At 65.7% G+C, this 57671-nt stretch carries 54 protein-coding genes and 1 pseudogene (1 of these 55 running past the window's edge); 52 read left to right on the top strand and 3 right to left on the bottom strand.

Features of this window, described 5'->3' with window-relative positions; translation table 11 throughout:
• Positions 1-165: 165 nt before the first annotated feature.
• From AAK988_RS05840 to moaC, 12 genes are all read left to right on the top strand, one after another.
• Entirely contained in the window at positions 166-1062 is an 897-nt protein-coding gene (locus tag AAK988_RS05840) for an acetamidase/formamidase family protein (protein WP_369873208.1), read from the top strand.
• Between the two features lie 166 nt (positions 1063-1228).
• Entirely contained in the window at positions 1229-2167 is a 939-nt protein-coding gene (modA, locus tag AAK988_RS05845) for a molybdate ABC transporter substrate-binding protein (RefSeq protein WP_369880489.1), read from the top strand.
• A 188-nt stretch (positions 2168-2355) separates the two neighbouring features.
• A complete protein-coding gene (gene modB, locus AAK988_RS05850) occupies positions 2356-3849 on the top strand; it encodes a molybdate ABC transporter permease subunit (protein ID WP_369880490.1) in 1494 nt (497 codons plus the stop codon).
• Positions 3846-4958 (top strand): sulfate/molybdate ABC transporter ATP-binding protein, encoded by a 1113-nt coding sequence (locus AAK988_RS05855; protein WP_369873211.1) that lies wholly within the window; start codon positions 3846-3848, stop codon positions 4956-4958. Before modB ends, AAK988_RS05855 begins: the two co-directional genes overlap by 4 nt.
• Before the next feature lie 244 nt (positions 4959-5202).
• On the top strand, positions 5203-5976 hold the full coding sequence (locus tag AAK988_RS05860) for a hypothetical protein (protein WP_369880491.1): 774 nt from the start codon (positions 5203-5205) through the stop codon (positions 5974-5976).
• Positions 5977-6004: 28 nt separating this feature from the next.
• Positions 6005-8884, top strand: a complete 2880-nt coding sequence (locus tag AAK988_RS05865) for a molybdopterin-containing oxidoreductase family protein (protein ID WP_369880492.1) — start codon at positions 6005-6007, stop codon at positions 8882-8884.
• Positions 8884-9495, top strand: coding sequence for a 4Fe-4S dicluster domain-containing protein (locus AAK988_RS05870; protein ID WP_016309134.1), 612 nt, complete (start codon positions 8884-8886; stop codon positions 9493-9495). Before AAK988_RS05865 ends, AAK988_RS05870 begins: the two co-directional genes overlap by 1 nt.
• 272 nt (positions 9496-9767) lie before the next feature.
• Positions 9768-10496 (top strand): TorD/DmsD family molecular chaperone, encoded by a 729-nt coding sequence (locus AAK988_RS05875; RefSeq protein ID WP_016309133.1) that lies wholly within the window; start codon positions 9768-9770, stop codon positions 10494-10496.
• A gap of 4 nt (positions 10497-10500) precedes the next feature.
• Positions 10501-11229, top strand: a complete 729-nt coding sequence (locus AAK988_RS05880) for a ferric reductase-like transmembrane domain-containing protein (protein WP_369880493.1) — start codon at positions 10501-10503, stop codon at positions 11227-11229.
• Positions 11230-11295: 66 nt separating this feature from the next.
• Positions 11296-12861, top strand: a complete 1566-nt coding sequence (locus AAK988_RS05885) for a helix-turn-helix transcriptional regulator (protein WP_369880494.1) — start codon at positions 11296-11298, stop codon at positions 12859-12861.
• A gap of 78 nt (positions 12862-12939) precedes the next feature.
• Positions 12940-13941, top strand: a complete 1002-nt coding sequence (gene moaA / locus AAK988_RS05890; RefSeq protein WP_369880495.1) for a GTP 3',8-cyclase MoaA — start codon at positions 12940-12942, stop codon at positions 13939-13941.
• Entirely contained in the window at positions 13942-14439 is a 498-nt protein-coding gene (gene moaC / locus AAK988_RS05895; RefSeq protein ID WP_369880496.1) for a cyclic pyranopterin monophosphate synthase MoaC, read from the top strand.
• Positions 14440-14657: 218 nt separating this feature from the next.
• Here the strand turns inward: moaC and AAK988_RS05900 are convergent, their stop codons facing one another.
• Positions 14658-16454: an FAD-dependent oxidoreductase gene (locus tag AAK988_RS05900; RefSeq protein WP_369873216.1), complete on the bottom strand. Its 1797-nt coding sequence runs from the start codon at positions 16452-16454 to the stop codon at positions 14658-14660.
• Positions 16455-16762: 308 nt separating this feature from the next.
• Here AAK988_RS05900 and AAK988_RS05905 point away from each other — a divergent pair, with 308 nt between their 5' ends.
• The 24 genes and pseudogenes from AAK988_RS05905 (at position 16763) to AAK988_RS06020 (ending at position 37585) form a co-directional block, all read left to right on the top strand.
• Entirely contained in the window at positions 16763-18187 is a 1425-nt protein-coding gene (locus tag AAK988_RS05905) for a helix-turn-helix transcriptional regulator (RefSeq protein ID WP_369873217.1), read from the top strand.
• Between the two features lie 53 nt (positions 18188-18240).
• Complete coding sequence (locus tag AAK988_RS05910; RefSeq protein ID WP_028027350.1) at positions 18241-19041, top strand: YebC/PmpR family DNA-binding transcriptional regulator; 801 nt, start codon at positions 18241-18243, stop codon at positions 19039-19041.
• Positions 19042-19308: 267 nt separating this feature from the next.
• Positions 19309-20109, top strand: a complete 801-nt coding sequence (locus tag AAK988_RS05915) for an SDR family NAD(P)-dependent oxidoreductase (protein ID WP_369873218.1) — start codon at positions 19309-19311, stop codon at positions 20107-20109.
• 220 nt (positions 20110-20329) lie between these two features.
• Complete coding sequence (locus tag AAK988_RS05920; protein WP_369873219.1) at positions 20330-21721, top strand: RNA-binding domain-containing protein; 1392 nt, start codon at positions 20330-20332, stop codon at positions 21719-21721.
• Positions 21722-21796: 75 nt separating this feature from the next.
• Complete coding sequence (locus AAK988_RS05925) at positions 21797-21931, top strand: hypothetical protein (protein ID WP_369873220.1); 135 nt, start codon at positions 21797-21799, stop codon at positions 21929-21931.
• Between the two features lie 270 nt (positions 21932-22201).
• Positions 22202-22687 (top strand): type III toxin-antitoxin system ToxN/AbiQ family toxin, encoded by a 486-nt coding sequence (locus AAK988_RS05930; protein ID WP_369873221.1) that lies wholly within the window; start codon positions 22202-22204, stop codon positions 22685-22687.
• Positions 22688-22885: 198 nt separating this feature from the next.
• Positions 22886-23257 (top strand): nucleotidyltransferase domain-containing protein, encoded by a 372-nt coding sequence (locus tag AAK988_RS05935; RefSeq protein ID WP_035022613.1) that lies wholly within the window; start codon positions 22886-22888, stop codon positions 23255-23257.
• Between the two features lie 102 nt (positions 23258-23359).
• Positions 23360-23662 (top strand): annotated as a pseudogene (locus tag AAK988_RS05940) (HEPN domain-containing protein); the annotation flags it as partial.
• 308 nt (positions 23663-23970) lie between these two features.
• Complete coding sequence (locus tag AAK988_RS05945) at positions 23971-24489, top strand: hypothetical protein (RefSeq protein WP_135971296.1); 519 nt, start codon at positions 23971-23973, stop codon at positions 24487-24489.
• A gap of 2 nt (positions 24490-24491) precedes the next feature.
• Entirely contained in the window at positions 24492-25628 is a 1137-nt protein-coding gene (locus tag AAK988_RS05950; protein WP_369880497.1) for a DUF6273 domain-containing protein, read from the top strand.
• Between the two features lie 63 nt (positions 25629-25691).
• Positions 25692-26177: a hypothetical protein gene (locus AAK988_RS05955; RefSeq protein WP_160347527.1), complete on the top strand. Its 486-nt coding sequence runs from the start codon at positions 25692-25694 to the stop codon at positions 26175-26177.
• A gap of 453 nt (positions 26178-26630) precedes the next feature.
• Positions 26631-27773 (top strand): reverse transcriptase domain-containing protein, encoded by a 1143-nt coding sequence (locus AAK988_RS05960; protein WP_369873223.1) that lies wholly within the window; start codon positions 26631-26633, stop codon positions 27771-27773.
• 29 nt (positions 27774-27802) lie between these two features.
• Positions 27803-28459, top strand: coding sequence for a zinc-ribbon domain-containing protein (locus AAK988_RS05965; RefSeq protein ID WP_369873224.1), 657 nt, complete (start codon positions 27803-27805; stop codon positions 28457-28459).
• A gap of 2 nt (positions 28460-28461) precedes the next feature.
• Positions 28462-29247, top strand: coding sequence for a zinc ribbon domain-containing protein (locus AAK988_RS05970; RefSeq protein ID WP_369873225.1), 786 nt, complete (start codon positions 28462-28464; stop codon positions 29245-29247).
• A gap of 14 nt (positions 29248-29261) precedes the next feature.
• On the top strand, positions 29262-31607 hold the full coding sequence (locus AAK988_RS05975; protein ID WP_369873226.1) for an NADase-type glycan-binding domain-containing protein: 2346 nt from the start codon (positions 29262-29264) through the stop codon (positions 31605-31607).
• Positions 31608-31618: 11 nt separating this feature from the next.
• A complete protein-coding gene (locus AAK988_RS05980; RefSeq protein WP_369873227.1) occupies positions 31619-33253 on the top strand; it encodes a zinc ribbon domain-containing protein in 1635 nt (544 codons plus the stop codon).
• A gap of 218 nt (positions 33254-33471) precedes the next feature.
• The gene (locus AAK988_RS05985) at positions 33472-33687 is read left to right on the top strand and encodes a DUF3791 domain-containing protein (protein ID WP_028027339.1); all 216 of its coding nucleotides are present in this window, start codon (positions 33472-33474) and stop codon (positions 33685-33687) included.
• Positions 33684-34160: a DUF3990 domain-containing protein gene (locus AAK988_RS05990; protein WP_135971573.1), complete on the top strand. Its 477-nt coding sequence runs from the start codon at positions 33684-33686 to the stop codon at positions 34158-34160. Before AAK988_RS05985 ends, AAK988_RS05990 begins: the two co-directional genes overlap by 4 nt.
• Positions 34157-34414, top strand: coding sequence for a hypothetical protein (locus tag AAK988_RS05995; protein WP_028027337.1), 258 nt, complete (start codon positions 34157-34159; stop codon positions 34412-34414). Before AAK988_RS05990 ends, AAK988_RS05995 begins: the two co-directional genes overlap by 4 nt.
• A 69-nt stretch (positions 34415-34483) precedes the next feature.
• Positions 34484-34981 (top strand): crossover junction endodeoxyribonuclease RuvC, encoded by a 498-nt coding sequence (gene ruvC / locus AAK988_RS06000; protein WP_016309124.1) that lies wholly within the window; start codon positions 34484-34486, stop codon positions 34979-34981.
• Positions 34978-35580 carry a Holliday junction branch migration protein RuvA gene (gene ruvA, locus AAK988_RS06005; RefSeq protein ID WP_160346352.1) on the top strand — a complete coding sequence of 201 codons (603 nt, stop codon included), beginning with the start codon at positions 34978-34980 and terminating at the stop codon, positions 35578-35580. Before ruvC ends, ruvA begins: the two co-directional genes overlap by 4 nt.
• 12 nt (positions 35581-35592) lie before the next feature.
• Entirely contained in the window at positions 35593-36675 is a 1083-nt protein-coding gene (gene ruvB, locus AAK988_RS06010) for a Holliday junction branch migration DNA helicase RuvB (RefSeq protein WP_160346354.1), read from the top strand.
• A 166-nt stretch (positions 36676-36841) separates the two neighbouring features.
• Entirely contained in the window at positions 36842-37249 is a 408-nt protein-coding gene (locus tag AAK988_RS06015; RefSeq protein ID WP_160346356.1) for a hypothetical protein, read from the top strand.
• 132 nt (positions 37250-37381) lie between these two features.
• Positions 37382-37585: a cold-shock protein gene (locus tag AAK988_RS06020; protein WP_016309120.1), complete on the top strand. Its 204-nt coding sequence runs from the start codon at positions 37382-37384 to the stop codon at positions 37583-37585.
• 134 nt (positions 37586-37719) lie between these two features.
• On the opposite strand, the gene AAK988_RS06025 is transcribed toward AAK988_RS06020, so the two are convergent.
• Positions 37720-38625 carry a class I SAM-dependent methyltransferase gene (locus tag AAK988_RS06025; RefSeq protein WP_369873231.1) on the bottom strand — a complete coding sequence of 302 codons (906 nt, stop codon included), beginning with the start codon at positions 38623-38625 and terminating at the stop codon, positions 37720-37722.
• A 249-nt stretch (positions 38626-38874) separates the two neighbouring features.
• Between AAK988_RS06025 and thyX the strand changes: the two genes are divergently transcribed.
• The 6 genes from thyX to AAK988_RS06055 all read left to right on the top strand — a co-directional run bounded on the left by thyX (position 38875) and on the right by AAK988_RS06055 (position 44155).
• A complete protein-coding gene (gene thyX / locus AAK988_RS06030; protein WP_369873232.1) occupies positions 38875-39567 on the top strand; it encodes an FAD-dependent thymidylate synthase in 693 nt (230 codons plus the stop codon).
• Between the two features lie 75 nt (positions 39568-39642).
• Positions 39643-40740, top strand: a complete 1098-nt coding sequence (locus AAK988_RS06035) for a DUF1385 domain-containing protein (protein WP_369880499.1) — start codon at positions 39643-39645, stop codon at positions 40738-40740.
• A gap of 119 nt (positions 40741-40859) precedes the next feature.
• Complete coding sequence (locus AAK988_RS06040; RefSeq protein ID WP_135971631.1) at positions 40860-41591, top strand: amino acid ABC transporter ATP-binding protein; 732 nt, start codon at positions 40860-40862, stop codon at positions 41589-41591.
• Between the two features lie 10 nt (positions 41592-41601).
• Positions 41602-42489 carry a transporter substrate-binding domain-containing protein gene (locus tag AAK988_RS06045; protein WP_369880500.1) on the top strand — a complete coding sequence of 296 codons (888 nt, stop codon included), beginning with the start codon at positions 41602-41604 and terminating at the stop codon, positions 42487-42489.
• On the top strand, positions 42489-43502 hold the full coding sequence (locus AAK988_RS06050) for an amino acid ABC transporter permease (RefSeq protein ID WP_369880527.1): 1014 nt from the start codon (positions 42489-42491) through the stop codon (positions 43500-43502). The genes AAK988_RS06045 and AAK988_RS06050 overlap by 1 nt, the downstream gene beginning before the upstream one ends.
• On the top strand, positions 43499-44155 hold the full coding sequence (locus tag AAK988_RS06055) for an amino acid ABC transporter permease (RefSeq protein WP_160346368.1): 657 nt from the start codon (positions 43499-43501) through the stop codon (positions 44153-44155). Before AAK988_RS06050 ends, AAK988_RS06055 begins: the two co-directional genes overlap by 4 nt.
• Before the next feature lie 15 nt (positions 44156-44170).
• On the opposite strand, the gene AAK988_RS06060 is transcribed toward AAK988_RS06055, so the two are convergent.
• A complete protein-coding gene (locus AAK988_RS06060; protein WP_242369444.1) occupies positions 44171-44662 on the bottom strand; it encodes a hypothetical protein in 492 nt (163 codons plus the stop codon).
• 504 nt (positions 44663-45166) lie between these two features.
• Between AAK988_RS06060 and AAK988_RS06065 the strand changes: the two genes are divergently transcribed.
• From AAK988_RS06065 to AAK988_RS06110, 10 genes are all read left to right on the top strand, one after another.
• Positions 45167-47695, top strand: a complete 2529-nt coding sequence (locus AAK988_RS06065) for a DNA topoisomerase I (protein ID WP_369880501.1) — start codon at positions 45167-45169, stop codon at positions 47693-47695.
• A gap of 52 nt (positions 47696-47747) precedes the next feature.
• On the top strand, positions 47748-48683 hold the full coding sequence (locus AAK988_RS06070; protein ID WP_369873236.1) for a fumarate hydratase: 936 nt from the start codon (positions 47748-47750) through the stop codon (positions 48681-48683).
• Positions 48676-49236: a FumA C-terminus/TtdB family hydratase beta subunit gene (locus AAK988_RS06075; RefSeq protein WP_369873237.1), complete on the top strand. Its 561-nt coding sequence runs from the start codon at positions 48676-48678 to the stop codon at positions 49234-49236. The genes AAK988_RS06070 and AAK988_RS06075 overlap by 8 nt, the downstream gene beginning before the upstream one ends.
• A 671-nt stretch (positions 49237-49907) precedes the next feature.
• On the top strand, positions 49908-51053 hold the full coding sequence (locus AAK988_RS06080; protein WP_135971005.1) for an NAD(P)-dependent malic enzyme: 1146 nt from the start codon (positions 49908-49910) through the stop codon (positions 51051-51053).
• A 2-nt stretch (positions 51054-51055) separates the two neighbouring features.
• Complete coding sequence (gene tmk, locus AAK988_RS06085) at positions 51056-52123, top strand: dTMP kinase (protein WP_369880502.1); 1068 nt, start codon at positions 51056-51058, stop codon at positions 52121-52123.
• Positions 52116-53273: a DNA polymerase III subunit gene (locus AAK988_RS06090; protein ID WP_135971006.1), complete on the top strand. Its 1158-nt coding sequence runs from the start codon at positions 52116-52118 to the stop codon at positions 53271-53273. The genes tmk and AAK988_RS06090 overlap by 8 nt, the downstream gene beginning before the upstream one ends.
• Positions 53251-54777 carry a regulatory iron-sulfur-containing complex subunit RicT gene (locus AAK988_RS06095; protein ID WP_369873239.1) on the top strand — a complete coding sequence of 509 codons (1527 nt, stop codon included), beginning with the start codon at positions 53251-53253 and terminating at the stop codon, positions 54775-54777. Before AAK988_RS06090 ends, AAK988_RS06095 begins: the two co-directional genes overlap by 23 nt.
• Positions 54778-56232, top strand: a complete 1455-nt coding sequence (locus AAK988_RS06100) for a nicotinate phosphoribosyltransferase (RefSeq protein WP_135971008.1) — start codon at positions 54778-54780, stop codon at positions 56230-56232.
• Positions 56233-56323: 91 nt separating this feature from the next.
• Positions 56324-57250, top strand: coding sequence for a DegV family protein (locus AAK988_RS06105; protein WP_151430438.1), 927 nt, complete (start codon positions 56324-56326; stop codon positions 57248-57250).
• A 1-nt stretch (position 57251) separates the two neighbouring features.
• Positions 57252-57671, top strand: the 5' end (the start) of a protein-coding gene (locus AAK988_RS06110) for an NAD(P)-binding domain-containing protein (RefSeq protein WP_151430440.1). Its footprint extends 546 nt past the window's final position; only the first 420 of its 966 coding nucleotides appear in the window; it begins with the start codon at positions 57252-57254; the stop codon falls past the right edge of the window.

Here is a 57671-nt window from a genome sequence, read left to right on the forward strand (position 1 = left end):
TCGCCGAAAGTACTGCGGCGCGAGGCCGCGGGAGGACAGGTCGTTCCGCTCGCAGGGGGCGCTTTCCCATCGCCCCCCGGGCCCGGCCCTGCGAGAAGCGTTCTCCGAAATGTATTAGAATAGAGACACCGTACAAGGTGTCTTTTTTATTTTGAGGAGAAGAACATGGTTGAGCTGAGTGATGAGAAGGTACTCTACGCTTTTGACAAGACGTTGGAGCCGGCCCTGACGGTGCCGTCGGGCGAGACGGTGCGCATTCGCGCGAAGGACTGCTTCGGCAATCAGGTGCAGCGTCCCGAAGATGAGCTCGATCAGATTGACTGGGATCATATCAATCCAGCGACGGGTCCTATTTTCGTGGAGGGGGCGAAGGCCGGTGGAGCGCTGAAAGTGACCATTGACGCTATTGAGTTCGATGGGCAGAGCGCATCTTGCACAGGCAAGGACGAAGGCGTGTGTGGTGATCGCTTCGAGGCGTGGAGCACGCATCTGTGCGCCATCGATGGCGACGAGGTCGTCTGGGACGAGCGACTGCGCATTCCCCTGCGGCCCATGATCGGCGTGATCGGAGTGGCTCCGGTCGCGGGGGCGGTGAACTGCGGTACACCCGGCAGTCACGGCGGCAACATGGATAACACGGCCATCACAACGGGTGCGACCCTGTATTTCCCAGTAGCCGTGGACGGAGCGCTGTTCGGCTGTGGAGACATGCACGCGGCTATGGGCGATGGCGAGATCAGCGTGTCGGGCGCCGAGGCGGCTGGCTATGCCACGGTGACGCTAACGGCGCTTCCGGAGCTTTCGGTGCCCGATCCGCTCATCGAGAACGAGACGCATTTCGGCGTGATCGCCTCGGCGGAAACATTGGATGCCGCGGCGGATCGCGCAGTGCACGAGATGGTCGATCTGATCTGCGACCGCACCGGGGAGAAGCCCGATGAGATGGTCATGCTGCTTTCTCTTGTGGCCGACGTGCAGGTGTGCCAGATGGTGGATCCCGAGAAGACCGTGCGCTTTATGGTGCCCAAGTACGTTCTTGACGCTCTGGGCTTCGCGCTGTAGCTCCGCGATATTTTCCGATAGGGCCCGCGCCCCAAGCGAGCGCGGGCCCTATCGGAAAAAATTATCCTCATTGGCGAATAATGATGCTTGCGGTCAGCAATGGGAAGGGCTATCATGGCACCATGAATTATTCGTGCATGAGAATAATATGACCAAGGGAGGCCCCATGAGAAACATGACCCGCCGATTGTTCGCCGTTTTCACGGCAACGATGATGGTGACGGCCCTCGGGCTCGCTGGCTGCGCCGGGGAGGCGGCGCCGGAACCGGCAAAGGATGTCGAACCGACCCAGGAGCAGCCGAACGCCACGGCCACGGGCGAGGGAGAGCAGGGCTCTGCCGAGCCGGTGAAGCTTCAAATCTTCGCCGCCAACTCGCTCACTAAGGCCATGGCTGAGGCTCAGGAGCTCTATACGTCACAGCATCCGAATGTCACCTTTGCCGATACCCAGTACGAGGGGTCGGGAACTCTCGTCGAGATGATTGGGGCCGGGCAGTACGCCGACGTGCTCATCACTGCCTCGAGGGGCACTATGGACACCGCCGTCGAGGAGGGCTATGTGCAAGAGGATACAAGCCAGACGATGTTCAACAACGATCTCGTCATCGTGACCAAGAAGGGCGGCGAGCTTGCGGGCAAGGACATCACCCTGGCCGATATCGCGGCGGGTGCCTATACCCTGGCCGTGGGCGATGAGAACGTGCCGGCTGGCAACTATGCTTGCCAGGCGCTATCCACCGTGGGCGCCTACAGGGAGCCCGACGGTGCGACCGGCGCTGAGGCCACGGGCAAGGGCGGCAGCTTTTCTGATGCCCTCAAGGACAAAGTGACCCTCGGTGGCAAGGTGGGTGATGTGTGCAAGTACGCCGAGTCCGGTGAGGTGGATATCGCCATGGTGTACACCTCTGATGTGTACCGCATGGGAGGCGTGGATATCTGCTCGGTGGTGCCGGGCGATACCCACAAGCCCATCACATATCCGGGAGCCGTCTGCGCTGGCAGCAAGAACGCCGAAGCAGCCCAGGCCTTCCTCACCTGGTGCATGACCGATGAGGAGTGCGCCCAGATTTGGGAGCAATGGGGCTTTGAGCTGGCCGAGAACTAGGGAGCGTCCCTGGGCGCGGGCGCGAAAAAACGATACACTGGACGCCAGTGGAAAACGGCACACCGATGGGCGGAGACTTTCCGCCCATCTTTTCTGAGAGAGGTTCTATGGTGCAACGGTTCGCGGCGATGTTGCTCGTGCTTCTTCTCCTGGTACCGACAGGAGGGGCATGGGCGGCCGAGAGCGATATGGCCCGAGGCGCGGACGCGGCGGCCGCCTCGACGGCTGATGGGGCGCGTGGCGAGGCGGCTGGCGGAACGATTGGCTCGGCGGCCGACGCAGCGACTGTCGCGACAGGTGAAGAGGGGCCTCTTGGGGCGGCGGGCCCGATCGAGGGCGTGCCGGCATTCGCGGAAGTGGACGTGGCGGCTGACGGGGACGTGGCCCGCATGGAGGGGTGCTCTTTCGCTGTAGAGGGCTTCGAATGTTCTCGCACGGGATCGGCTCGGGATATCGAGGGGAAGAGCTACGGCTACACCTATCGCCTCAGCGGCCCCGATCGCGTGGCCGTGGTGAACACAAGGGAGTATGCGGTGCTGTTCGTCCCGCGCGAGATGGCCGAGGCCTTCTCCCTTGCCAATGACGGGGACGGGATCGAGGATCTCAAGGCGCTGCTCGCTGCGTTGGATTCCAATTTCTCCGCGGGAGTGGCCCCTCTCGCCGAACAGGACGTGTGGTACGTGTTTGCGGGGACGCCGGGGGACGGGCACGATGCGTCGCTGAGCGTCGGAGGTGTCACCTACACCTTCGGGCGCGAATTGACGGAAGGCCATTTCTACGTGACGGTGGAGGGCCCTGATGAGGCCTTCGACGTGAAGGCCGCCGTGCAGCCGGCCCAGATGGCCAGTGCGCGCCTGGTGGCCGCCGAAGAGGCGACAGTGGCCAAGGCGGCCGGGCCTCTGGAATCTCTGGGGGCGTTTCTAGCGACAATGGACTACTCGCCTCTGTGGGTGACGTTGAGGACCTGCGGCGTGGCCATCGTGCTCGTGTTCTTCCTGGGGCTGGCGGCGGCCTATTTCACCCTGCGCATCTCCCGGCGGGCCCAGAGCATCTTCGACACCATCTTCACCATTCCCATGGTGCTGCCGCCGACGGTGTGCGGCTTTCTGCTGCTCATGGCCCTGGGGCGCAATACGGCCCTCGGCCAGTTCTTCCAGGACGTGGGCTTTCCGCTTGTGTTCAGCTGGCAGGCGACGGTTATCGCGGCTGTGGTGGTGGCCTTCCCGCTCATGTACCGGAGTGCCCGGGGGGCCTTCGAGAGCCTGGACCCGAACATGTTGGACGCAGCCCGCACGCTGGGATGGTCCAACGGGCGCATCTTCATGAAGCTGATGCTGCCGCTGGCCTGGTCCTCCATCGCCTCGGGCACAGTGCTCGCCTTCGCCCGGGCTTTGGGCGAGTTCGGCTGCACGCTGTTTTTGGCCGGCAACCAGCTGGGCACGACGCGCACCATTCCCATCGCCATCTATTTCGAATGGATGAACGGAAACACCGAGGCCACGTGGTTCTGGACCATCGTGCTTTTGGTGTTCAGCTTCGCGGTCATTCTGTTCATCAATCTGTGGAGCCGGCATACGACCCGCTACCGCCAGCAGCCGCGCCCTGATGGACGCTCGCCCAAGCCGCGGCGCCAGGGCCGGCGCGGGGGCGGCCGACGGAGTGCAGAAGGAGGGGAGCGATGAGCCTATCGGTGGCTATTCGGAAGAGCTACGGCTCGTTCACGCTGGACGTGGCCTTCGAGGCGGGGGACGAGACCCTGGGCTTTCTGGGGGCGTCGGGCTGCGGCAAGAGCCTGACGCTGCGTTGCATCGCGGGCATCGAGACACCGGACGAGGGGCGCATCGTCGTGAACGATCGCGTGTTCTTCGATTCGGAGGCCCGAATCAACCTGACGCCCCAGCAGCGCAAGACGGCGCTTCTGTTCCAGAACTATATGCTGTTCCCGAACTTGACCGTGGCTGAGAACATCGGCGCGGGCATCGGGCGCGAGGTGGGGCGTGACGAGCGGGCCCGCATCATCTCCGAGGAACTTGCGCGCTTCGGCCTACGGGGCTTCGGTCAGCGCTACCCCTCCCAGCTCTCCGGTGGGCAGCAGCAGCGCGTGGCCCTGGCTCGGATGCTCGCGGCCCGGCCCGGCATTCTCATGCTGGACGAGCCCTTCAGCGCCTTGGATGCTCATTTGAAAGGCGTGCTCGAGCAGAGCCTCGTGAGCCTGTTCGAGGCCTATGGGGGCACCATCCTGTACGTGAGCCACGATATCGACGAGGCGCTGCGCTTCTGCGACCGCATTGCCGTGGTAGAGGCGGGGCGCATCATGGAGATGGGTCCCGCCGACGGTCTCGTGAACCGTCCCCAGTCGGTGGCGGGGCTGAAGCTGTCCGGCTGCAAGAACGCCACGCCGGCCGTGCTCGCAGGCGAGCACGCGGTGTTCTTGCCGCGCTGGGGCATTACGGTGGGAACTGTGGCCCCGGTGCCGGAGGGGGCCATCTGCTTGGGCGTGCGGGCCTTTGCCGTAGAGCGGGCGGAAGGTCCAGGCGAGAACTGCTACCGGGTGCGGGTGGACCGCACAAGCGATTCCCGCTTCGAGCGCACGGTGCTGCTGGGCTTTCTGGATCGGGAGGCAGGGAACGCCGAGCGGCCCGCGGCCTTCGACGACAACGAGATGAGCTACTTGCATCAGCACCTGTTCTGGCGCGTGAGCAAGCGCGAGGGGACGGTGCCGCTGCCAGAGGTGGGCGAAGAGCTGTGGGTGCGCATCCCGCCGGACAAAGTGTATCTCGTGACGCGCTAGGGTTTTGCTCTTTTCCCAGGTAGATTCTGTCACTCACTCATACTGCGTGAGAAATTTCCTCCTAATTAGCCTCAATTTCAGACAGTATGCGGGTGGTCGAGCGGCTGCCCGCATCGTTATATTGGGGCACGGTAAGCGTTGCGGCCCGGAGCGATGAAGCGCCCCTGCGGGGGACGGCATGCGACGCGGAGGAGCATGATCTACGGGGGAGGAGGATCGCATCCGAGCGGATGCGAAGTACGCCATGACTGATTATTCCGATGCGAACCCCGCGGTGCGGGAACCTGATTTCAACGGCGTGGGCGAGCAGGACGCTGCCCGGGTGTGCGACGCCTCCCTGGCAGCCGAGGATCTTCCCCCGGCAGACGAACTCACCTTCGAGGAGAAGCTCGCGGCGCTGAACCGCACGGTGATGCGGCATCCCCTGAACCGCGAGATTCTCTACAAGACGCTCGCCTTCTGCGAGACAGAGCGCCCGCTGCGCGAGGCTGAGGACTTCATCGCGGCCTTGCCCCAGTTCAATCTGGCCACGCAAAACCAATACTACCTGCTCACCTCGCTCGCGAAGGCCCACGGTTTGGAGCTGATTGAGCGCGACGAGACCGGCGAGCCCGTGACCGCGGCGCAGAAGGAGGGCCTCACCGAAGACGAGGTGGACGACCTGGTGGCCGCTATCTCCTTCAAGACCACCGAGGTGGGCGCCTACTTTGTGGAGTACAACAAGCCCTCCGCGCGCCTGGTGGATCTGCTGGGCCTGGATCCCGGCCGGGCGGACACTTACCGCGAGCTTTTGGAATACGTGGCCGCCGAGGCGCGGCCCTACCGCGACATAGAGGCATTTCTGGACGGGCGTCCCACGCTGCAGACCGTCATCGACGGGCGGCCGGAGACGATGCAGCCCTCAGTTTTCGTGGACAAGCTCGAGCGCGCAGGCGCTCTGGTTTGGAAAGACGGTTGGACGTTGACCGAGGAGGGAAGGGAGTTTCTGGAAGAACTAAAGGTAGACGGACAAGCATAGCAAGCAACGTAAGAGGAGAGGAAATTCTATGTCAAAGACCAGCTTGACACGGCGCAGCTTCGTCAAGGTGTCCGCGCTGGCGGGCGCGGCGGCGGCTGTGGGCGCCTCCATGGCCGGCTGCATGCAGGACGCGGCCCCCGAGGAGGGGCTCGCCGGCACCGGCGATGTGGTATCGAGCACCGAGGGGCTCACGCGCGTTCGCACGAGCTGCCACGGCTGCATTCAGATGTGCCCGGCCATCGCCTACATGAAGGACGGCGTGGTGGTGAAGCTCGAGGGCGATCCCGAGGCCCCGGTCTCGCGCGGCTCGCTCTGCATCAAGGGCCTGAACCAGCTGCACACCATGTACAGCCCCCGCCGCATCCTGCACCCGCTGCGCCGAGCCGGCGAGCGCGGCGAGAACAAATGGGAGGTCATCTCTTGGGACGAGGCCATCACCGAGGCGGCCACCCATATCAAGGAGGCCATCGACCAGTACGGCAACTACGCCTTCTTCGCCAGCGTGGGCGGCGGCGGGTCCTACTCGTTCATGGAGGCCATGACGCTGCCCATGGCCTTCGGCAGCCCCACGGTGTTCGAGCCGGGCTGCGCCCAGTGCTACCTGCCCCGCTGGTCCATGTCGAAGCTCTTCTACGGCGGCGACGACCAGTCCATTGCCGACAACGCCGTGCAGGAGATCTTCAAGGTAACTGACAACAAGACCGAGGTCGTCGTCATCTGGGGCGCCCAGCCCTCGGTGTCCGAGACGGCCGAGTCGGGCCGCGGCATGGCGGAGCTGCGCGCCGCCGGCGTGAAGACCGTGGTCGTGGACCCGAACTTCTCGCCCGACGCCGTGAAGGCCGACGTGTGGCTGCCCGTGCGTCCCGGCACCGATACGAAGCTGCTGCTCTCGTGGTTCCGCTACATCTTCGAGAACAAGCTCTACGACGAGGAGTTCACGAAGTACTGGACGAACCTGCCCTTCCTCATCGACCCCGATACCAAGCTGCCGGTGAAGGCCCAGGAGCTGTTCCCCGACTTCCAGCAGACTACGCCCGAGAACACCCCGGCCTATGTGTGCTTCGATCTGAAGACGAACGCCGTGGCTCCCTTCGAGTACTCCGCTCCGGCCGACGCGACGGTGGATCCGGAGGTCTTCTGGGCCGGCGAGTTCAACGGCAAGCAGTACAAGACGGCCGGCCAGATCTACAAGGAGGAGGCCGAGCCCTGGACGCTCGAGAAGACCGCCGAGGAGTGCTGGCTCCAGGCTGACAAGATCGAGGCGGCCATCAAGCTGTACGTGGAGAACAACGGCGGCATCGCCAACGGCGTGGCCTCCGACATGACCGAGTCGGCCTCCCAGGTGCCGCTGGGCTGCATGGGCCTGGACTCCATCATGGGCCGCATCAACAAGCCCGGCGTCACCATGACCAAGAAGGCCTCCGGTGTGTTCGGCCCCACCGGCGAGGTTGCCGCGCCGACGCGCCCGCTCACCTACAACAACGGCTTCGACGGCATGTTCTCCGATATGTACGGCGTGGGCGCGGTCATCGGCATGTCCGACGCCGAGAACGAGGCGCGCATCAAGGAGCTGGGCAAGGTCATGCCCGATTCCCAGAAGACCCTGAACAAGCTGCTGCAGGACCGCCTGGGCATGAAGGACCACAAGGGCCTCTACGCCTGGTGCCACTCCCACATTCCCACGGTGCGCAACGCCATCGCCACCGGCGAGCCCTACAAGCCCCGCGTGTGGTTCGACATGTCCGGCAACAAGCTGGCCATGCTCGGCAACGCGAAGTCCTGGTACGAGGTGTTCCCCGAGGTGGATTACATCATCGGCCAGTACCCGCACCTCACCTCCTTCCACATCGAGGCGTGCGATTTGGTCTTCCCGCTGCGCGAGTGGCTGGAGGAGCCCATGGTGAACATGAGCCAGCTGGATACCCAGTGGCTGCAGAACGAGTGCGTGCACATCGGCGAGACCGTGTCCCACTCCATCCCGGCCGCCCAGGTGGTGGAGAAGTGCCGCGAGCTGTGGGGCGGCCACATTCCCGGCGGCCTGGAGCTCGGCGAGGGCACGGCCTACCTGGGCAGCCCCACCGAGGCCGCCGTCAAGCAGGGCGTGGCCGACACGCTCGGCGCCCCCGACTGGGAGACGCTGCAGGCCAATGTGGACGAGTACGTGCCGCACGTCACCCCCGACTACTGGAAGTACAACCAGCATGAGGAGATCGCCGACGACGGGCTGCCCGCGGGCTTCGGCACCGAGTCGCGCAAGGTGGAGACCTACTGCCAGATCCTGCTGAAGCTGGCGCGCAACGGGTATCCGTTCTGCTATCCCGAGCCCCAGGAGGCCTGCGAGGACTACAGCCCCATCTGCGTGCCCATCGAGCCGGTGGAGAGCCCGTACGAGGGCATGCCGGGCTACGACGCCGAGTACCCCTTCGTGCTGACGAGCGGACGCGTGCCCTACTTCCACCACGGCACCATGCGCCATGCGCCGTTCAGTCGCGAGCTGTTCCCCTGCGCCGAGATCCGCATCAACCCGGCCAGCGCCAAGGAGCTGGGCATCGAGCACATGGATTGGGTGAAGGTGACGAGCCGCCGCGGCGAGGTGCACGCCCGTGCCTACCTGACCGAGGGCGTCCACCCCAAGACCGTGTGGATGGAGCGCTTCTGGAACCCCGAGTGCTACGACGCCTCCCAGACCAACCCCACCGGCGGCTGGCGCGAGTGCAACGTGAACGTGCTCACCAAGAACGACGCCCCCTTCAACGAGGTCTACGGCTCCTATACCAACCGCGGCTTCACGGTGAAGATCGAGAAGTCCACCCGCCCGGAGAACATCTGGGTGGAGGCCGAGGAGTTCGAGCCCTTCATGCCGACCGCCGAAATGCTCGCTGAAGCCCAGACGAAGGATGTGTTCTAATGAAAAATACGCTTGTCATCGATTTGGACCGCTGCTCGGGCTGCGACTCCTGCGTGGCCGCCTGCAAGCACGAGAATCAGATGGGCCTGGGCGTGGTGCGCAACCACGTGTCCGCCGTGGGGCCTGTGGGTACCTTCCCGGACATCGAGATGTACTGGCTGCCCATGCAGTGCCAGCAGTGCGAGAACCCCGGCTGCATCGAGGTGTGCCCCACCGGCGCCTCCTACCGCGACGAGGAGACCGGCGTGGTGCTCGTGAACACCGAGGACTGCATCGGCTGCGAGAGCTGCCTCAAGGGCTGCCCCTACGGCGTGCGCCACATGGACCCGAAGACCAATACCATCGAGAAGTGCACGCTGTGCTATCAGCGTCGCAACGACGAGAACTGGGAGCCGGCCTGCGTTCACAACTGCTGCTGCGGCGCCCGCGTCTTCGGCGATTTGGACGACCCGGAGAGCGCGGCCTCCAAGGCCGTTGCCGCCGCCGGCGAGAATGCCCACTACCTGTGGGATCCCGCGAGCCTTTCCCCCACGACGGTCTACATCCTCTCGGAGAAGACCGCCAAGTGGCAGGATGAGCCCGTGGAGGTCACCCGCTACGAGAAGCAGTAGCCCGCCTACCGCGCGAGGGGTGCGCCGCGCCCAGCCTGCGGGCGCCCCTCACTTTCCCAGGCTTCCCGGCCGCCGCTCCCTCCCGACCCGGCGGCCGGGGCCCCTCGGGGCGCGGACAGGCGCCGCAGCCGCGATCTGCAGCCCTCTGTGCAGGGCAAAGACGCCGCCCTTGATCGCCCTTGCGCGTCTCGGGCGCAGCCGGGCCGGGCGAGGACGGCGTCTTTGCGCTACAGCTATAATGGGAGCAACCGACGACGTGAGGAGAGGGACCGATGGAGGAGCAGTTGAGGGACGGGCAGGCGCCCGATGCCGATATCACCGAGGAGATGATCGCGGCCTGCCGGGGGCGGGCTGCCTTCTACGATATGCTGGCGGCCATCTACTTCCGCCCGCTTTCCGCCGAGCAGATCGAGAACATCGCCGAGACCGACTGGTCGGAGTACGCCGATGTGAACGAGCTGTTCGCCGATGGGCTGAACGACATGAGCCGTTACCTGCGCAAGCGCAATTCCGGCACCCGCCAGGAGCTGGCCGTGGACTTCACGAGCGCGTTCGCCGGCACCTCGTCGTGGAAGGGCCGCTACGCGGTGCCCTACGAGAGCGTGCACACGAGCGACGAGGGGCTCATGTTCCAGGACGCCTACCACGAGGTGTTCCAGCTGTACAAGGCCAACCACGTGGCCAAGGCCGAGGGCTACGACTTCCCCCACGACCATCTGTCGTTCATGTGCGAGTTCCTCGTGGTCGTCTCCGACCGCATCGCGGCGGCGCTTAAGGCCGGCGACGATGCCGAGGCCCTGCGCCAGGTGCGCCTCTCCCGGGCGTTTCTGGCCGACCACATCCTGTCGTGGTTCGACAGGTTCCAGGAGCTGGCCCTGCTGCTTCTGGAGACGCGCTTCTACCGCGGGGTGCTGAAGGTGTCCAAGGGCTTCTTCCAGGAGGACGCCGCCCTTCTGGACTCCATGGCCGTGGAGCTCGAGCAGCGTCTGGGAGAAAGGTAGTACCATGGATTTCGCCCTCATTCTTGCCGCGTCGGTGGCAGCGTGCTTCGCGCTGCGCAACCCCCTGAAGGCCTGCCCGCTGGCCTTCTATCTGGCGGCCATCGCTATGGACGTGCTGTACGTGTACGGCGTGTTCTTCGGGCTGCCGCGTGCGGTATGGAGCCCGCTGTTCGTGCTCGTGCAGAAGTGCGAGCTGGCACTCGCGCTGTTCACCGTGGTCATGTTCATCGGCTGCCTGTCCCGGGAGGGGCGCGCCTACAGGTGGCTCAAGCCGGTGCGCAGCGAGCTGTCCATCGTGGCGTGGTTCCTCTCGCTCGGGCACATGGCGGTGTACCTGGAAAGCTATCTGCCGCGCCTTCTGGGCTCCGGTGCGGTGAGTGGCAACGTGGTGGCCTCCTTCGCCCTGGCTGTGGTGCTGCTCGTCTTGCTCGTGGTACTCGGCGTGACGTCGTTCGCCTTCGTGAAGAAGCGCATGCGCACTGACACGTGGAAGCGGGTGCAGAAGCTGGCCTACCCCTTCTTCGCCCTCGTGTACGTGCACCTGCTGCTGATGCTCCTGCCCTCGGCCCTGCACGGCGGCGCGGCCTCCTCGGCATCGGTGGCGGTGTACTCGGTGGTGTTCGTCGCCTACGGGCTTACCCGCGTGGGGCGGGCTCTCGTCGACCGGCGTGAGGAGGCTGCGTCCGTTCGATCTGCGGCCGCCTTCTCTGACGAGTTGGATGTGGTATCGTAGCCGGACGACAATGACGGGAAGCGCTCCGCGATGTGCGGAGCGCTTCCCCCGTTGAGGGGGAGGGACATGACCGCGACGCGGACGTTTCTGGCGAAGCTCGTGAAGGCGTGGCCGGCGCTGCCGTACCTGTCGCTGGGCGCGTGGCTCGCATCCATCTGCATTGCCAGCTCGGGGACGGCGTGGCTGTCGGACACTGAGGTGGACGGGGCGAACCTGTCATCGCTGTACATCTACGCCTCGCTGGCGGCGGGGGTGGTTCTTCTGGCTGCCACGTTCGCGGCTCCCCGGGTACGGGAGGCGCTTCGCCGGCCACGGACGGCGATTGCGGCCGGCGTGCTGGCTGCGGCGGGCAACGCCCTCGTCATCGCCATCGGCCCCTACTATCTGACGGCGTACCTCCCGGCGGAGGCTATCTATGCGCTCTTCCGCGTCGGGGGATTCTGCCTCGGCGCGGGTCTGGGCGTCATCGCCCTGCGCTGCGCCCAGCTCTACGGCGCGTTACCGCCGCGCCAGGTGATTGCCTACGTTGCTTTCTCCCAGGTGCTCGTGGCCTGCGCCTTCTTCGTCGTCGTAGGGTCGCCTTCCTGGGGGCCGGTGTCGGGAGGCCCGGCCTTGGCCGGCATCGTGGCCTTTGTGGGGCTGCCCTTGTTGGCAGGCTGCATGGCCTCGCTTTCCCGCTACAGCGATGAGACTGTTCCCGTAAGCGGCCGCGTTGTCACGCGGTCTGCGCTCCCGCGGTCGTTCTGGAAGCTTCTGGCCGTGGTGTTCGTGTTCTCGTGCATCGTGTCGTCGGTGTACGCATCGGTGGTGGCCGTGTCTCCCATCGGCACCACGCTGAACGGATCGCGCCTCGTCATGGTGGTGCGGATGCTCTTGGCCGCGGCCCTGGCATGCGTGGCCGTCGGCACCGAAGGCGATAAGCTCAACTTCGGCAAGGCCTATTCCATCGTGATGGTGGCCTCGGTGGCGCTCGTGGCCTGCCTGCCGCTCGTGTCGGTGCTGCACACGGTGCTCGCCCAGGTTGTGTCGCTGGCGAGTGTGGTATTCGAGCTGTTTTTGTGGTGCACGCTCGCCTTCATCGTGTATCAGCGGCGCATCTCCGCAGTGATCGTGTTCGGCTACGGCTACGGGGCCTATCTGCTCGGCAGCGGTTTGGGGTGGCTGTTCGGCGTGCAGGCGCTCGGCTCCCTGTTCGGGGCCATCGGCGAGTCATTCGCCTACATGATCATGGCGCTCGTGGTGCTCGCCTGTGCCTTCATCATCTTCTCGGAACGCGAGTTCGACCGGCTGTTCGCCCCGGCCGAGGAGGGCGCGCCCTCGCTCGGCGACTTGTTGCGTCAGGATCTGGCCGCCGGCGACGAGACCGACGGCTCTGCGGAGGGCGAGCCGGTGCGCAAGGGGCGCTTCGGCGTGGCCATCGACCAGCTGGCGACAGCCTACCAACTCTCGCCCCGCGAGACCGATGTGCTGCGCTGCCTGGCCATGGGCTACAACTCCTCCACCACCGCCAGCAAGCTCTCCATCTCGTGGAACACCGTGCGCACCCATACCCGCAACATCTACGGGAAGCTGGGGGTGCACTCCCATCAGGAGCTGATCCGCCTCGTGGACGAGGCGACGGCGGGGGAGTAGCGGCGCGGCCCGTCGGCGCTTGGCGGTTTATTCGCGCTTGTGTATAATGGCTTCCGAGAGACGAAGCAAGGGGGAGCCTTGAAAGATTCGCATGGGCGCGTGATCGATTATCTGCGCATCTCGCTGACGGATCGGTGCAATTTCCGCTGCGTGTACTGCATGCCCGCCGACGGCGTGTGCTCCATGGGCCACGACGAGATCCTGCGTATCGAGGAGATCGAGCGCTTGGTGCGGGTGGCCGCCGGCCTCGGCATCAGGAGCGTGCGCCTCACGGGCGGCGAGCCGCTCGTGCGCAAGGGCGTGGTCGATCTGGTGGACGCCATCACCGATATCCCCGGAATCGAGAACGTGTCCATGACCACTAACGGGGTGCTCCTACCGGCCATGATCGACGATTTGCGGGCCGCGGGCCTGTCGCGGGTGAACATCTCCCTGGACACGCTGGATCCCGACCAGTTCCGCACCATCACTCGGGTGGGACGGCTTGAGGATACGCTCGCCGGCATCGATGCCGCGCTCGCGGCCGGGCTCAACCCTGTGAAGGTGAACGCCGTGGCCGTGCGCAGCCTCGAACAGGACTTCCTCGCCTTCGCCAAGCTGTCCATCGACCGGCCCCTCCATGTGCGCTTCATCGAGTACATGCCCGTGGGAGACACGAGCGAGGATGCCGGGACCGGGTGGGGGAAGGGCGACGTCATTCCCTCTGAGGAGCTGTTCCAGGCCATCAACCGCCGGGCCGTGGCGGCGGGGCTGCCCTCGCTGCGGGCCGCCGGGGCCGCCAAGCCCCTTGGCTGGGGGCCGGCCCGCTACTTCGAGTTTCCCGGAGCCCGAGGCAGCGTGGGGTTCATCAGCCCCCTGTCGCGCCACTTCTGCAGCGAGTGCAACCGCCTGCGGGTGACTGCCGATGGCAAGGTGCGCCCCTGCCTGTTCTCCGATACGGAGTACGATGTGCGGGCCGCCCTGCGGGCCGGCGACGACGGGGCCGTGCGCGCCGTGCTTCTGCGCGCCCTGGGCGCCAAGCCCGACGAGCACCACGACAAGGTGGGCACTGACCGCAAGATGAGTCAAATAGGAGGATAAATGAGCGAGCTGACCCATATCGACGAGAACGGTGATGTGCGGATGGTGGACGTCTCGCAGAAGGCCGACACCGAGCGCGTGGCCGTGGCCGAGGGCTTCATCTCCATGAAGCCGGAAACGCTGGCGCTCATTGTGGAGGGCAGGGCGGCTAAGGGCGATGTACTGGCCTGCGCGCGCGTAGCCGGGGTGATGGCCGCGAAGAAGACGAGCGATCTCATCCCCATGTGCCATCCGCTGAACATCACGAAGGCCAAGGTGGAGTGCGCGCCGGTGCGCGAGGGCGAGCGCGCCGACGGCCGTGTGGGCATTCACGTGACGTGCACCTGCGGCGTGACCGGCAAGACCGGCATCGAGATGGAGGCGCTGACGGCTGCTTCCGTGGCCTGCCTCACTGTGTACGACATGTGCAAGGCGGTGGATCGCGGTATGGAGATCAGCGAGGTGCGCCTGCTGAAGAAGGACGGCGGCAAGACGGGCCTGTGGCTGCGGGAGGAGTAGGAGCACCAGATTCGCCGCATGCAACGAAGGCGACGATGCCCGGCCGGGAGCCGGGCATTCTTTTCGCAGACGAAAAGCCCCCGGCCGGGGAGGGAGCGGCCGGGGGCTTTATTGATGATCTGCGGCAGCCGGGAGGGAGAAGGCCCCGCAGCGGGAATGGCGTTTCAGATGGGTCGGAGCGCGGCCGATGTCGGCGGCGCTCCGACCTGCTGACATTACTAGCCGAGGAACTTCGCCACGGACTTGCCGCACTCGCGGCCGAGCACCAGCGCGAAAGCGAGCGAGCAGCCGGGAATGGGGGTCACGTATTCGGTGCCGAAGCGGCGGCCGCAGTCGTTGCCCGACACATACAGGCCGGGGATGGGCTCGTAGTTGGCGTCCAGCGCGTTCTGTTCGCCGTCGGTGATGATGCCGCCCATGGTGACCATGGTCTCGCCGAGCACCGGGTCGAAGGTGCAGGCGTAGAAGGGGCCGTCCTTCACCGGGAAGAGCACTTCCTTCGCACGGCCAAACTCCTCGTCCACGCCAGCGTCGCAGTAGCCGTTCCAACGCTCCATCTGAGCGACGAACTCGGTGACGGCGTCGCCAGAAAGGCCCATCTGGGACGCGAGGCCCTCGAGGGTGTCGTCGGCGATCCACTCCACTTGGGTCATGGGGCCGTGGCCGCCCGGGCCTTCTTCCTCGGTCTGCTCGGGCTCTTCGTAGGTGCCCTTGAACTTGGCATAGGCGGTGTCCAGGGACTCGCGCAGGGAGGAGATGTTCTCCTCGTTGGCGGTAAAGCCGGCGTGCTGGGGCAGGGTGTACTGGCGGTAGTCGGTGAAGTTGTTGTCCACCACGGCGTACTTGGTCTTGCGGCTCATGAACACCGTCTGATAGCCGCGCTGCTCGCTGGTAGGATAGTACTCGTTGGCGAAGCGCTTACCAGACTCATCGATCCATACGGCCTGGGGCAGGCAGTTCATCTTGCCGGGCACAGCCAGGCCCTTCATGTTCATGCCGGCCACCGGGGTCGTCTCCAGGTGCGCGCCGGCCCAGTAGGCCATCTGCACGCCGCGGCCGTCGTTGGCCGACATGGAGGTCAGCGCGTCGTTGCCGGCAAGGGCCTGGGCCATGTCGGGCATGAAGTAGGCCATCATCTCGGGACTGCCGCCCATGCCGCCGCAGGCGATGACGACGGCCTTGCTGTTCACCTTGATGTAGCCGCTGTCGTCCTTCGCCACGAGGCCCGCGACCGCGCCGTTCTCCATGATGACGTACTCGGCGGTAGTGCCAAAGTGGAACTCGGCGCCTTTGTCCTCGGCAGCGGCCTTGTTGGAAAGGATGATCTTGGTCTGGTTGCACTCCTGGCCGTAGAACGAGCAGACGCTGGCCCAGAACTTGATGCCGGAAAGCTCGCTCATCTGATGCTCGGTGGGCGGGAAGAACGCCGTGGTCATGGATGCGAAGTCATCGTCGGTCAGCTGATCGAGGTACCAGTTGGAGTTGGCCTCGGAGTTCTGGGCAAACTTCATGACCAAAGACGGGTTCGGCATATTCGAGGTGATCTTCATGAAGTTCTGGTAGAACTCCACCGGATCGATGTGCGGCACGCCGCGCTCCTTCAAGATAGCTGCGTTCAGCGAAGCGAACTCGTTGCCCACGGCGGCGAAGCTGTCCTCGGGCTGCTTTTCGATCATGACGACCTTCTTGCCCTGCTCGGCCAGCTCGCGGCATGCGCACATGCCGGCGTAGCCCATGCCCGCGACGACAACGTCGCAGTCGATTTCGGTGGCGAACTCGGTCACCTCGGCCGGGGGCGTCATCCAGCTGGTATCGGTGACGTTATGGATGTGCACATCGCTCGCGCCGGCTCCCTGGGCTGCCGGGTCAGTGCCGGCGGCATCGGTTGCGCTCGCGTTGCCGTTGGCGGCAGGCGCACAGCCGGCCAGGCCCGCCACGCCGGCCGCCGCGGCGGCCATGGCGCCCATGCCGATGAACGAGCGACGGGACATGCCCTTCAGGTTCTCCTTGCTCATTTCCCTTGTCCTCCCTTAGGTATCGGGGATGTTGCCTCGCGGCGCCTCTTGCCCCGCGATGGCCCCATGGTGGCATGGCGTCGGGGGCGCGAGAAATCGTTGAATCGGGGTATTTGGGGGGAAGCGGCTCTCGCGGAATTGGGGTAGATACAACTAAACACCAGGTCACAATTGATTTTGAAAAGATAGCGGAACGGTTACGTCCCCTATCGGAAACTTTGGGTATACTAGGCAGCGATCTGCTGCGACGTGAACCGGGGAGGGTTGTGCCGTTGCATCTCAGCTCGTCATTCAAATTGGAAACGCTCATGCTGGCGGCCTTCTTGGTCACCCTGCCCATATACGCGCCGAACCACCTGCTCTTCGAAGCGGGGGTCTACGATGCGGGCGCCTATATGGCCCCTTTCGCCAACACGCTGCTCGGCGGCTCTGTCGCGGGTGGTATGCTGGCCGCATGGCTCTCCTCCCGAGAGGGCGGCCGTGCGCGGCTGCTCGGAAGCCGGTGGGTGTATGCGGGGGCGGCGTGCTATCTTGCCGGCTACGGGCTGTTCATTCTGGCGGCTGCCGTTCCCGGTTTCGCGGCGTCGGGCCTGGCCGTGGCCGCTGGTGCGCTCCTTGCCGCGGGCACGGTGGAGCTTGCCGTGGCGTGGGGCGCCTACATGGCCCAGTACGATTTGCGTCAGGCGCTTCTATGGGTGGCGGTTATGGTGGGACTTTCGTCCCTTCTGGAGATGCTGCTAGCCTCGGTGACGTTTGCCGTGGGTCTGCTCGTGTTCTGTGTGCTGCTGCCCCTCAGCTGCTTTCTGCCCTGTTGGAAGGCGCGCCGAGGCGAATTGGGGGCGTCCCGCGGGGCCGTCGGGGAGGCGGCTGGCTGCAGCCTGGTTCGTGGATTCGCCATCATGGTCCGCCTTCTGGCCATGCCCTTTGCGGGGCTCATGGTGTTCGCCTTCCTCATGGGCGCGCGCAAGTTCATCTTGTTCGACGTGGTGCACATGGAGGTGCTCGGCTGCGTGCTGGGGGCGCTGGTGGTGGTGCCATTGTGCTTCGTGCGCTCGTCGCGGCCGCTTCTGCCCGTCATCTACCGGCTCGTGCTGCCGGCCTTCGCGCTGGCGCTCGTCTTTCTAAACAGCTTTCCCGCGGGCACGCCGCCTCTGTGGTTCGCGGCGTGGCTGACCTATGTGTTCTTTGGCATGCTTGCTATTCTGGCTCTGGCGAGCCTGGCGGCCCTTGCCCATGGGGGCGAGCTGCCCTGCGGTTTCGTCTACGGCGTGGCTGTGGCCGGCTTCGCCCTGTGCTCCATCGCCGGCGTGGCGGCGGCGTGGCTGCCTCCCTTCCAGGAGCAGGGCGGAGGTCCGGCGCTTCTGGTGGTGAGCACGCTGTTCTTCGTGGCGCTTATCGGCGATGCGCTGGCGGCGCTGTGGCGTGCATCGCGGGGTGCGACCTCGCATGACGCGGGGGAGGGAGAAGCCGACGACCTGCCCGGCCGCCCGCCCGCGCCAGTGCCGGCTGCGCGCGACGTGGCCGCCCGCTGCGCGCTGCTGGCCGATGGGGCGGCGCTCACCCCGCGCGAGCGGGAGATTCTGGGGTATCTGGGCCGCGGCCACGGCATCGCGTTCATTGCGGGAACGCTCGTCATCTCCGAGAGCACGGTGCGCACCCACGTGAAGGCTATCTACCGCAAGGTCGGCGTGAGCTCCCGCGAGGAGCTGCTGGAGCGGGTGGACGAGGGGTAGGAGCTGTGATACCATGAACCGCTGTTGTATTCGTGTTTTGAAGGGACGTATCCATGTCAGGGCATTCTAAGTGGGCAACCACCAAACATCGCAAGGCCGCGCAGGACGCTAAGCGCTCGGCTCTGTTCTCCAAGCTGGCTCGCAACATCACCGTGGCTGCCAAGGAGGGGGGCGACCCGAACCCCGACAACAACGCGTCGCTGGCCGCTGCCATCGAGAAGGCCAAGGGCTATTCCATGCCCAAGGACAAGATCAAGACCGCCATCGACAAGGCCTTCGGCTCCGGCAAGGACGCCGCCAGCTACGAGACCGTGGTCTACGAGGGCTACGGCCCGGCCGGCGTGGCCGTGCTCTGCGAGGCCCTGACCGATAACCGCAACCGCACCGCTGCCGACGTGCGCGCGGCGTTCTCCCATTCCGGCGGCAACCTGGGCACCTCGGGTTCGGTGGCGTTCCAGTTCGACCGCAAGGGCCAGATCATCGTGTCCAAGGAAGTGGAGACCGGCGACAAGAAGAACCCGGTGGGCCCCAACGGCGCTGCGGCCGACGAGGAGGAGTTCATGCTGGCCGTGGCCGAGGCCGGCGGCGACGACTACGAGGACGCCGACGAGGAGTGGATCGTCTACACCGCGCCGAGCGACCTCATGGCCGTGGTGAAGGAGCTGGAGGCCCAGGGCATCCAGGTGAAGGGCGCCGAGATGACCATGATCGCCGGCACTCCCACCGAGGTGAGCGTGGCCGACGCGAAGAAGGTCATGCGTCTCATCGACAAGCTAGAAGAACTGGAGGATCTGCAGGCGGTGTACCACACCATGGACATCACCGACGAGATCGCCGAGGCGCTCGACGAGTAATCGCGCAGCCTCGCATAGCGTGCACCTGCAAGGGGCGCCGAGCTCAGGCTCGGCGCCCCTTTTTGACGTGCGGGCGGTGGCGGCGCCTCTTCTCATGGGGGGCTGTCAGGGGCAGCTCCCTCGTCGTGGTGCCTTTCGGGGACGCAGACGCCCCGTGCAACATTCCGGAAACATCGGGGCGGGGAAATCTGGTAGGGTAAAGGCACGTAAACGCGCGGGAGACATGCTGCCAGGTGCGGTGCCCCGCCATTCGACAAGGGAGGCTCCATGGGTTTTCTCGAAGGTAAGACCGCCATCATCACCGGCGCCGGCTTCGCGGCACTGAAGGACGGGTCCGCCGGCTCCATCGGCTACGGCATCGCCACGGCCTATGCCAAGGAGGGCGCGAACCTGGTCATCACCGGCCGCAACGTGCAGAAGCTGGAGACGGCCAAGGAGAAGCTGGAGGCCGAGTTCGGCATCCAGGTGCTCTGCGTGGCCGCCGACGTGAACGCGGGCGCCGACAACGCGGCCGTGGTGCAGAACGTGGTGGATTTGGCCATCGAGAAGTTCGGCCGCATCGACGTGCTGGTGAACAACGCTCAGGCCTCCGCCTCCGGCGTTACCCTGGCCGACCACACCACCGACCAGTTCGACTTGGCCATCTACTCGGGTTTGTACGCCACTTTCTACTACATGCAGGCGTGCTACCCGCACTTGAAGGAGACGAAGGGCTCGGTCATCAACTTTGCTTCCGGCGCGGGGCTGTTCGGCAACTACGGCCAGTGCGCCTACGCGGCGGCCAAGGAGGGCATCCGCGGGCTTACGCGCGTGGCCGCCACCGAGTGGGGCCCCGACGGCATCAACGTGAACGTGGTGTGCCCGCTGGCCTGGACCGCCGCTCTGGAGAACTTCCAGGAGGCCTACCCCGACGCCTTCGAGGCCAACGTGCACATGCCTCCCATGGGCCACTACGGCAACGTGGAGACCGAGATCGGGCGCGTGGTGGTGCAGCTGGCGAACCCCGACTTCAAGTTCATGAGCGGCGAGACCCTCACCCTGGAAGGCGGCATGGGCCTGCGCCCGTAGGTGCCCGCGGGAAACTCGCAGCAGCGAACCGGCCCGGAAGGCGCGAGCCCCTTTCGGGCCGGTTGGCTTTGGGAGGGGCACGTTGCCGTTGTGCGGATGTCTCGAAGGTTCAGATACTCTTCGGGATAATTTCCCTTATTTCTTCCCTTATTCCCTTATTTCTTCCCTTATTCCCTTATTTCTTCCCTTATCTTGTATCTATGAAAAGAAAGGGGGAGTGGTGGAGCATTCTGTATTCGAGGACATTCTACGGCGAGGGGAATCTGCGACAATCGAGTTCAAGCGTTGCGGCTCAAGGCCGGAGCGGGATTCCCTTGAAACAATTTGCTCTTTTGCCAACAGAAACGGGGGCAGCCTCTTTCTGGGCGTGACGGATAGCGGGGAAATCCAAGGCATCCCCTACCAAAATCTACTTGAGATAGAGCGCAATCTCATCAACTGCACATGCAACCCCGACTTGTTCAACATGCCGCCTAGCTTGGAGTTCGAGCAGATAGAGTACGGAGGACAGTGGGTCTTGCGCGTTTGGGTGCCTCCTACCCAGGGAGTGTACCGCTTTAAAGGACGCGTATACGATAGGCTTGCCGATGCGGATATTGTCTTGAAGGCCGATACTCAGATCGCATCCCTCTATCTGAGGAAGTACTCCATTTTTACCGAGCAGCACATCTTTCCTCATCTGCGCATCGAGGATTTTGAGCCTGGCCTTATCGACAAGTGCCGGCAGATTGCCTCATCTCGAAGACCGGGTCATCCCTGGGCCGAAATGGATGACATGGAGCTGCTGCGAAGTGCGCAGCTCTACACGAGGGATATCGAGACGGGCGCCGAAGGCCTCAATCGAGCTGCGGCGCTGCTTCTCGGGCGCCGCGAAGTGGTACTGGCGGCTTGCCCGGCTTACAAGACGGATGCGGTGTTTCGCGAGCGGCAGGCTGATCGCTATGATGACCGGGAGATCGTGAGGGATAATCTTGTGACAGCCTACGGAACGTTGCGCGATTTCTGCGCGAAGCATCTTCCCGACCCGTTCTATCTTGAAGGCGACCGGAGGGTGAGCGTGCGCGATATCGTAGTGAGGGAAATGGTGTCCAACACGCTTATCCATCGTGAGTTCACGAGCCCCTTTCCCGCAAAACTCATTATTGACGAATCGGGGTTTCGGACCGAGAACGCGAGCCGTGCTCTCTTCGAGGGACGCTTGACGTTGTCGGACTTCAACCCCATGCCGAAAAATCCCATCATCGCCAGCTTCTTTACGCAAATCGGCTATGCCGAAGAACTGGGAAGCGGACTGAGGAACCTGGAGAAGTACTCGAAAGCGCTTCTCGGGGCCGATCCCGTGTTGAGCGAGGGGGATGTTTTCGTAGCGCAGATTCCGCGGAAGAAGGGCTTGGCCGAGGGAGATCGGGCTTCCGGTGCATTGAAAGAGAATACGCGACTTGCGGTTCTTGCTCTCCTGGAAGAAAGAGGGACGCTCTCGGCGGGTGATGTGGCCGCTGAGTTGCACATTACGTCGAAAACTGCAGCGAAGTACCTGAAGGGCCTCGCTTCGGATGGGCTTGCGGAGACTGATGGAAATGTGAGGACACGGCGATACTTCTGGGCCGGGTAGCTTGGCAACGCCGCAAGGGGGGGCTGGGAGAACTTCCAGGAGGCCTACCCCGACGCCTTCGAGGCTAACGTGCACATGCCTCCCATGGGTCACTACGGCAACGTGGAGACCGAGATCGGGCGCGTGGTGGTGCAGCTGGCGAACCCCGACTTCAAGTTCATGAGCGGCGAGACCCTCACCCTGGAAGGCGGCATGGGCCTGCGCCCGTAAGCGCGCCGCGGAGAACCTTGCGGCATCTTTCCGTGGAATGCTGCGACGGTTTTCGGAATTATCCTTGATTTCTCGCTTGTATTACAGCACACTAGCGTCATTCAAGGTGTTCCGCCACCGATAAGAGCGGCTGGTTTATGCAAGGTGTTCCGCCACCGATAAGAGCGGCTGGTTTATGCAAGGTGTTCCGCCACCGATAAGAGCGGCTGGTAAGCAGAGCGGTTCGGCTTCGGTCGGGCCGCTCGCTTGGTACAGGGGGAAGGGGCTGGCATGAAGGAGTTGAACTTCTATACGGTTGATCCGGACTACATCGAGGCGCTGCAGGCCGTCGATCCGAAAGTGCCGAACATCAAATACGAGACGCACGACAAGTTCGCCTGCGGCGTGCTCTTCGAAATTGCGGGCCATGAGTACTTCGCGCCCATATCTTCGTTTAAGCACCAGCAGAAGACGAACTTCATCATCAAGAATTCCAAGGGCAAGCCGGTGGGATGCGTGCGGTTTAGCTTCATGTTTCCCATCCCGAAGGATCTCCAGGTGATCAAGGACTTCTCGGCGGAAGATCCGAAACGCAAGCGACTGCTGATCGAAGAGTTAGCATACTGCAACAAGCATGCGCAACGGATTAAATCCAAGGCGCTCCACGTGTATCGCACCGCCACGTCTGGAGAGGATGCGCAGATGGCCGCGGTTTGCTGTGATTTCAAGGCCCTGGAGCGCTATGTGCGCGAGCAATACGGAGAGGATCGCGGCTAGCTGGTGGTGCAGCTGGCGAACCCCGATTTCAAGTTCATGAGCGGCGAGACCCTCACCCTGGAAGGCGGCATGGGCCCGCGCCTGTAAGTACGCTCCAGATTGGGAAATTGTTTTCTTGCGCCGCGGTGGCCGCTCGGGCCATCGGGCCGCTCTCGTGTTACACTGGCGGTGAGCATTTGGAGCGCGAGAGGAGGCGTGGTGGAAAACTCGGCAATACGGACGCCCGCTCACCCGGTGGGCATTTCCGATGGGCTGATAGAAGAGTTGGCCTCGGCCATTGCGGGCCGCGTGCCCGGTGTGCGCGAGCTTATTCTCTTCGGCTCTCGCGCCGACGGCACTTATTCTTCCGACAGCGACTTGGATCTTTTCGTACTCGTCGATGGGTACGAACGGGATCGTCTCCATACGACCATGGCATGCGCGGCGGCAGCTGCCGCACCGGCGCGACGCCGAGGGCTCAAGCGCGACGTGATCGCAGCGAGCGTCGGCGATTACCGACAGAGAAGAGCCATGGCGGGGTCGGTGGAGCAAGAAGTGTATCTTAAGGGCGTGACCATCTATGCAGCTTAGCAATGCGCAAGAGCTCGTAGCCGCTGCCGAACGTGATGCCCGCGCCTGTTCCGTTCTCATGAATTCCGATCCTGATTATCTCGGGGCCAGGCGTCTTTCCATGCGCAACAACGTGCCGAGAAATATGCCAAAGCAGTTGCCTTGGAGGTTCTGGGAAGCTATGGTCGCACCCATCAGATTGACGATCTTATCGAGGCTGTGGCTCAGGCGAAGGAAATTGAAGTTCCAGAGGAAATACTTGATCATGCTGCGCAGCTGTCAGCCTATGTCACCATGGCTCGTTATCCTGCGGGTTTCGAGATAAGCGCCGAGGACGCTCGCGAGGCTATCGCTTATTCCGACGAGGTGGTTGGTTTTCTCGTCGATATCGGATTCGGCAAGATTCTTGGCATGGAGGGCGAATAGCTTCAGAAGGCTTGCGGCTTGCTGGCGGCATTCGCCACTCGATGCGCGTTCTGCGTTCCTGTCAGCGGAAATCGTCGTGCGGTGTTGCCAACTTGTGATACACTTGCGCTCATGCTGTTAACCAAGCGCACATACACATGCCTGGGGGGGGGTCTCACCGTTAAATCGGCGTAGGCCGCCGCGCTTTAGGGCAGTAATTTCGCGGGGCAGGTTCCCGCAGCAATCACGGAGATACAACCGAATAGAGGGTAGCCACAAGACGTTTCTCGGCGCCTTGGCTCGTTGCGCGCTCAGAAGGGTGGTTTCTGGTGGATTCGATCGCTGAGTATATTCTAAACGGATTAGTTGATGTGGCTATCATTGTTGGAGCGGCCACGATAGCTGCCATCATGTTCGTTGGCGTTACTTGTGTCTTTCAAAAAACTGGCTTGATCGCGACACGGATGGGCGGAACGTGTCTCTACGGCGCGTACGTCATTGTTTTCTTCGCAATACTTCTAGTGTGCTTTTTGTGCACGGGATCGACGTTCCTTGAAGTAAGATCGCCAGCGATACCCGTTCTCATTCTTCTTACGGCACTCGTGCTTTTGTTTGCCCGCTCGGCTTTGGAGGAGCGGGGTTTTAGCCAAAACATCGACTGTGTCATGGGGCTGATGTTTAGTGTGCTGGCGCTCGTGGCGTTTTTTGTTCCTTATCCGAAAACATTGTGCGGAGAAGTATTCAGCTTGACGTTGGAGATAAGCGCTGTCGCTTGCGGAGGCTCCTTTCTTGTGAAGAAAGCCATATATCACTTTGCCAAAAAGAAGAGTAATGAGAAAGGTAGGTAAGTATGTTTTGTCCGAAGTGCGGGAACGAGGTTGCGGAAGGGTCGGCCTTCTGCGGGAAGTGCGGGGCGCCGGTGGGCGGCCCGGCGGCGGCCGCGGAGACGCCCGGTGCCGCGGCGGCCGGGCTGAAGCCCGCCCCCATGGGGGTGCCCGGGGTGCCGAGTCCGAAGAAGGGCGGCGCGAAGGTCGGCATCATTGCGGCTGCGGCCGTGGTCGTAGTGGTGCTCGTGGCTGGGTTCGCGACGAACTGGTTTGGGCTGGCGGGCGTGCAGCCGAAGGAGGCCGTGGACGTACCGGCGGCAAGCCAGAGCGCGAATGATGCGCCAGATGCCGACGGCCAGGACGCTGCGGGCGATCAGGGCGGCGAAGCCGCCACGGTGAAGTCGGCGGTGGAGGCCTACACGTGGGACGAGCTGGCGCAGATCTCCGATGAGATCGGCGCGGCCGGCGACGAGGCAGCGGCCATCGAGGTCGCGAAGAAGTACAACCTGTGTACGCCCGAGGGCAAGCTGGACGGCACCCAGGTGAAGCTGGTGACGCTTACCAACAACATGACAGTGCCCGTCCAGATCGTCGGCTTCGCCCACGACGACAAGACCGCCGGCGGCAAGGCCGGCATCACCTTCATGTTCGGCGATGCCATAGCCGAGGCCCCCATGAATCAGACCGACACCAACGCCGGCGGCTGGGAGGCCTCGCAGATGCGCGCCTACCTGAACGGCGACGGCATGGCGCTGCTCCCCGAGGATTTAAAGAAGGTCGTTGCTCCCGTGGACAAGCTCACCAACAACGTGGGCGAGACCCAGGACGTGTCAGCGGCGACGACCACCTCCGACTCGCTGTGGCTGTTCTCGGCCGCGGAGCTGTGTGGGAGCATCGACTGGCACAGCGATCCCTCTTACAACGCCGTGTTCAACGCCGAGGGCTTCGAGTATCAGCTCTTTCGCGACATGGCTGTCGATTCCTCTAATGCCAACGACATCCTCGTGAAGAACTACCAGAACTCGCCGTACGACTGGTGGGAGCGTTCTCCGATTCCGGACGGCTCGGACCGCTTCCAGTTCGTGAGCTCCGGCGGCCACCCGGGCTACATCGGCGGCGCCAGCTATTCCTACGGCGTGGTCCCCGGCTTCTGTCTATAAACCATCCTGCAATCTAAACCCCCATGCCTATATGGCATGGGGGGGGGACGGAAAGGGCTTGCGATGAGCAACGTACCCCCATCGAAGAGAGAACTTTCAAACGTCGAATACGTGTACAACGCAGCGCGGCTGTACAGTTTTACCCTGGACTGCGCTATGAAGTTGCCGAAGCGCTGGATGTTCCTGCTGACTGAGCGCACCGTGGATGCGGCGGCTCGGGTGCTCGAGCACGCCAAGGCCGCCAACAGCATCTACGTCACCTGCGCGGTAGATGCCGACCTGCGGCGGTTTCACCTGAACCAGGCCTACTGCTACGCTCAGGTGCTCGCCAGCTACGTAGATGAGATGTTCGAGCGCTTTCCCTCTCGCGAGGACGGCGGCGGCGCGTGTATCTCGCAGGCGAGCTACTTGCGCTGGGTGGAGTCCATCGATCGGGAGTTCAAGCTCGTGAAGGGCGTGATGGCCTCCGATAAAAAGCGCTTCGGAGGCTACTACGCCAAGGAGAGTACAGCGGCCGTGTCGGCCCAGCTGGGGCTCTTCGATACCTGATTTTTGGGAAATGCCGGCCCAGGCCGGTTTTCCGGGGTGCATCCTGATCGCCGAACAACTGGTGGGAGCGTTCTCCGAATCCGAACGACTCGGACAACTTCCAGAACGTGAGCTCCGACGGCAACCCGAACAACAACGACAACGCCAGCAATTCCAATGGCGTGGTTCCCGGATTCTGTTCATGGACGGCTCAGTAACCGCCTTGCGGCGAACACGGATGAACGGACAGAAGGAGGAGGCATCCCTTCCGCTGCGGCGGATAAACCATGGGTCCCGACGGCGGTGGGCGAACGCTGCTTGCATGGGGGCGCGGCCGTGCCCGAGCGCCCTTTCATGCCCAGCTGCCAGGGGCGGCCTGATACGGCAGGGCCTTCGGTGCCAGGGCTGCCTGCGGGGCCCTATGAGAACGCTGCCGCCTTCGGGCGGCCAGTCAGATCGAGAGGAGGCATGGCTTTGAGAAGCGAGGAACGCCGCGAGCGCCGTTACCGGCGGCGCCGGATGTCGCGCGAAGCGCGGAGGCGCGATGCCATTTTGGCGACGGGCGGCTTGGACGCCGCCTTGTCGCTGCGCTCGCTGGTGGATGCCTCGCATCATTGTCAGCGAGGGGTTGCCTGGAAGCGCAATGTGCAGGGATTCTGCCTGAACCGCGTGCTGCAGTGCGCCCGCCTGTACCAGATGTGGCTTTCCGGCGCCTATGCGCCCGGCGAGGCCAAGCGCTTCACGGTGAGCGAGCGAGGCAAAACGCGCTCGATCAGCGCAGTGCCCTTCCGCGACCGCGTGGTGCAGCGAGCGCTGTGCGATACGGTGCTGGTGCCGCTTGTGCGCCGGACGCTCATCTACGACAACGGCGCGAGCCTGAAGGGAAAGGGGACGTCGTTCTCGCTCGATAGGCTGGAACGGCACTTGCGGGAGCATTACCGGCGCCATGGCGCGGTCGGGGGTATTTTGCTGTTCGACTTCTCGAAGTTCTTCGAGTCCATAGACGTGAACAAGCTGGTGGCGATGATGGACGGCGCGTTGGGCTATCCGCCGCTGGTGCGGTTCGTGGAGCTGTTTCTGCGCAGCGAGGAACGCGGCTTGGGCCTGGGCAACCAAACCTCCCAGACCGGGGCTATTTTCTACCCCAGCGGCATAGACCATTGGGTGAAGGAGACGTGGCGCGTGCGCGGTTACGGCCGATACATGGACGACGGTTACGCTCTGTTCGCCGACTGGGATGAGATGAAGCGGTTCGCCATTGCGTTCCAGAAGCAATGCGCGGCGCTGGGTATTGCGGTGAACCCGCGCAAGTTCCGTATGGTGCCCGCGACAGCGCCATTCGTGTTTCTGAAGACGCGGTTCCAGCTGGACGAGCGGGGACGGGTGCACCGCCGAGTGTGCGCCGAGGGCCTCAAACGCGAAAAAAGACGACTGCGGAAGTTTCGGAGCATGATAGGCGAGGGACGCATCAGCTATGGGGATGCAGCGCGATCCTATGCCTCTTGGCGCGGCACCCTGGCCCGAGGCGATGCGGCGGGTTTTCTGCAATGCAAGATGGACCGTTACTTCTATGCGGTATTCGGTGTCCCCTGGCGGGAATGCCTGGCATGTCAGTGAGATAGATGCAAGGATCGAGTAAGGAAAGGATGACCATGGGATTTCTGGACAACGTGACCTCGGCGGTGAACCGGGGGACGGCGGCCGCGGGACGCGGCGCCGACAAGATCAAGCTGAACGCTCGCATCGGCGAGCTGAACCGCCAGCGACAGAACCTGGCGGCTCAGCTGGGGGCGAGCCTGTACGAGGCCACGCGGGGCGACGCGGCACTCACGGCCGGTCGCGAGGCGCTCTACGACGGCATCGCCCGCATCGACGCCGAGCGCGAGGAGTGCCAGCGGCAGATTGCGGCCATCGACGAGCAGGCCGCGGCTGCGGCGACCGCCGCCACGGGCTTTGCCTGTGCGGTGTGCGGGGCGCACATGACCGGCGCCGACCTGTTCTGCGCCGGCTGCGGCACCCCGGCCGAGAAAGCCCGGGCCCAGGCGCCCGCCGCGCCGACTCCCGCGCACGCGGCCGGACCTGCGTGCGCGAGCTGCGGGGCGCCGCTCGGCGCGGGTGATATGTTCTGCATGAGCTGCGGGGCCAAGGTGGCAGCGCCCGCGGTTGGCGCCGGCGCCGGAGTGGGTGACGGCGATCTGGCGGAGAATGCGGGCATCGGCGAGTCCGAGCTGGTGGAGGCGGGCGGCGACGGCGGCGCGACCGTGACGCCCGGCGGCGTGGGCGCCCCGAAGGGGGGCGAGTAGCCATGTTCTGTCCCCAGTGCGGCAACCAGCTGCCCGACGGCAGCGCCTTCTGCGGCAAGTGCGGCGCCCAGCTCGCGGCGGCGCCGGCCCCTGCCCCTGCTGCGAGCGTGAGGAGGCCCGCCGCGCCGGTTCCCGCGGCCCCCAAAGCCCCGTCGGCCGCTGGCACGTTCCCTCCTTTGCGCATCGCCGCCGTTGTGGCGGCCGCCGTCGCCCTGGTGTTCGCCCTTATGCCGTGGTTCACCACGAGTTCCGCGGCGGTGACGGCGAGCGGCTACGCCTCGGGCGGCGCCGACCTTCTCGCAGGGCTTACCGGCGCCGATGTGTCGCTGCCCGAGTTCGAGGAGAGTTACTCGGTGTTCCAGTTCGGCGAGCTGGCGGCCACGGCGACGACCTATCTGGACGCCGAGGCCCAGCTGGCCGACGCGGTGGAGGCTGCCGAGGCGGCGGCGTCGGGCCGCGCGCGGGCCATTAGCCTCGCCGAGCCCCAGGGGTCGCGTGAACCGGCCGAGGCGCTGCTCGGGGCGATGGTGCGCTGGGCTGCGTCCTGCCTCGTGGTCGTCGCCGGTGCCGTGTGCGCTCTGGTGACCCGCGGCCGCAACGGCCTGGTGCTGGGTATCGGCACCGGGCTTCTGGCGGCCGAGGCCCTCGCCTGGGCCTTCGTTTCCTACGGCGTTTTGGAGTCGGCGGGCCTGGCCGCCTCGGGCGGGGCGACGAACGCCATCGTGTGCGGCATGGCCTCTGTTGCCGCCATCGTGTGCGTGCTCATTTCCCGCCAGGCGAAGGCGTAAGGGGGGGGGTGCCCATGTTCTGTACCAAATGCGGCAACGAGATGCCGGATGGTTCCAAGTTCTGCACGAAGTGCGGCGCTGCCTTCGGGGGCGCCGCAACACCGGAGGCTCCGACGGGTGCTGCGGCGCTTAGTTCCGGCGCGCGGCTGTCTCCCCGCAAGGTGAAGATGGTCGCAGCCATCGCTGCGGCGGCGGTCGCGGTTGTGGGCGCGTCCTTCGCTATCTGGACGGTCTTCTTTGCTCCTTACGACATCGACGAGAGCCGCTTTCCCGATCCGGTCCTGAGGCAGGCGATCCTGGACCAGGTCGATCCCGATGGCGACGGCAAGGTGGCCCGCGACGAGGCGGCGGCCGTCGAGTCGCTCTCCGTGGACGGTGCTTCGAGCGTGGCAGGGCTGGGCATCTTCCCCAACCTGAAGGCCCTGGCGCTGTCGGGCGAGGCCCTGCGCTCGGTCGACGTCGCCGATTGCACGGCCCTGGAGTCGCTCTCAGCCGAAGGGTGCGTACAGCTGGCCGAGGTGATCTTGGGCGAAAAGCCCGCTCTGCGCGTCTTCTCAGCGCCAAATGCCGAGATTGCGAGCATCGATCTTTCCCGAGCGCCCGCTCTGGAGACCTTGGACCTGGAGGGAAGTCCCCTGACCGAGATCGCCTTGGGTGCATGCACCGGCCTGGCGTCGCTCAACGTGCGGGGAACCGCCCTGACGGCGATTGATTTGTCAGGTAACGGCGTCCTGTCCGAGCTGCTCGTCGACAATGCCGTGCGGTTGGATAACCTGGACGCAACGCCCCTGCACGAGCATTGGGCTGTCAGCTCGTTTACGCGAGCGGTTCCCGACCTGGGCGATATCGAGGGCTATGAAGTGCGCGCCGAGGGCGAGTTCGATGATGCCGGCAGGCTCATCGCCCTTTCCACGTACCAGTACGACCAGGAGGAGCGCTACGAGTACTCCTACGACGAGGCAGGGCGCCTTGTGGCCATGGAAGACAGCGGGACCAACGGCTCGCCGGCCGTCCACTGGGACGTCTCCCACGACGAGGCGGGGCGCCTGTCCCAGGCATCGTCCGATATGGGCGACAGGTACACGGTGGGCTACGGCGCCAACGGGCTGCCCGAGACGTGCCGGGCGGTGGTAGGCCAGGGAGGCGCGAGCACGCTCGTCTTCTCGTACGACACTGACGGCCGCCTTGCCTCGTGGAGCCACCGCTACGAGGGCGGCAATGATTCCGTGCTGGTCGTCGCTTACGGGGATGATGGGCGTATATCGTCGGTATCGAGCCCTGACGCCGGCTCCTTTGAAGCGAAGGCCTATGGCGTGGAGCGCAATGGCGACGGCGAGCCGGTTCGGGTGTCGTACCGCTGGGGGCACTACGGCTCCTATGCGCAGACGATGTCCTATGCCGACTCCGGTGCGCTGTCCGATGCGGTCCGCGATGTCGAGGCGAACACGGGCGTCATGCGCTGGAGCTTTCCGACCGTCTCCTCCACGTCGTTCGAGTACGACGACCGAGGCCGCTTGGTGAAGTGGCAGCCGCAATACGGGGACACGGCAAGCGACGGGGCTGCGAAGTCGGGGGAGTGCACGTTGTCCTACAAGCGGTTCGTCACCCTGGAGGAGGACTACGACGCGCCGCGTTTCGCGCAGATCGACAATATCCTGTCCGCCTGCCTCGATCCGTACTTCTGGAACCCCTTCCGCGCGTTCGCGGAGGATCGGGCCGACTCCCAGCTGATTTACGGCGGCGTCCCGGCTGCTTTCGAGGTTGCGGATGGGGGCGCGACGGCTGCAGCTGGCGAAACGTCGGCGAAGGGCCAGAGCGGCGCTTCTCCCGAGGCCGAGCGCGGCTCTTCCGAGGGCGGGCAGGCTGATGAGGTGGAGGCCCAGCCCGAGGCTGCGGTTCCCGAGGAGGCCGTCGAGCCCGTGGCCTTCAAGGGCATCGCATCGGCCGAGGCGAGCAGCGCGCTGCCTGTGGACGAGGTAAACACGAGCGGCTACGATGCGTCGAACGTTCTCGACGGCGACCTGAAGAGCGCTTGGGTCGAGGGCGTTTCCGGGCCGGGTCTGAACGAGTGGATTTCCCTCTCGGGCGGCGGCGAGCAGGGGTTCAGCGGCTTCACCATTTGGAGCGGGTATCAGAAGTCCGACCGCCACTACGAGATGAACGCGCGCCCGTCGCGTGTCGGCGTGTACGTCGATGGGGAGCTTGTGGGTCGCTTCGACCTTGAGGACGCCGGGCTGACCTCCCAGCGTATCGACTTCGGCAGCACCTATCCCGGCAGCGAACTGCGGATAGCGGTGGAGAGCGCGTATCCCGGCTCGAAGTACGAGGACTGCGCCATTTCCGAGATCGAAGTGTTCTAAGGAGATACTACATGTTCTGTACCAAATGCGGCAATGAGATGCCGGATGGTTCCAAGTTCTGCACGAAGTGCGGTGCTGCCTTCGGGAGCACCGCGACCCCGAAGACTCCGACGGGTGCCGCGACCGCTGATGGCGCGTCTGGCCAGGGTGTTCCTGCTGCCGGCGCGCCCGAGGCTGCGGTGACGCCCAAGAAGAAGCGCGGGGCGCTCGTAGCGGGCATAGCCGCGTCGGCGGTGGTGGCGCTGGCGGCGGTGGGCATCGCCGTGGCGAATCCCTTCGCGGCACCGGAACCCGCGCCTGAGCCCGCGTCCGCGCCGGTCGAGGAGCCAGCCGCCGAGCCCGAGGCGGCCGATCCCGAGCCCAAGGGGGCTGTCGACGCCGAGCCCGCAGCCGCGTCGGAGCCGGCGGTGCCGGCGCTTCCCGCGGTGTGGTTCGGCGCCCATGCTAGCGACGGCTTCTCCCTGGTGAACGAGTACGGCAACGTCACGGTGCCGGCGGTTTCCGATGCCGTGCTTAAGACGCCCTTCGCGGGTGGCTTCTCGCTGGGCACCTGGGAGACGAGCGAGTACGACGCCGAGTGGGACGCCGTGCACGACGAGCAGACCCATTACGCGCTCTTCGACAGCACCGGCGCGGCGGCGGTGGACCTCGATCCCGTTCTGGCGGCAGCCGGCATCACGGGGCAGTCCAGCGTGTCGGGCGACGTGATCTCCTATGCCGACGGCCGCCTCGTTTTAACGGTGATCGCCCAAGAGGCCGGCCAGAGCAACGTGTTCTTGGTGCTTAACGAACAGGGCGGCCTCGCGTTCGAGCTGGGGAAGGCGGCGGAGGGCCCGCTTTCGGGGTGGCCCGCGGCCGACGCCTTCCACGACGCGGTGCTGCTGGCCCGCGCGGGCCACGGCGAGGAGTACCTTCTGGATGGGAGCGGCAACGTGCTCGCTTCAAGCCAGGAGGCAGGCGCCCCGATCAGCTCTCTCGGCTACGGGTACTACCGCAAGGACGCCCCGGACGACCAGAAGGTCTACGGCTACGACGGTCGGCCGCTGTTCGACGCTGCCAGCGTGAACGAGGGCGACATCATTGGCGGGAAGCTGGACTACGACCAGCCCGGCGGCAGTGGCATCGTGCAGGTGTCTGCCGAGCGCCAGAACCCCTACGGCGGCGCCAACAAGTCTCTGGCCGGCCTGTACTCGGTGGGCGCCGGCGCGTGGATCGTGCCGCTGGGCGAGGGGCTGGACGCCTTCAGCGATGCAAACGACGGCATGCTGTGGGTGCGCACGGCGGGTCCGATCGGCTCTTCGGCGGCCCCGGATGGGGCGGATGCCGCAGCTGCGACCGGCGGGAATGTCGCGGCTGCGGCCAGCGAAGATGCCGCCGGCGCATCCGATGCCGACGCGACGCTTCGGTCGGCTATCGTGAGCGCTTCGGGAGAGGTGGTCTTCGACGCCTCCATGGCCGATGCCGCGCTGACCATCCCCGAGGACTTCCGCGCCTGCTACCTCCACGACGGCTGGTGGGGCATCTGCGACGATGCCAGCTCGGAGCCCTACGCGCTGGTGTGCATCCAGGACGGGAAGTTCCTCGGCGCCATCGACGCGCCTGCGAATCTGGCTGACTATCCCAACTCGGGCATGTACAACGTGTAGAGGTGCGATAGGCCGAATTCCAGCTTGCAATCAGCAAACATATGTTCTATGATAAGCCCCACCGATTTTGGAAAGTGGGGCTTATCTGTTGGCTGGCACGGCGCGCATCATACTGGGAATCGACCCGGGCCTGGCCCACACGGGCTGGGGCTTGAGGGGCCGGCCGGCGCCTTGGTACAATAATGCGTGGTTGCCGGTAGGATGAAGGAGGTGTCTTCGTGTCGAAGCGAGAGGTTGAATTCGTAACGTACTGCATCGGCAATTTGTCCGAGCGACTTGGGCGAAGTCAAACCGAGATTTACAATCTGCTGGCACGCAGCGGCATTCTCCAGGATTACATCGTTGCCTCTTACGATGTGCTGCACACCTTCGGCAAAGACTACCTCATGGAAGACCTCATCGGTTATATGCGTGAGAAGAAGCTGGTCGCATGAGGGTCTACCATGCATCCGACTGCGTGGTGAGCAGTCCCGACACCGAGCATTCCCGCGATAACCTCGATTTCGGGCGTGGCTTCTACGTCACGACTATTAAGGAGCAGGCGGTCAGTTACGCCCAGCGCTTCCTTCGCCGTGGCCGAAAGGCCTATGTGGGGGAGTACGGCCTTGATGAAGATGCGCTTGCATCCCTGGCCGTCCTCGAGTTCTCGGCCTACGATGAGCAATGGCTCGATTTCGTCATGGCATGCCGCGGGGGCGCTGACGACACCTCTTGGGACGTTGTTATGGGCGGCATTGCCAACGACCGTGTGTTCACCACGGTCGATTTGTACTTCGCGGGCGAGATAACCAAAGACGAGGCGTTGGGGCGATTGACCTACGTGAAGCCCAACGACCAGCTATGTTTCCGAACTCAGCGGGCAATCGATCGCGCGTTAAGATTTTGCGGGGCGGAGGAACTCTCGTGAGCAATGCAGGAAAGCAGACCGTATTGCAGATGAAGTACGCTCGCATTATTGATGCTATGGCCCGGCTCGGGCAGATGACGCCCGAGGAGGCGATGGACGTCTTCTATAACGCGCCTTTGATGCCGTTGATCCAGGAGGGTGTTGCCGATCTTCATTGCCGAAGCGATGAGTACTTGGCGAAGGAGATACTTCGGGATGCGGGGCTTCCTGCCTGTGATTCGCCGGGACCTTCCTCGCAATCCGTTGAGAGATAGCCGGCTTGCAATCAGCAAACATATGTTCTATGATAAGCCCCACCGATTTTGGAAAGTGGGGCTTATCTGTTGGCTGGCACGGCGCGCATCATACTGGGAATCGACCCGGGCCTGGCCCACACGGGCTGGGGCGTGGTGGAGCAGTGCGGCTCGCGGCTGGGATGCGTGGCCTACGGGTGCGTGGCCACGCCGGCCGATAGGCCCCTGGCCGAGCGGCTGCTGAAGATACACCATCAGGTGGGAGCCGTGATCGAGCGGTTCCGGCCCAGCTGCGTGGGCATCGAGACGGTGTGGTTCGGCAACAACGTGACGGCCGCCTTTGCTACGGGCCAGGCCCGCGGTGCGGCGCTGGTGGCCTGCGCCGAGATGGGGCTTGCCGTGGGCGAGTACTCGCCGAGCCAGATAAAGCTTGCCGTGGTGGGCGAAGGCACGGCCGAGAAGGAGCAGGTGCAGTACATGGTGCGCCATCTGCTGAAACTCGAGCGCGATCCGGCGCCCGACCACGCGGCCGACGCCCTGGCTGCGGCCATTTGCTATACGACCCACGAGACGGGGAGGTTCGCATGATAGCGTTTCTGAGCGGGGAAGTGGCGGCGGTGCTGCCGCCGAATACGGCCTACATCGATGTGGCCGGGGTGGGCTATGCCGTGTCCATGCCCCAGGGAGATTTGGGCAAGCTGGAAGTGGGCAAGTCGGCGCGCGTGCTCACCTACCTGTCGGTGAGCGACAACGGCCTGGGGCTCTACGGGTTCCTCTCCGACGAGGAGAAGGCCCTGTTCGAGAAGCTTATCGGCGTGTCAAAGGTGGGGCCGAAGATGGCCCTGGCGGCCCTTTCCACCTACACCCCCCGCGAGCTGGCCGACGCCATCGCCGCCCAGGACATCGCGCGGGTGTCCCACATTCCCGGTGTTGGCAAGAAGACGGCCGAGCGCATCATTCTGGAGTTGAAGGGCACGCTGGAGCGCGGTTTGGAAACGCTGTTCGACAGCGGTGCCGCGGACGGGGCCGCCTCGGCGGCCAGCGTGGCGCTGACCGGCGCCACCGAGGCGCTGCTCTCCATGGGCTTCACCTCCGCCGAGGCCGAGGTGGCCTTGAAGGGCGCTCCCGAGGGCGCTGGCGAGGGCGCGCTGCTACAATATGCGCTGAAACGTTTGGGAAACCGATAGCGATAGGCAGCCATGGCATTTGATCTGGACATAGAGGGCATCGGGTACGTGGCCGATGGCGGCGCGTCTTCGGGGCGCGCGACGGCCGAGGGCCGCGAGCGGGCCGTGGCCCCCACCTTCACCGAAGACGACCTGGAACTGGATTTCTCGCTGCGGCCGAAGCGGCTGGACGACTACCTGGGTCAGACCAAGGTGAAGGAATCGCTCGGCATTATGATCGACGCGGCCCGGGCCCGGGGCGATGTGGCCGACCACATTTTGTTCTCGGGGCCTCCGGGCCTGGGCAAGACCACGCTCGCCACGGTGGTGGCCAACGAGCTGGGCGCTTCCATCCGCACCACCTCGGGGCCGGCTATCGCCCGCACGGGGGACTTGGCCGCCATCCTCACGAACCTCGAAGAGGGCGACGTGCTGTTCATCGACGAGATCCACCGCCTGAACCGCATGGTGGAGGAGGTGCTGTACCCGGCGCTGGAAGATTTCGAGCTGGACATCGTGGTGGGCAAGGGGCCGGCGGCCCGCTCCATCCGCCTCGATCTGCCGCGCTTCACGCTCATCGGAGCCACCACACGCACGGGCCTGCTCACCGGCCCTTTGCGCGACCGCTTCGGCGTGGCCTTCCGCCTGCAGTACTACACGCCCGAGGAGCTGGCGCTCATCGTGTGCCGGTCGGCTGCTATCCTGAACGTGTCCATCGACGAGGAGGGCGCCCTGGAAATCGCGCGGCGCTCCCGCGGCACGCCCCGTCTGGCGAACCGCCTGCTGAAGCGCGTGCGCGACTGGGCCCAGGTACGCGGCGACGGCGCCATCACCGAGGACGTGGCAGCCGAGGCCCTCACGTTCTTCGAGGTGGACCACCTGGGGCTCGATGCGGTGGACAACCGCCTGCTGGAGGTGCTCTGCGTGCAGTTCTCGGGGCGCCCGGTGGGGCTGACCACTCTGGCGAGCGCCCTGGCGGAAGACCCCGATACGGTGGAAGACGTGTACGAGCCCTACCTCATGCAGCAGGGCTTGATGATGCGCACGCCCAAGGGTCGCCAGGCCACCCCCGGCGCCTGGGAGCACTTGGGCCTTATGGCGCCCGAGGGCTGTTAGCTCGGTCCGAGTCGATTTCGGCCGCCCCTCCCTGCGGGCGCTGACGTTGTCGGGCGGCCGGCCTGAAGGTCCGCCCCTACGAAGGCGCGAAAGAGGCTTGTTCCATTTGGAGGAGGAAGGCAGGCGCCCCGAAAGGCGCCCCTGCGGAGTTATTGGAGGAGCAACTGTGTTCGAGCAAGATTATCTGATGCGCATTATCGCCCAGCTCATGGGAGCTATTCGGCGGTCCATGGAGCGGGCGGCGGGAGAGGAGGATCCCGACGGGGCCGCGCGGATGCTGGATATGGCAGTGGGGGAGGCCACCGACCTGGACGGCGAGGCACTGCTTTCCCTGGCGCCGGACTCCATGGCTGCTATCCTGCAGGTGTCGGGGGTAGACCCGCACCTGACGGAGCACATCGCCCGCAGCCTCTTGCTCTCGTCCCGCTACTACGCCGAGGCGGCCAACGACGATATGGCCGCCTTGCGCTCGAGCCAGGCCCGGGCCCTGGCCGCCGCTTTTGGGCACGAACTGCCTTCGGAGGCGATGACCGATCAAGAACTTGAGGCTTTTCTTGAGGAGGCGGCAGAATAGCGGGAATTCCCCGCGAAAAACCGCGCAACTTAGCGTATAGTGATGGGGCGCTCCTAAATGGGGAGCTGGGGCCTCAGGGCCCGTGTTACTATCCCCTCTCGGAGGACGGGAGGGAGGAAAGAGGAAAGCATCATGGCGGAAGGCACTGTCAAGTGGTTCAACCCCGAGAAGGGCTACGGCTTCATTTCTCAGAACGACGGCGAGGATCTGTTCGTTCACTTCTCTGAGATCAAGATGTCGGGCTTCAAGACCCTCAACGAGGGCGACGCCGTTACCTTCGAGGTGACCGAGGGCCAGAACGGCAAGCTGCAGGCGAGCAACGTGGAACGTCTCTAAGCTTTAGATACTCCATCAACGCCGAAGGGCTCCGGATATTCCGGAGCCCTTCTTTTTTCTTTCGCATGGATCGCGGCGTGGAGGGCCCTCATGTTCGGTGCGCGGAAGGAGGGGGCTGCCTGTCCGGAACGCCCTTACGCGGTGCCGTCGGTGTTCCAGGCGAGGAAGGCCCAGGTGACGGTGCGGGGCTCGGCGAGGCGCCAGGCGCCTTGGGCCACGCCCTTGCAATCGGGTTCGCCAGCGTGCTCGTTGGGCACCAGGTTGACGGCGAGCCATTCGCGCAGGTTGGCGCGGGCGCGCTCCCGCTCGGCAGCAGAGGCCTGCACGGCCGAGGAATCGTCGATCATGGCGGCCAGCTTCTCGAAGGCGTCCTCAGGGGTTGCGAACGTGTCCTCGCGGGTGCTCGCGATGTAGCGTACTTCTGCCTTGATGCCCTCGGCCGCCAAGATGTTGAAGGCGTAGAGGTAGTCGCGCCCGATCAGGCAGGGCAGCCCCGCGGCGGCCAGGATGCGCTCGTCCACACGCGGGGAGGAGGCGGTGGCCAGGGTGATGCACACGCGCCGGCGCGCCACCTCGGAAAGCCGCAGCAGGGAGTCGCGCAGATCGACGGTGGCGATGGAGCGCGAGGCGATAGCCACGTCGGTCATGCCCGCGCGCACGCCGAAGGCAGGCCAATCGTCTTCCCAGCTCATGAGCTTGGGGAAGACCGTGCGCACGCCTGCGGCATCGAGCCGGACCTGCATCTGGTCGAGCATGCCCCGGGAGAAGTCGGCGGCCACCACCTTGTGCCCGGCCTCGCCGAGGGGCACGGCCAAAGCGCCGGTGCCGCAGCCCATATCGAACACTGTCTCGCCGGGGCGGATGGCGGCATAGGCCAGGAACTGCTCCACGTAGCGGTTCGGGGCGTCTTTGGTGGTGAAGGTGGCGGAGCGCTTGTCCCAGAACGAGGCGTCGTCGGCATGGCGCCGCAGCTTCTGGAGCTCTTTCCACTCCTCGTTCCAATCCGTTGAGCCGAGCAGGGGTGTAAATTCGTCGTGCATGGGGCCTCCCAGCCATATCGTCGGTCGTCCAGCCATTATACTTCTCCGGAATGAAAAGAATCGCTGATAGCGGCTCCCGAGCAAGGAGGAGTGCGGAGGAGGCGGCCGGTGTCCTGACCGAGCGAGTTCCGCAGCGACGAGAACAGCCCAGCGGGCTGTTCTCCTAAGCGAGGACTGTCTGAGCGAATCAGGATGCCGGCCGTCTCCGACAGGCGAAGACTCTCAGCGAACGACTTCAAGGAGAGCCTCATGCAGGTAGAGCTTCTGTACCATACGCCCGACCCCGAGCGCGCCATCGCCACGGCCGCGCGCCTGTGCTACGCGCCCGTGGGGGCGAGCGAGCTCATGGAGACCATGCCGCCTGAGCGGGTGCGGTCGGTGCTGTCCACCATCATGGGCTCGGGGCACTTCTCCACCTTGGAGCACGCGAGCTACACCTTCGCCGTGGACGGTGTGTCCCGGGCGCTCACCCACCAGCTGGTGCGCCACCGCATCGCCAGTTTCAACCAGCAGTCCCAGCGCTATGTGAAGTTCAAGGGCGAGATTCCCGTGGTGAAGCCGGCCAGTGTGGCCGCCGACCCCGAGACGGACGCCCTGTTCGACGAGGCCATCGCGAAGGTGACCGAGGCCTACCGCGTGTTGGTGGAGGCCGGTATTCCCGCCGAGGACGCGCGCTACCTTCTTCCCAACGCCGCTGAGACGAAGATCGTCATCACCATGAACGTGCGCGAGCTGCTGCACTTCTTCGAGCTGCGCTGCTGCAACCGCGCTCAGTGGGAGATTCGCGATCTGGCCTGGAAGATGCTGGAGCTGGCGCGTCCCACGGCTCCCTACATCTTCGCCGACGCCGGCGCGCCCTGCGTGCACGGCATTTGCCCCGAGGGGAAGATGACCTGCGGCAACCCGTTTGCGCGCGTGGATCGCGCGACGTTGGACCAGTAGGCGGTTCGGCGCCGCCCCGCTTGTCGGGGCGCGTCAAGCGAGGTATTCGAGAGCGAAAAGAGATACGAAGGACCCATGGCAAAGCAGAAGAGCGATCTGTCCCGCGCCTTTTCCGAGGACGGGGCCATTAAGACCCACGTGGGCGGCCAGGCCCTCATCGAGGGCGTGATGATGCGCGGCAAGTACAACTGGGCCGTGGCCGTGCGCGAGCCGAGCGGCGCCATCTATGTGGAAGAGCACGATCTGAAGAGCGGCCAGGACAAGAACGGCTGGATGTACTGGCCGCTCGTGCGCGGCTGCCGGGCGCTCGTGGAGTCGCTCATGCTGGGCTTCAAGGCCTTGGAGATCGCCGCGCTGCACGCCTTCGGCGACGAGGAGGGCGAGCAGAAAGCCGCTGCGGAGGCTTCGGCCGAGGCCGTGGACTACGAGACGACGCTGACCGAAGATGCCGAGACGCGCGAGGAAGAAGAGGAGTTCGGGCACCGCGAGATGATGATCTCCATGATCGTGGGGCTCGTGCTGGGTGTGGTGCTGTTCATCGTGGCGCCGGCGGCCGTGACGAACCTCATTGTGGGGGAGTACGACGACCACACCTTGGCCTGGAACATCGTGGACGGCCTTCTGCGTGTGGCGGTATTCGTGTTCTATATCTGGCTCATCGGGCGCATGGAGGACATCAAGCGCATGTTCATGTACCACGGCGCCGAGCACAAGGCCATCCACTGCTTCGAGCACGGGCTGCCCATGACGCCCGAGAACGCCCGGCAGTTCCCGCGCCTGCACGTGCGCTGCGGCACGGCCTTCCTCATCATGGTGATGGTCATCGCCATTCTGGTGTACACCATCTTCCCCCTGAACGCCATCATCGCCGGCTTCGGGGTGCCCGACGGCCTGCCCAAGCTGCTCTTGGTCATCGTGGCGCGCATCGTGCTCATGCCCGTGATCGCCGGCATCTCCTACGAGATCACGGTGAAGTGGGCGGGAAGCCATCCGGACAACCCGCTTGTGAAGGTGATTCTGTGGCCGGGCATGCAGATGCAGTACCTGACCACCCACGAGCCCGACGATGCCCAGATGGAGTGCGCCATCGCCGCCATGCAGACGGTGCTGGCCCGCGAGGACGCCGAGGCGGCCCGGGCAACTGATGCGACGGAGGCGATCGCCGCGTCGTGACAGCCTGTCAATGAGCCGTGAAAAAGCCGTTGCGGCGGCGAAACCACGACCTGCAAGCTGAACGTTACAATCCCACCAATCTATTCGGTGCAACCTGCCAGATAGGAGCGTGGGATGTGATGGAGCCTCTTATCTCCGCGAAAGATCTCAAGAAGAACTTCGGGCACGTGGAGGCCTTGAAAGGCGTGTCCCTCGATGTGGCCGAGGGCGAGAAGGTGGTCGTCATCGGGCCGTCAGGCTCGGGGAAAAGCGTGCTCATCCGTTGCATGAACGCGCTGGAGCGCCCCGATTCCGGCGAGCTTACCGTGGACGGGATGGATCTTATGGCCCGCAAGGTGAACAGCCGTGCCCTGGCAAGCCGGGTGGCCATGGTGTTCCAGGGCTACAACCTGTACCCGCACAAGACCGTGCTGGAAAACGTCACCTTCGCGCCCGAGAAGGTGCTGAAGGTGCCCGCCGCCGAGGCGAAGGCGCGGGCGCTGGAGTACTTAGAGCGCGTGGGCCTTACGAGCAAGCTGGACAAGTATCCCGACCAGCTCTCGGGCGGCCAGCAGCAGCGCGTGGCCATCGCCCGAGCGCTGAACATGCACCCGAAGATCATGCTGTTGGACGAGCCGACGAGCGCGCTGGACCCCGAGATGGTGAACGAGGTGCTCGACGTCATCAAGTCGCTTGCCGAGACGAACATGACCATCGTGATGGTAACCCACGAGATGGGCCTTGCCCGCGATGCCGCCGACAAGGTGGTGTTCATGGAAAACGGCCTCGTGGTAGATGCCGGCACGCCGGAGTACCTGTTCGGGCCCGACTCCAACGAGCGCGTGCAGGCCTTCCTCTCGAAGATACTGTAGGGGGGCTGTCATGGGAAAGCGACTTCTCACGCGCCGCGTCTTCGTTCGCACGGCAGCCGCGGCGGCCGGTGCGGTGGCCCTGGGCGCTGCGCTGCCTATGGCCGGCTGCGCGCCGGCCGGCGACGTGCTGCGGGTGGGCACCAAGGTAGACGTGCCCGGCTTCGGCTTCCAGAACCCCGAGACGGGCAACGTGGAGGGCCTGGAGGTGGATGTGGCCCGCGAGCTCGCCGCCCGCATCAAGGGCGATGCGAACGCGCTCGAGCTCACCGGGGTGAACGCCACCACCCGCGGCGCCATGCTGGACAACGGGGCGCTCGACGCGGCGCTGGCCACCTTCACCATCACCGAGGATCGCCGCCGCAGCTACGATTTCTCGCGGCCGTACTACATCGATACCATCGGCATTCTGGTGAAGAAGGACTCGGGTATTTCGGATTTGGCCGGCCTTGACGGCAAGACCGTGGGCGTGGCGCTGTCGGCCACCACGAAGGACAAGCTGCGCGAGGCGGCCGATGCGCTCGGCATCACGCTGAACTTCGCCGAGTACGCCACCTATCCCGAGATCAAGATCGCGCTCGTGGTGGGGCGGGTGGACGCCTTCTCGGTGGACCGCTCCATTCTGCTGGGCTACCAGGACGATACGACACAGCTGCTCGACACGCAGTTCGCGCCCCAGGAGTACGGCGTGGCCACGGCCAAGGGCAGCGAGCTGACAGGCCAGGTGGACGCCGCCATCGCGGCCATGGAGGCCGACGGCACGCTGGCCTCGCTGAAGGAACGCTGGGGGCTGTCGCTTGTGACCGAGGCCGTCGTGGAGGCGGAGCAGGCAGCCGGCAGCACGGGACTCGGCGCGGGGGATGCAGCCGACGATGCGCCGGTGCGCGGAGGAGGTGCGTGATGGGGGAGATCTTCGCGCCCTATAAGTGGGAGGCGCTCTTCGCGCGCTGGCCCGACATCCTCGCCGCCTTCGGCACCACCGTGGGCATCTCGGCCGGCGCCCTCGTGCTGGCGCTGGCGCTGGGGTTCGTCTTCAGCATGCTGTCGGTGTCGCGTTTCAAGCCCCTGCGCGCCGTGGCCCGCCTGTACGTGGAGGTGGTGCAGAACGTGCCGCTGCTTTTGCAGGTGTTCGTGCTGTACGCGGTGTTTCCGCTGCTGGGGCTCTCGCTCGCGTCGTTCTGGATCGGCGTGCTGGCCATCGGGGTGTACCACGGCGCCTACATGTCCGAAGTGGTGCGCAGCGGCATCGGGTCCATCCACCGCGGGCAGTTCGAGGCGGCAAAGAGCCAGGGCTTTACCTACCTGCAGACCATGATGCTCGTCATTCTGCCCCAGGCCATGCGCATCATCCTGCCTCCTTTGGCCGTGCAAGCGGCGAATTTGGTGAAGAACACGAGTGTGCTGGCCCTTATCGCCGGCGGCGAGCTCATGTACTTCTCCAACTCCTTCGCCGGCGACACGAGCTACTACGGGCCGGCCTATGTGGCGGCCGCGGTGCTGTACTTCGCCATCTGCTTCCCCCTGTCGCGGGCGGCGGTGTACCTGGAGCGCCGTATGCGCAGCCGCCGCCACGTGGTGACGGGCGATGCCACCGAGGTGTTGGAGGCCGACGGCGCCGAGGTGACCCCGGGCACCCACGACCTGACCGGGCGGGCGGCCGCGGCGGCTCTGGCCGGCGGCGTGACGACGATGATGGAGGGCACGACCTCGCTCGTGCCGCCGGTGAGCGACAAGGGCCGCTACCTCACCTACGTCGAGCTGTACGGGGTTGACCGCGGGGCCTGGCCCGACCCGGCCCACGGCAGCTGTCCGCGCCCCCGCAAGCCCCGCAAGGGCCACGCGAAGCGCTTCGCCTCGCGGGATCGGCGGCGTCAGGCCGGCGGCGCGCGTCGCGGGAGAGGAGGCCGGAAATGAGCGATATCATAGCGCTGCTCACCTGGACGAACCTGCGGTTCCTTCTGGAGGGCCTGGGGCTCACGCTCGTCATCTCGGCGCTGTCCATCGCCTGCTCGGTGGTGCTCGGCGCGGTCATCTCCATCATGCGCGGCTCGCGGCTGCGCGTGATGCGCGGCATCTCCATCGCCTACGTGGAGCTGTTCAAGAACACGCCGCTTTTGCTGTGGATCATGTTCACGTTCTTCGTGGCCCAGCTGCCGCCCCTGCCCGCAGCCGTGGTAGCGTTCACCCTGTTCACAGCGGCCTCGGTGGCCGAGATCGTGCGCGGGGGCTTGGCCAGCGTGCCCGCGGGCCAGTACGAGGCGGCCCGTTCCCAGGGCTTCTCGGCTCCGCAGATGTACGTGCTCATCATCCTGCCCCAGGCGCTGCGCAACATGGTGCCGGCGCTGCTGTCGCAGTTCGTGACCACCATCAAGGACACGTCGTATCTGTGGGGCGCCATGGCGCTGCAGGAACTGATGGGCCGCGGCATGATCCTCATGAACAGCTTCAACTCCACGGTGCAGATCTTCGCCATCTTCGGGCTTCTGGCGCTCATCTACTTCGCGGTGTGCTTCACCCTCTCTCAGTTCGTGCGCGCCTACCAGAAGCGCCTCAAGGGCGCGCGGTAGGGGTGTGCGGAAGCGCTACCCCAAGTATCCCAAAAACGGCAGGTAGTCCTGGGCGGAGTCGGGCACGGCGAGGGTGACGTCCTGCCCCATGGCGTTCACGGTGACCACCCCGGGGTCGTCATAGGTGGTGATGGTGGCGTCGGTGCCTCCGTAGCTGATGGAGGAGGTGCCGGTCTCGGTGGCGCCGTCAGGCAGGCTCGTTACCTCCCAGCTGTCGATGTCGAGCGCGGCGATGGCGGCGTCCACCTCCGCGTCGGACATGCCCGTGGCCGCAGCGATCTTGTCGCGGTTGCCTTCCAGAGCGGCCTTCGCCTTGCTCTTCAGGCCCGTGGCGTCCAGGGCGGCGTTGGCGGCGGCGTTCTTGCCTTGCTCGAACAGCCCCGCCAGGGGGTTCTGGAAATTTGCGAAAGGGGATTCCAGGCCCAATTGGGGCAGGATGCCGAAAATGCCCACCAGGGCGATGAATGCAAAGATGAGGCCGATGAGGGCCTTGATGATCTTGTCCATAGGGGCCTCCTCGCGCCAGCGGCTCTCGGGCCGCCTCCCCGCCATCCTCCATGGGTCCGCGCAGACCCACTCTCGTCAGCTCCCGACCAGAAGGGTCGGCGAAAGGCGCCGTCGGTGGTGCGTACCGTGGTCGGTTTCGGCGAATCTGTGCTGCAATTCGACGGTGCCGTGGGTCCATGGTACCTTGGGCGGCCCTTCCTTCATAAATACCCCGCAGCATCTTCAAAGGTTGGCGATGAGATGTCCAGGGAATGACCACGGCCGCTGATGGCGCTCCGCTGCCCGGGCCGGCTGGTCGCGGCCGGCGGAGGCGGATGCGGGCGGCCGTCGTATTCTTCTTGCGCCGCTGCCGAAATCGTGTATCCTTTAGCCCCACGTGGAAACGCGGCCCCGAGCGCCGTCCTTCGCGTTCCTGCAAAACCCCGCGCACGTAAAACTTGAATGGGGAATCGTGCGAATGTCATTGGCCCGCGCCCGAGCGCGGCCCTAGGGAGGAGATCGTATATGAAGCTGATCGTCACCGAGAAGAATGATGCGGCGGTCAAGATCGCCGATCTGCTGGGTGTCACGAAGCCCAAGGCCGACAAGGTGTTCAACACCCCGGTGTACCGATTCGATGTGGACGGCGAGGAGTGGGTGACCATCGGCCTGCGCGGTCACATCCTGGAGCCCGACTTCACCCCGTCCCTTATATATAAGAAGCGCGGCGGCTGGTCCGGCGTGACCGCGGAAGGCGAGGCCGTGCCCGCCGTGCTGCCGGCCGCCTTGCCGGTGCCCCCCTTCAAAAAGAAGAAGCCCTTCACTGCCGACGGCGTGGAGCTGAAGGGTTGGAAGATGGAGGCGCTGCCCTATCTCATCTACGCGCCCATCGAGAAGCTGCCCAAGGAGAAGGACATCATCCGCTCGCTGAAGAACCTGGCGAAGAAGGCCGACTCCATCGTGATCGCCACCGACTTCGACCGCGAGGGCGAGCTTATCGGCTCGGATGCTTTGGCCTGCTGCCGCGAGGTGAACGCTACGGCTCCGGTGTCCCGCGCCCGCTACTCGGCATTCACCAAGCCCGAGATCACCCATGCCTTCGCGAACCTGGTGCCCATGGACGACGATCTGGCCGCGGCCGGCGGGTCGCGCCGCGACATCGACCTTATCTGGGGTGCGGTGCTCACCCGCTACCTCACCCTGGTGAAGTTCGCCGGTTACGGCAACGTGCGCTCCTCGGGCCGCGTGCAGACGCCCACGCTCGCCATCATCGTCGAGCGCGAGCGCGAGCGCATGGCGTTTGTGCCCGAGGACTACTGGGTCATCCGCGGCGCCTTCGACGCCGGCGCGACGGCCGGTCCCACCCCGGGGGAGGGCCCCGAGGCCTTCGAAGCCCCGCACGCCACGGCCCGCTTCAAGGTGGAGGCTGAGGCCAGCGCGGCTATGGACCATGTCGCGGGTGCCACGAGCGCGCGCGTGGTGTCGGTGGAGAAGAAGAAGCGCACCGTAGCCCCGCCCGTGCCCTTCAACACCACCTCGCTCATGGCGGCCGCCTCGGCCGAGGGCATCAGCCCGGCCCGCTGCATGCGCATCGCCGAGAGCCTGTACATGGACGGCTACATCTCCTACCCCCGTGTGGACAACACGGTGTACCCCGACTCGCTCGATCTGGCCGAAGTGGTGAACGCCATCGCGGGCAACCCGGCCTATGGCCCCTACTGTCGCGAGCTTTTGGCGGCCGGGCCCCTGAAGGCCACCCGGGGCAAGACCGAGACCACCGACCACCCGCCCATCTATCCCACGGCGGCGGCCACGCCCGACGATCTGTCGGCGGCCGACTACAAGCTGTACAACCTGATCGCGCGCCGCTTTTTGGCCACGCTGTCGGGCCCGGCCACGGTGGAGGGCACGAAGGTGACCCTGGATGTGGCCGGCGAGCCCTTCGTGGCCAAGGGCGACGTGCTGGCGGTGCCCGGCTTCCGCGCCATCTACCCCTACGGCCTGAAGAAGGACGAGACGCTGCCCGCCATGGCCGAGGGCGCCACCATCGCCTTCAACGGTGCCACCTGCACGAAGAAGCAGACCGAGCCGCCCGCCCGCTACTCCCAGGGCAAGCTCGTCCAGGAGATGGAGAAGCTGGGGCTGGGCACGAAGTCGACCCGCGCCTCCATCATCGAGCGCCTCTACCAGGTGAAGTACGTGCAGAACGACCCCATCGAGCCCTCGCAGCTGGGCATCGCCGTCATCGAGGCCCTCGATAAGTTCGCCCCTCACATCACCCATGCCGAGATGACCGCCGAGCTGGAGCATTCCATGGACCGCATCGCCGAGGGCGCGGTGACCAAGGCCGAGGTGGTGGAGAAGTCGCGCCAGCTTCTGTCCGAGCAGCTGGCCACGTTGATGCCCCATTCCGAGGAAGTGGCCGAGGCCCTGTCGGACGCTGTGGCGGCCGATGCCTACGTGGGGCCGTGCCCGAAATGCGGCAAGGACCTCCAGCTGCGGGCGAGTCACAAGACTAAGTCGATGTTCATCGGCTGCGCCGGCTGGCCCGACTGCGACGTGACCTTCCCGCTTCCCAAGGGCAAGATCGAGGCGGTGCCCGAGAAGTGCCCCACCTGCGGCATGCCCCAGGTGAAGGTGACGGCGTTCCGCAGCAAGCCTCGCACTCAGTGCATCGACCCGAACTGCCCCACGAACCAGGAGCCCGAGGTGGTGGTGGGGAAGTGCCCCGCCTGCGCGGCCAAGGGTCTCGACAAGCAGCTCATCGCGCGGCGCAACCCGCGCACCCTGAAGCGTTCGGTCACCTGCGAGAACTTCGATGAATGCGCCACGCGCTACCCGCTGCCCCAGTACGGCGACATCGTCCCCACCGAGGAGGTGTGCGAGCACTGCGGCGCGCCTATGGTGGTGATCAAGACCGCCCGCGGCCCGTGGAAGCTGTGCCCGAACTTCGATTGCCCGGGGAAAGAGGAAGAAGAGAAGGCCAAGGCGGAGAAGAAGGGCGCCAAGGGCTCCGCGAAGAGGGGCTCCGCAGGGAGCGGCCGGGGGAAATAGATTCGGTGATGGGCGGTCGGCGGCCAGTCCATCTTTTCGGAAGAGGTGAGCTGTGGAAGAGGTTCTGAGCAAAGAGGCGGTGGCCCGGGCTGTGTACGGTGCCATCCGGGAATGCGCGGTGACGCTGCGTCCGGATTTCCGCGCTGCCGTTGAGCGGGCGCGGGAGGAGGCCTCATGCCAAGAGCGCGACGGCGGCGTTTCGACGGCTGATCCGCGTCCCGGCGGGGCGCCTTCCGCCTCAAGGGCGGCGGGGGTGCTCGACCGCATTCTGGAAAACGCCGCTATCGCCGCGGCCGACGGGGTGCCGCTGTGCCAGGACACGGGCAGCGTGTGGGTGTGCCTGGAGGTGGGCGAGGCGCTGACGGTGCCAGGGGATGTGCTCTCGGCCGTGAACGGCGCTGTGGCCCGGGCCTACGAGGACGGCCGCCTGCGCATGTCGCTCGTGCGCGACGCCCTGTTCGACCGCGCGAACACCGGGGACAACACGCCCGCCTTCTGCGAGGTGAGGTTCGTGCCCGGCGCCGATGCGACGCTGCACGTGCTGTTGAAGGGGGGCGGCTCCGACAATGCGTCGCGCGTGGTCATGCTGCCGCCCGGGGCCGGTGCGGCCGGCGTGCGGGAGGTGGTGCTCGACTGCGTGAGGGAAAAGGCCGCCAACGCCTGTCCGCCGCTCGTGATCGGACTCGGTGTGGGGGCCACTTTCGACAAGGTGGCGGGGCTGGCCAAGCACGCGCTTTTGCGCGAGGTGGGATCGCCTGCTGCCTCGGACGCTGCCGCGGCCTTCGAGGAGGAGCTGCTCGCCGAGGTGAATGCCTTGCGCATCGGTCCCGCCGCCCTGGGGGGACTGCCCACGGCCGTGGCCGTGCATGTGGAGACGGCCCCCTGCCATATCGCGGCGCTGCCCGTGGCGGTGAACATGGGCTGCTGCGCGATGCGCAGCGCGAGTGTTCCGCTGGTGAGAGACGGAAGGGCGGTGCACTGTGGGTAGAATCGTGTCGCTTTCCCTGCCGCTGTCCCGCGAGGATGTCGCGGAGCTTCGCGCTGGCGATGAGGTGCTGTTGTCGGGCCCGGTGTACACCATGCGGGACGCTGGACACGAGCGAGCGCTTCAATGCCTGGAAGAAACCGGGGAGCTGCCCTTCGGCCTGGCTGGTGCCACGCTGTTCTACGCGGGTCCCACGCCGCCGGCGGCCGGCCGGCCTTTGGGCTCGGTAGGGCCCACGACGGCCAGTCGCATGGACTTCGCCACGCCGCAGCTCTTCGCTGCGGGCATCGTGGCGGCCATCGGCAAGGGAAAGCGCTCGCCGGCAGTGGTGGAGGCGTGCCGCGAGACGGGCAGCGTGTACCTGTGCACCGTAGGCGGCGTCGCGGCTCTGTTGGCGAAGGCGGTCGTTGCCAGCGAGATGGTGGGCTGGGATGATTTGGGCACCGAGGCACTCCGGCGGCTCACGCTGGTGGACTTCCCCTGCTATGTGGCCGTCGATGCTTGCGGCCGCGATCTGTATCGTGAGATAGAGGCAGCGGCTTCGTCGATGGCGTGATCGCGGCGCAGTTGCCCGTGGAGCCGCGGTGCCCCTCGACTGCGCGGCTGCGGTGCTGCCGACGATGGGGGCTGGTGTCGCCCGCCGTGCGGCTGTGATGCTGTCGGCAGCGCGATCGCGCCGCGGTGCTGCGGGCAATGCGATTGCAGTCGTGGCACTGCCGACGACGCGATTGCGATGTTGCGGTACTGCCGACGATGCGATTGCGATGTTGCCGGTGGTAGTCTGCGTTGCTGTGACGCGATCGCGCCAGCGCCGTTCTGCCCGCCCGAAAGTGCGATGTGCTCAGGTAGCTCGTGCATTCGGGGCGCAAGTCGGCCCGCCGAGGCCTTGCTGCGGTGTCTTTCTGCCCCGAAAGTGCGATGCGCTCAGGTGAATCGTGCATTCGGGGCGGAAAAAAGAGGATAGGGCGCCCTTCGGACATATGGATATGTCCCAAATGTGCGATCCGCCCGGGCACATTGCACTTTCGGGGCAGAAAGAGAGGGGTCGCGGGCGATTTTGCTCTGTTTGGCGGCGCGAAATCGCGATCCGCCCGGGTGCATCGTGCATTTGGGGCGGGAGGGATCGCAGCGCGGCTTTTTCGTGGCTTATGGGCTGGTGCGGCCCTCGTCCGTCGCTATGGGTTACAATAAGCAGGTTAAAAGAACCTGTTCAAAGGATGCGAAACCATGGACATTGCTGAGGAGGCCCTGGCGGCTCACGCCGACTGGAAGGGCAAGCTGGCCTTTGACCCGAAGATGGACATTGCCACCCGCCACGATCTGGCCGTGGCCTACACGCCTGGCGTGGCCGAGCCCTGCAAGGTGATCGCCGAGAACCCGGAGGCGGCCTACGAGTACACCATCAAGGGCAACACCGTGGCCGTTGTCTCCGACGGCAGCGCGGTGCTGGGCCTGGGCAACATCGGCCCCGCGGCGGCCATGCCGGTCATGGAGGGCAAGGCCGTGCTGTTCAAGCGCTTCGGCGACGTGGACGCCTTCCCCATCTGCCTGGACACCCAGGACACCGAGGAGATCATCGAGACGGTCATCCGCATCGCCCCGGCCTTCGGCGGCATCAACTTGGAGGACATCGCGGCGCCCCGCTGCTTCGAGATCGAGGCGCGCCTGAACGACGCCCTGGACATTCCCGTATTCCACGACGATCAGCACGGGACGGCCATCGTGGTGCTGTCGGGCATCATCAACGCCCTGCGTCTGACCGGTAAGGACACTACGGCCCGCGTGGTGGTCAACGGCGCCGGGTCGGCCGGCATCGCCATTGCGAAGCTGCTGCTGAGCTACGGCTTCGAAAACGTCACCATGTGCGACATCCGCGGTATTCTGAGCAGCGCCTACGAGGGCATGAACGATGCCCAGCGCGCTATGCTGGCGGTGACGAATCTGGATGACGCCCAGGGCACCCTGGTCGATGCTATGGCCGGGGCCGATATTGTCATCGGCGTATCGGCGCCCGGGGCCATCACCGGCGAGATGGTGGCCTCCATGGCCGATGACGCCATCGTATTCGCCATGGCCAACCCCACTCCTGAAATTTTCCCCGACGAGGCGAAGGCCGCCGGGGCCCGCGTCGTGGGCACGGGACGCTCGGACTTTCCGAATCAGGTGAACAACGTCGTGGCCTTCCCGGGCATCTTCAAGGGCGCCCTCCAGGCCCGGGCCGAGCGCATCACCGAGCCCATGAAGCTGGCCGCCGCCCGGGCCCTGGCCGCCTTGGTGTCCGACGAGGAGCTGTGCGAGGATTTCATCATGCCCGACCCCTTCGATCCGCGAGCTGCCGACGCTGTGGCCGCCGCCGTGCGCGCCGAGGCCTAGCTGTGGCTGAATCTCGGCGACAGGACGGCTGCGGACTGCTCATCACCTTCGAGGGCGGTGACGGGGCGGGGAAATCGACCCAGATCCGCTTTCTGGCCCGGCTGTTGGAAGGGGCCGGCCGCGAGGTGGTATGTCTGCGCGAGCCTGGCGGTACAGCCGTTGGGGAGGCCCTGCGGCGCGTGGTGCTGGATCCGGCCCACGGCACCATGAGCGACCGGGCCGAGCTGCTCATTTACGAGGCGGCTCGGGCCCAGATCGTCGACGAGGTGATCGCGCCGGCTCTGGCGTGGGGCGCCGTGGTGCTGTGCGACCGCTTCTTCGACTCCACCGTGGCCTACCAGGGGGCGGGCCGGGGGCTGGACGGCGCCTTCATCGCGGCGGCGAACCGCTTCGCCTGCGACGGCCTGGTACCCGATGCCACCATTCTGCTTGTGGCTCCCGAGGAGGCCGTGCGCTCGCGCATGGGTCGCCGCGGCGGCGCCGACCGCCTGGAGCGGGCCGGAGACGCCTTCCACAGTCGTGTGGCCGAGGGCTTCGCGGCCCTGGCCGCCGCCGAGCCCGAGCGGGTGCGCATCGTGAGCTCCCAGCTGCACCGCACCGACACCTTCCGCGCCGTGCTGGCCGAGTTGGCGCCGCTGCTGCCCGAGGCCGCCGCGGCCCTGGCCGCCGACGGTGATGACCCGGCGGCCCTGACGGAGCTCGTGGCCGCCGTCATGGAGGAAAAGCGCCGCGAGCGGGAGCGCGAGAGGAAGCGGGCCGTCCAGCGCGACCGTCGCCGCGCTTCGGGGCGCGGCCGCCAGGGGGGCGCGCCCGCGCCCAAGGGCGGCCGGCACCCGCAGGGCACCCGCGGCAAGAGCGCGAAGGGCGGCAAGGCCCCCCGGGACTCTCAGAAAGCGAAGGGTCCCACGGGCGGTAAGGCCCCCCGGGACCCTCAAAAGGCAGAGGGACCCAAGGGGCCCCGGAACGCCCCGGGCGGCGCGGCGTCCCGCGACGGCCGCCGCGCTTCGGGCGCCCCAGCCCCCGCGAGCAGCCGCGGCGACGGGGCGGGGAAGGGAGGCCGCCGTGGCTGACGCCTTCGAGAACATCCTGGGCCAGCCGAAGGTGCGCGAGTTCCTGCGCGCCTCGGTGGTGTCCGAGCGCGTGACCCAGGCCTACCTGTTCGTGGGACCGGCCGGCTCCAACAAGACTCTGGCGGCCTACGCGCTCGCCCAGGCGCTCATGTGCCCCAAGGGCCCTCACGGCCCCCGGGGAGGCATGTGCGGCGACTGCAACCGCTGCGACAAGGTCATGCGGCGCAAGCACCCCGATGTGCGCTATTTCGCCCCAGCCGGCGCCAACGGCTATCTGGTGGAGCAGGTGCGCGAGATCGTGGCCGACACAGCCATGGCCCCCATTCAGGCCGACCGGAAGATCTACATCCTCGACCGGGTGGATCAACTGGGGGCCAGCGCCGCCAACGCCTTCCTGAAGACGCTGGAGGAGCCCGAGGACGACGTGGTGCTCATCCTGCTCGGACGCACCCGCGCCTCGGTGCTGCCCACCATCGTCTCCCGCTGTCAGGTGGTGCCCTTCCGCCACATCCCTGCTTCCGAGGCGGCCGGCATCGTGGCCCAAAACACCGGGGCGGCGCTCCCTCAGGCCCGTATGGCCATCGAGGCCTGTGGCGGCTCCATCACCGCGGCGGTGGCCTTTCTCCAAGCGCCGGGCAACGAGCGGCTCGCCTTCCGCAGCCGGCTCTTCGCGGCCCTGGCTCGCCTGGCCCGGGCCGACGACTGGGACATCGTGGAGATGGCCCGGGAGCTGTTGGAGGCCTCCAAGGCCCCCCTCGATGTGGTGCGGGCCTCTCAGGAGACGGAGCTGGCCGAGAATGCCGACTTCCTCGCGAAGTCGGCTATCCGCCAGATCGAGGCGCGCAACAAGCGCTCGCTGTCGGCCAAGACCACCGAGTACTTGCGCCAGACCACGTCGCTCGTGCGCTCGTGGCTGCGGGACGGCATGATGGTGGCCGCCGGCACCCCCGATCTGATCATCAACACCGACGTGCGCGAGGTGCTCGTCGATCTGTTCTCGACGGCCGATGCGGGCCGCTTGGCCGCGGCCGCCGCCAAGGTGGACGACTGCGAGCGGGCCCTTGCCTATAATGTATCCCCAGAAACGTGCATCGACGCGTTGCTGTTCGACGTAAGAGAGGTTCTCAATGATTCGGGTCGCACCGATTAACCTGACCTTCAATCCCAAGACGCTGTGGTTCGACCCCGGCGACCTGGAGATTAAGAAAGACGATCCCGTAGTGGTGCGCACCGCCCGCGGCACCGAGTTCGGCATTGCCGCTAGCGAGGTGATCGAGGTGGGCGAAGAGCAGGTGCGCGCCTTGAAGAGCGCCCTGCGCCCCGTGGAGCGCGTGGCCACGGAAGAGGATGTGCAGCGTGCTGCTGAGATGGAGGAGAAGTCCCGCGAGGCGCTGCCCATCTTCAAGGAGATGGCCCGGGAGGCCCACGAGGACATGCACCCGGTGTCGGTGGAGTTTTTGCTGGACGGCGACAAGGCCGTGTTCTACTTCGAGGCCGAGGAGCGCATCGATTTTCGCGAGCTGGTGCGCAAGCTGGCCAGCCGCTTCCATGTGCGCATCGACATGCGCCAGATCGGCGTGCGCGACGAGGCCCGCATGGTGGGCGGCGTGGGCCACTGCGGCCAGGAGTTGTGCTGCAAGCGCCTCGGCGGCGAGTTCTGCCCTGTGTCCATCCGCATGGCCAAGGAGCAGGGGCTCTCGCTGAACCCCCAGAAGATCTCGGGGCTGTGCGGGCGCCTCATGTGCTGCCTGCGCTACGAGTTCGACGCCTACAAGGATTTCAAGGGCCGCGCCCCCAAGCTGAACGCCACGGTGTCCACGCCGGCCGGTCCGGCCAAGGTGGTAGACCACGACGTGCCCCGGGAGATCATCTCCCTGAAGGTTGAGGGGGAGAAGCCCGTGAAGGTGCCCCTGGCCGACTTCGACCCGGCGCCCGAGGGGGCCAACCGCCCCAATGCCGTGGGAGAGGAGGCCTGGGAGGAGGCCACGAGCGAGCGCGGCACGGGGCTCGGCGAAGCGCTCATCTTCTCGACGAGCCAGTTCACCGGCTCCGATAAGCTGGCCGAGGGGGCGAAGGTGCGCCACACCGGCGGTGGCGGCTCGCGCCGGGGCTCCTCGTCGCCCCGCAGCCGGGCCGAGGGCTCCGCACCGGGCCGTTCCCGCGGCAAGCGCTCGGGCCGTGGCGACAATGCCGCCCCCGCTGCCGCACCGGCCCCCCGCAAGCGCCGTCGGTCCACGAAGCTGGCGGCGGCCGAGGACGGCCATGCCTTAGAGCGTGTGTCCACCTCCCGGGAAGAGAAGGACGCCGCCGCCCCCAAGCCCCGCCGCTCCCGTCGCCCCAAGGACGGCGGCCGTGCCTCGGGCGAGGGCCGCAGCGCCCAGCAGGGCCGCGGCGGCCAGGGCTCGTCCTGCACCAAGGGCCCCGGCGCCTCCGAGCGCGGCAACGGCTCCAAGCAGCGCAATGGCGCCCGGCCGGGCCAGAGGTCCTCGGGCCTGGCGGCGAGCCGCCCCGACCGCGGCAACCGCGCCGAGAGCGCTCCGCGCGGCGAGGGGGATGTCGCCCCCAAGCCGCGCCGCCGCCGACGCAGCCGCCGTCCCAAGGGAGAGGGCGGCGCGGCGGGCGCCGGCGCCTCCGACAAGGGAGGGAACGCCTAGATGAACGTGGACTATGCCCTCCTGACCGATCTGTACCAGATCACCATGGCCCAGGGCTACTGGGACGCGGGCAAGACCGAGGAGGAAGCCTGCTTCACCATGTATTTCCGCGATTACCCCTTCAAGGGGGGCTATGCGGTGGCCTGCGGCATGGCCCAGCTGGCCGATATGGTGGAGAACTTCCGCTTCAGCGAGGAGGACATCGCCTACTTGGCCAGCCTGGAAGCGCCGGGTGGCGGCCCGCTGTTCAGTGGAGACTTCCTTGCCTACCTGGCCGATCTGCGCCTGACCGTGGACGTTGACGCGGTGCCCGAGGGCACCATCGTGTTCCCCCACGAGCCCATCGTGCGGGTCACGGGCCCCATTATGCAGTGCCAGCTCATGGAGACGGCCCTGCTGAACATGGTGAACTTCCAAACGCTCATCGCCACCAAGGCCGCCCGGGTCGTGCGGGCCGCCCGGGGTCGGGCCGTGGCCGAGTTCGGCCTGCGCCGGGCCCAGGGGCTCGGAGGCGTGTGGGCGAGCCGGGCCGCCGTGGTGGGCGGCTGCGCCTCCACCTCCGACGTGCTGGCCGGGCGCCTGTTCGACATTCCCGTGTCAGGCACTCACGCCCATTCCTGGGTCATGTCCTTCGACGACGAGCTGACGGCCTTCCGGGAGTACGCCCGCGTTTTCCCGCGCAACTGCATCCTGCTCGTGGACACCTACGATGTGGAGCAGGGCATCGAGCACGCTATCACCGTGGGGCTGGAGATGCGCGAGCGCGGCGAGCGCCTGGCGGGCATCCGCATCGACTCGGGCGACCTGTCGTGGCTCTCGAAGATGGCCCGGCGCATGCTGGATGGGGCGGGGCTGACCGACTGCGGTATCGTGCTCTCCAATGACTTGGACGAGTACACCATCCAGTCCATCCTGGACGAGGGGGCCGACGTCATGTCCTTCGGCGTGGGTACGAAGCTGGCGAGCGCCTACGACCAGCCCACCCTGGGCGGCGTCTACAAGCTGGCTGCCGTGCGGCCCGGCCCCGGCGCGCCCTGGGAGGATCGCCTCAAGATATCGGAATCGGCGGCGAAGCTGACGACGCCGGGCGTGCTGGACGTGCGCCGCTACTACCACGGCAACGGTACCGTGGCCGGGGATATGGTCTTCGACGTGAACCGGCCGCCCGCCGGCCGCGAGGTCATCGTGGATCCCCTGGACGACTTGCGCCAGAAGAACCTGGCGGGCCTTTCTTTCGAGACGCTGCTGGCGCCTTTGGCCCGTGGGGGCCGGGTGGTGCTCGCGCCTCAGTTCCGCAACGCCTGCGCCGCCCGGGAGCGGGCCGCGGCCGGCCTTGATAGGCTGGACGAGACCCAGCTGCGCATGCTGAACCCCCATACGTACCCCGTGGGGCTAGAGGCGGGTCTGAGCGATCGGCGCCGGGGGCTTGTGGCCGAGCTGCGCCACATTCTATAGGTTGAAGCGGCGCAGGGGCCCGACCCGAGCGGTCGGAGCCCGCGCCGATGCGAGAGAGGCGGCTCCGTGGGGTCGCCGGGAAGGGGCGTTCATGGCGAACTGCCATCTCATTATCGACTCCTGCTGCGACCTGCCGCCGCAGGTGGTGAAGCGCGAGGACGTCACCCTCATGGGCTTTCCCTACATGATGGACGGAGGCACGTTCACCGACGATTTGTTCGAGTCCTCCACGGCCCAGGAGTTCTACGATGCCATGCGCAAAGGCTCCGAGCCCTCCACGGCCCAGGTGGCCCTCTCGACGCTGACCGACACCTTCACGGCGGCCGCCCAGGAGGGAACGCCCTGCGTGTACCTGGCGTTCTCAAGCGGGCTGTCGGCTACCTACGATGCTGCCTGCGTGGTGGCCGATCAGGTGCGGGCGCAGTATCCCGACTTCGAGCTGCACCTGGTGGACACCCATCTGGCCTCCGTGGCCGAGGGGCTGCTCATCTACGAGGCCCTCGTGCAGCACGAGAAGGGCATGACCGCCGCCGAGCTGGCCGCCTGGGCCGAGGAGGCCCGCTGCTTCGTGAACGAGGAGTTCATGGTGGACGACCTGGGGGCTTTGCGCCGGGGCGGTCGCATCCCGGCCTCGGTGGCCGTTGCCGGCGCCGCCCTGGATGTGAAGCCGCTGCTCGTTATCGGGGAGGACGGCAAGCTGGCCCTCACGGGCGTGGCCCGCGGCCGTAAGAAGGGCATCAAGCAGCTGGCGGAGTTCTACAAGAAGAACGTGGATGCCTCGGGGCCGAGCCATGTGGCCCTCATCGGCCACGCCGACTGCCCCAAGGACGCTGGCCGCCTGCGGGAGCTGCTGCTGAAAGAGGACCCGAACCTGTTCGTGCTGGAGTGCAGCATCGGGCCAGTCATCGGCAGCCATGTGGGGCCCGAGATGCTGGCCGTGGTGTTCTGGGGCGCTGACAAGCGCGACAACATGTCCGTGGCCGACCGCATCGCCCGCAAGGTGAAGGGGGAGAGGTAACATGGCCGCATCCTATGCCTACGTGGGCGCGCCCACATTCATCAAGGCCGTTCAGGGCCGCCTTGCCGATGCCGGGCTCGTCCGTGCGGATGACACGGCCTCGGCCGATATCGTCGTCACTTTCTGCACGACCGCCTCGGCCCTGGAGGATCTCTATTTCGGCGACGACGGCCTGGTGGGCAGCGCTGGGCCGGGCACCGTGCTCGTGGATCTGTCGGCCACCACGCCGAACTTCGCCCGAGAGATCAACGCTGTGGCGACGGTGAACGACCTGGTCATGGTGGAAGCGCCCCTCACGGTGCGCTCGCTCGTGGCCGAGGATGCCTTCGCCCGGGAGAACCTGCTAGGGCCCGTGGCCTCGGAAAGCGAGCTGTCCGAGGAAGTGCGCACGCTCCTGGAGGCCATCTTCGGGGAAGTAGTG

It is taken from the genome of Adlercreutzia muris, from assembly GCF_041223505.1.
In the GTDB taxonomy this organism is placed as follows: domain Bacteria; phylum Actinomycetota; class Coriobacteriia; order Coriobacteriales; family Eggerthellaceae; genus Adlercreutzia; species Adlercreutzia muris.

Bases quoted from the DNA above. Each gene is read 5' to 3' on its own strand.
- AAK988_RS05840 (WP_369873208.1), top strand. From the start codon at position 166: ATGGTTGAGCTGAGTGATGAGAAGGTACTCTACGCTTTTGACAAGACG.
- modA (WP_369880489.1), top strand. From the start codon at position 1,229: ATGAGAAACATGACCCGCCGATTGTTCGCCGTTTTCACGGCAACGATG.
- modB (WP_369880490.1), top strand. From the start codon at position 2,356: ATGGCCCGAGGCGCGGACGCGGCGGCCGCCTCGACGGCTGATGGGGCG.
- AAK988_RS05855 (WP_369873211.1), top strand. From the start codon at position 3,846: ATGAGCCTATCGGTGGCTATTCGGAAGAGCTACGGCTCGTTCACGCTG.
- AAK988_RS05860 (WP_369880491.1), top strand. From the start codon at position 5,203: ATGACTGATTATTCCGATGCGAACCCCGCGGTGCGGGAACCTGATTTC.
- AAK988_RS05865 (WP_369880492.1), top strand. From the start codon at position 6,005: ATGTCAAAGACCAGCTTGACACGGCGCAGCTTCGTCAAGGTGTCCGCG.
- AAK988_RS05870 (WP_016309134.1), top strand. From the start codon at position 8,884: ATGAAAAATACGCTTGTCATCGATTTGGACCGCTGCTCGGGCTGCGAC.
- AAK988_RS05875 (WP_016309133.1), top strand. From the start codon at position 9,768: ATGGAGGAGCAGTTGAGGGACGGGCAGGCGCCCGATGCCGATATCACC.
- AAK988_RS05880 (WP_369880493.1), top strand. From the start codon at position 10,501: ATGGATTTCGCCCTCATTCTTGCCGCGTCGGTGGCAGCGTGCTTCGCG.
- AAK988_RS05885 (WP_369880494.1), top strand. From the start codon at position 11,296: ATGACCGCGACGCGGACGTTTCTGGCGAAGCTCGTGAAGGCGTGGCCG.
- moaC (WP_369880496.1), top strand. From the start codon at position 13,942: ATGAGCGAGCTGACCCATATCGACGAGAACGGTGATGTGCGGATGGTG.
- AAK988_RS05900 (WP_369873216.1), bottom strand. From the start codon at position 16,454: ATGAGCAAGGAGAACCTGAAGGGCATGTCCCGTCGCTCGTTCATCGGC.
- AAK988_RS05905 (WP_369873217.1), top strand. From the start codon at position 16,763: ATGCTGGCGGCCTTCTTGGTCACCCTGCCCATATACGCGCCGAACCAC.
- AAK988_RS05910 (WP_028027350.1), top strand. From the start codon at position 18,241: ATGTCAGGGCATTCTAAGTGGGCAACCACCAAACATCGCAAGGCCGCG.
- AAK988_RS05915 (WP_369873218.1), top strand. From the start codon at position 19,309: ATGGGTTTTCTCGAAGGTAAGACCGCCATCATCACCGGCGCCGGCTTC.
- AAK988_RS05925 (WP_369873220.1), top strand. From the start codon at position 21,797: ATGCCTCCCATGGGTCACTACGGCAACGTGGAGACCGAGATCGGGCGC.
- AAK988_RS05930 (WP_369873221.1), top strand. From the start codon at position 22,202: ATGAAGGAGTTGAACTTCTATACGGTTGATCCGGACTACATCGAGGCG.
- AAK988_RS05950 (WP_369880497.1), top strand. From the start codon at position 24,492: ATGTTTTGTCCGAAGTGCGGGAACGAGGTTGCGGAAGGGTCGGCCTTC.
- AAK988_RS05955 (WP_160347527.1), top strand. From the start codon at position 25,692: ATGAGCAACGTACCCCCATCGAAGAGAGAACTTTCAAACGTCGAATAC.
- AAK988_RS05965 (WP_369873224.1), top strand. From the start codon at position 27,803: ATGACCATGGGATTTCTGGACAACGTGACCTCGGCGGTGAACCGGGGG.
- AAK988_RS05970 (WP_369873225.1), top strand. From the start codon at position 28,462: ATGTTCTGTCCCCAGTGCGGCAACCAGCTGCCCGACGGCAGCGCCTTC.
- AAK988_RS05975 (WP_369873226.1), top strand. From the start codon at position 29,262: ATGTTCTGTACCAAATGCGGCAACGAGATGCCGGATGGTTCCAAGTTC.
- AAK988_RS05980 (WP_369873227.1), top strand. From the start codon at position 31,619: ATGTTCTGTACCAAATGCGGCAATGAGATGCCGGATGGTTCCAAGTTC.
- AAK988_RS05990 (WP_135971573.1), top strand. From the start codon at position 33,684: ATGAGGGTCTACCATGCATCCGACTGCGTGGTGAGCAGTCCCGACACC.
- ruvA (WP_160346352.1), top strand. From the start codon at position 34,978: ATGATAGCGTTTCTGAGCGGGGAAGTGGCGGCGGTGCTGCCGCCGAAT.
- ruvB (WP_160346354.1), top strand. From the start codon at position 35,593: ATGGCATTTGATCTGGACATAGAGGGCATCGGGTACGTGGCCGATGGC.
- AAK988_RS06020 (WP_016309120.1), top strand. From the start codon at position 37,382: ATGGCGGAAGGCACTGTCAAGTGGTTCAACCCCGAGAAGGGCTACGGC.
- AAK988_RS06025 (WP_369873231.1), bottom strand. From the start codon at position 38,625: ATGCACGACGAATTTACACCCCTGCTCGGCTCAACGGATTGGAACGAG.
- thyX (WP_369873232.1), top strand. From the start codon at position 38,875: ATGCAGGTAGAGCTTCTGTACCATACGCCCGACCCCGAGCGCGCCATC.
- AAK988_RS06035 (WP_369880499.1), top strand. From the start codon at position 39,643: ATGGCAAAGCAGAAGAGCGATCTGTCCCGCGCCTTTTCCGAGGACGGG.
- AAK988_RS06040 (WP_135971631.1), top strand. From the start codon at position 40,860: ATGGAGCCTCTTATCTCCGCGAAAGATCTCAAGAAGAACTTCGGGCAC.
- AAK988_RS06045 (WP_369880500.1), top strand. From the start codon at position 41,602: ATGGGAAAGCGACTTCTCACGCGCCGCGTCTTCGTTCGCACGGCAGCC.
- AAK988_RS06050 (WP_369880527.1), top strand. From the start codon at position 42,489: ATGGGGGAGATCTTCGCGCCCTATAAGTGGGAGGCGCTCTTCGCGCGC.
- AAK988_RS06055 (WP_160346368.1), top strand. From the start codon at position 43,499: ATGAGCGATATCATAGCGCTGCTCACCTGGACGAACCTGCGGTTCCTT.
- AAK988_RS06060 (WP_242369444.1), bottom strand. From the start codon at position 44,662: ATGGACAAGATCATCAAGGCCCTCATCGGCCTCATCTTTGCATTCATC.
- AAK988_RS06065 (WP_369880501.1), top strand. From the start codon at position 45,167: ATGAAGCTGATCGTCACCGAGAAGAATGATGCGGCGGTCAAGATCGCC.
- AAK988_RS06080 (WP_135971005.1), top strand. From the start codon at position 49,908: ATGGACATTGCTGAGGAGGCCCTGGCGGCTCACGCCGACTGGAAGGGC.
- AAK988_RS06095 (WP_369873239.1), top strand. From the start codon at position 53,251: ATGATTCGGGTCGCACCGATTAACCTGACCTTCAATCCCAAGACGCTG.
- AAK988_RS06100 (WP_135971008.1), top strand. From the start codon at position 54,778: ATGAACGTGGACTATGCCCTCCTGACCGATCTGTACCAGATCACCATG.
- AAK988_RS06105 (WP_151430438.1), top strand. From the start codon at position 56,324: ATGGCGAACTGCCATCTCATTATCGACTCCTGCTGCGACCTGCCGCCG.